This window comes from Mesorhizobium sp. M1142 (assembly GCF_040318565.1).
Classification (GTDB): Bacteria; Pseudomonadota; Alphaproteobacteria; order Rhizobiales; family Rhizobiaceae; genus Mesorhizobium.
On record NZ_JAMYMK010000012.1, the window covers coordinates 1 to 55,148 of the forward strand.

General features: G+C 62.6%; 55 protein-coding genes and 2 pseudogenes (1 of these 57 running past the window's edge). 31 read left to right on the plus strand and 26 right to left on the minus strand.

Features of this window, described 5'->3' with window-relative positions; all coding sequences use genetic code 11:
- Window positions 1-120: 120 nt before the first annotated feature.
- Genes NKH42_RS19805 through NKH42_RS19815 form a run of 3 tightly spaced genes read right to left on the minus strand, consistent with a single transcriptional unit; the run spans window position 121 to window position 3,904 of the window.
- Window positions 121-2,442 (minus strand): xanthine dehydrogenase family protein molybdopterin-binding subunit, encoded by a 2,322-nt coding sequence (locus NKH42_RS19805; RefSeq protein WP_352753592.1) that lies wholly within the window; start codon window positions 2,440-2,442, stop codon window positions 121-123.
- Window positions 2,439-3,422 (minus strand): FAD binding domain-containing protein, encoded by a 984-nt coding sequence (locus tag NKH42_RS19810; protein ID WP_352507172.1) that lies wholly within the window; start codon window positions 3,420-3,422, stop codon window positions 2,439-2,441. Before NKH42_RS19810 ends, NKH42_RS19805 begins: the two co-directional genes overlap by 4 nt.
- The gene (locus NKH42_RS19815; RefSeq protein WP_352507171.1) at window positions 3,419-3,904 is read right to left on the minus strand and encodes a (2Fe-2S)-binding protein; all 486 of its coding nucleotides are present in this window, start codon (window positions 3,902-3,904) and stop codon (window positions 3,419-3,421) included. Before NKH42_RS19815 ends, NKH42_RS19810 begins: the two co-directional genes overlap by 4 nt.
- Window positions 3,905-4,624: 720 nt before the next feature.
- On the opposite strand from NKH42_RS19815, the gene NKH42_RS19820 reads away from it, so the two are divergent.
- The gene (locus NKH42_RS19820) at window positions 4,625-5,257 is read left to right on the plus strand and encodes a TetR/AcrR family transcriptional regulator (protein WP_352705635.1); all 633 of its coding nucleotides are present in this window, start codon (window positions 4,625-4,627) and stop codon (window positions 5,255-5,257) included.
- Window positions 5,258-5,275: 18 nt separating this feature from the next.
- Here the strand turns inward: NKH42_RS19820 and NKH42_RS19825 are convergent, their stop codons facing one another.
- On the minus strand, window positions 5,276-5,716 hold the full coding sequence (locus NKH42_RS19825) for a lipid-binding SYLF domain-containing protein (RefSeq protein WP_352507169.1): 441 nt from the start codon (window positions 5,714-5,716) through the stop codon (window positions 5,276-5,278).
- A 264-nt stretch (window positions 5,717-5,980) separates the two neighbouring features.
- Between NKH42_RS19825 and NKH42_RS19830 the strand changes: the two genes are divergently transcribed.
- Window positions 5,981-6,916 carry a hypothetical protein gene (locus tag NKH42_RS19830; RefSeq protein ID WP_352753588.1) on the plus strand — a complete coding sequence of 312 codons (936 nt, stop codon included), beginning with the start codon at window positions 5,981-5,983 and terminating at the stop codon, window positions 6,914-6,916.
- 29 nt (window positions 6,917-6,945) lie between these two features.
- Here NKH42_RS19830 and NKH42_RS19835 read toward each other — a convergent pair whose 3' ends face one another.
- Both NKH42_RS19835 and NKH42_RS19840 read right to left on the minus strand, forming a co-directional pair.
- Window positions 6,946-8,469, minus strand: a complete 1,524-nt coding sequence (locus NKH42_RS19835; RefSeq protein WP_502896214.1) for a serine hydrolase — start codon at window positions 8,467-8,469, stop codon at window positions 6,946-6,948.
- A gap of 171 nt (window positions 8,470-8,640) precedes the next feature.
- Entirely contained in the window at window positions 8,641-10,074 is a 1,434-nt protein-coding gene (locus NKH42_RS19840; protein WP_352756019.1) for a coiled-coil domain-containing protein, read from the minus strand.
- A gap of 453 nt (window positions 10,075-10,527) precedes the next feature.
- On the opposite strand from NKH42_RS19840, the gene NKH42_RS19845 reads away from it, so the two are divergent.
- The 6 genes from NKH42_RS19845 to NKH42_RS19870 all read left to right on the plus strand — a co-directional run bounded on the left by NKH42_RS19845 (window position 10,528) and on the right by NKH42_RS19870 (window position 16,290).
- The gene (locus NKH42_RS19845; RefSeq protein WP_254819718.1) at window positions 10,528-11,268 is read left to right on the plus strand and encodes an ATP-binding cassette domain-containing protein; all 741 of its coding nucleotides are present in this window, start codon (window positions 10,528-10,530) and stop codon (window positions 11,266-11,268) included.
- Between the two features lie 55 nt (window positions 11,269-11,323).
- On the plus strand, window positions 11,324-12,385 hold the full coding sequence (locus NKH42_RS19850; RefSeq protein ID WP_352507165.1) for an ABC transporter permease: 1,062 nt from the start codon (window positions 11,324-11,326) through the stop codon (window positions 12,383-12,385).
- Between the two features lie 53 nt (window positions 12,386-12,438).
- A complete protein-coding gene (locus NKH42_RS19855) occupies window positions 12,439-13,443 on the plus strand; it encodes a sugar-binding protein (RefSeq protein ID WP_254819720.1) in 1,005 nt (334 codons plus the stop codon).
- A 48-nt stretch (window positions 13,444-13,491) separates the two neighbouring features.
- Window positions 13,492-14,241 (plus strand): glucose 1-dehydrogenase, encoded by a 750-nt coding sequence (locus NKH42_RS19860; protein WP_352507163.1) that lies wholly within the window; start codon window positions 13,492-13,494, stop codon window positions 14,239-14,241.
- A gap of 184 nt (window positions 14,242-14,425) precedes the next feature.
- Window positions 14,426-15,337: a DUF930 domain-containing protein gene (locus tag NKH42_RS19865; protein WP_352507162.1), complete on the plus strand. Its 912-nt coding sequence runs from the start codon at window positions 14,426-14,428 to the stop codon at window positions 15,335-15,337.
- A gap of 152 nt (window positions 15,338-15,489) precedes the next feature.
- On the plus strand, window positions 15,490-16,290 hold the full coding sequence (locus NKH42_RS19870; RefSeq protein WP_352507161.1) for a class I SAM-dependent methyltransferase: 801 nt from the start codon (window positions 15,490-15,492) through the stop codon (window positions 16,288-16,290).
- A 122-nt stretch (window positions 16,291-16,412) separates the two neighbouring features.
- On the opposite strand, the gene NKH42_RS19875 is transcribed toward NKH42_RS19870, so the two are convergent.
- From NKH42_RS19875 to NKH42_RS19890, 4 genes and pseudogenes are all read right to left on the minus strand, one after another.
- On the minus strand, window positions 16,413-16,988 hold the full coding sequence (locus NKH42_RS19875; RefSeq protein WP_352507160.1) for a dihydrofolate reductase family protein: 576 nt from the start codon (window positions 16,986-16,988) through the stop codon (window positions 16,413-16,415).
- 93 nt (window positions 16,989-17,081) lie between these two features.
- A complete protein-coding gene (locus NKH42_RS19880) occupies window positions 17,082-17,615 on the minus strand; it encodes an SRPBCC family protein (protein WP_352507159.1) in 534 nt (177 codons plus the stop codon).
- Entirely contained in the window at window positions 17,612-18,001 is a 390-nt protein-coding gene (locus NKH42_RS19885; RefSeq protein WP_254819404.1) for an ArsR/SmtB family transcription factor, read from the minus strand. Before NKH42_RS19885 ends, NKH42_RS19880 begins: the two co-directional genes overlap by 4 nt.
- Window positions 18,002-18,334: 333 nt before the next feature.
- Window positions 18,335-18,871, minus strand: a pseudogene (locus NKH42_RS19890) (ankyrin repeat domain-containing protein); the annotation flags it as partial.
- 137 nt (window positions 18,872-19,008) lie between these two features.
- Here NKH42_RS19890 and NKH42_RS19895 point away from each other — a divergent pair.
- Window positions 19,009-19,863 carry an aldo/keto reductase gene (locus NKH42_RS19895; protein WP_352507158.1) on the plus strand — a complete coding sequence of 285 codons (855 nt, stop codon included), beginning with the start codon at window positions 19,009-19,011 and terminating at the stop codon, window positions 19,861-19,863.
- 536 nt (window positions 19,864-20,399) lie between these two features.
- On the opposite strand, the gene NKH42_RS19900 is transcribed toward NKH42_RS19895, so the two are convergent.
- Window positions 20,400-20,705 (minus strand): hypothetical protein, encoded by a 306-nt coding sequence (locus NKH42_RS19900; protein WP_352507157.1) that lies wholly within the window; start codon window positions 20,703-20,705, stop codon window positions 20,400-20,402.
- 165 nt (window positions 20,706-20,870) lie between these two features.
- Between NKH42_RS19900 and NKH42_RS19905 the strand changes: the two genes are divergently transcribed.
- On the plus strand, window positions 20,871-22,262 hold the full coding sequence (locus NKH42_RS19905; RefSeq protein WP_352752705.1) for an Nramp family divalent metal transporter: 1,392 nt from the start codon (window positions 20,871-20,873) through the stop codon (window positions 22,260-22,262).
- 32 nt (window positions 22,263-22,294) lie between these two features.
- Here the strand turns inward: NKH42_RS19905 and NKH42_RS19910 are convergent, their stop codons facing one another.
- Window positions 22,295-22,504, minus strand: a complete 210-nt coding sequence (locus NKH42_RS19910; protein ID WP_254819408.1) for a hypothetical protein — start codon at window positions 22,502-22,504, stop codon at window positions 22,295-22,297.
- 306 nt (window positions 22,505-22,810) lie between these two features.
- Here NKH42_RS19910 and msuE point away from each other — a divergent pair, with 306 nt between their 5' ends.
- From msuE to NKH42_RS19960, 10 genes and pseudogenes are all read left to right on the plus strand, one after another.
- Complete coding sequence (gene msuE / locus NKH42_RS19915; protein WP_352507154.1) at window positions 22,811-23,368, plus strand: FMN reductase; 558 nt, start codon at window positions 22,811-22,813, stop codon at window positions 23,366-23,368.
- A gap of 51 nt (window positions 23,369-23,419) precedes the next feature.
- Window positions 23,420-24,802 carry an LLM class flavin-dependent oxidoreductase gene (locus NKH42_RS19920; protein ID WP_352507153.1) on the plus strand — a complete coding sequence of 461 codons (1,383 nt, stop codon included), beginning with the start codon at window positions 23,420-23,422 and terminating at the stop codon, window positions 24,800-24,802.
- A gap of 40 nt (window positions 24,803-24,842) precedes the next feature.
- Window positions 24,843-25,691 carry an ABC transporter permease gene (locus tag NKH42_RS19925; protein ID WP_352507152.1) on the plus strand — a complete coding sequence of 283 codons (849 nt, stop codon included), beginning with the start codon at window positions 24,843-24,845 and terminating at the stop codon, window positions 25,689-25,691.
- A 57-nt stretch (window positions 25,692-25,748) separates the two neighbouring features.
- Window positions 25,749-26,747, plus strand: coding sequence for an ABC transporter substrate-binding protein (locus tag NKH42_RS19930; protein WP_352507151.1), 999 nt, complete (start codon window positions 25,749-25,751; stop codon window positions 26,745-26,747).
- Window positions 26,748-26,779: 32 nt separating this feature from the next.
- Window positions 26,780-27,550 (plus strand): ABC transporter ATP-binding protein, encoded by a 771-nt coding sequence (locus tag NKH42_RS19935; RefSeq protein WP_502896216.1) that lies wholly within the window; start codon window positions 26,780-26,782, stop codon window positions 27,548-27,550.
- Between the two features lie 168 nt (window positions 27,551-27,718).
- On the plus strand, window positions 27,719-28,348 hold the full coding sequence (locus NKH42_RS19940; protein ID WP_352507149.1) for a BA14K family protein: 630 nt from the start codon (window positions 27,719-27,721) through the stop codon (window positions 28,346-28,348).
- 123 nt (window positions 28,349-28,471) lie between these two features.
- Complete coding sequence (locus NKH42_RS19945; protein WP_352507148.1) at window positions 28,472-28,801, plus strand: DUF2934 domain-containing protein; 330 nt, start codon at window positions 28,472-28,474, stop codon at window positions 28,799-28,801.
- 3 nt (window positions 28,802-28,804) lie between these two features.
- Window positions 28,805-28,954: a hypothetical protein gene (locus NKH42_RS19950; protein WP_023677295.1), complete on the plus strand. Its 150-nt coding sequence runs from the start codon at window positions 28,805-28,807 to the stop codon at window positions 28,952-28,954.
- Window positions 28,955-29,220: 266 nt separating this feature from the next.
- Window positions 29,221-29,319: pseudogene (locus tag NKH42_RS19955) on the plus strand (BA14K family protein); the annotation flags it as partial.
- 332 nt (window positions 29,320-29,651) lie between these two features.
- Window positions 29,652-31,439, plus strand: coding sequence for an ATP-dependent nuclease (locus NKH42_RS19960; RefSeq protein WP_352752711.1), 1,788 nt, complete (start codon window positions 29,652-29,654; stop codon window positions 31,437-31,439).
- 48 nt (window positions 31,440-31,487) lie between these two features.
- On the opposite strand, the gene NKH42_RS19965 is transcribed toward NKH42_RS19960, so the two are convergent.
- Window positions 31,488-31,667, minus strand: coding sequence for a hypothetical protein (locus tag NKH42_RS19965; protein ID WP_352507146.1), 180 nt, complete (start codon window positions 31,665-31,667; stop codon window positions 31,488-31,490).
- Between the two features lie 136 nt (window positions 31,668-31,803).
- Here NKH42_RS19965 and NKH42_RS19970 point away from each other — a divergent pair, with 136 nt between their 5' ends.
- Together NKH42_RS19970 and NKH42_RS19975 are read left to right on the plus strand one after the other, a co-directional pair.
- Entirely contained in the window at window positions 31,804-32,064 is a 261-nt protein-coding gene (locus tag NKH42_RS19970; protein ID WP_352507145.1) for a hypothetical protein, read from the plus strand.
- Between the two features lie 3 nt (window positions 32,065-32,067).
- Window positions 32,068-32,328: a hypothetical protein gene (locus NKH42_RS19975; RefSeq protein ID WP_023677293.1), complete on the plus strand. Its 261-nt coding sequence runs from the start codon at window positions 32,068-32,070 to the stop codon at window positions 32,326-32,328.
- Here the strand turns inward: NKH42_RS19975 and NKH42_RS19980 are convergent.
- Complete coding sequence (locus NKH42_RS19980) at window positions 32,325-33,029, minus strand: SOS response-associated peptidase (RefSeq protein ID WP_352507144.1); 705 nt, start codon at window positions 33,027-33,029, stop codon at window positions 32,325-32,327. The genes NKH42_RS19975 and NKH42_RS19980 overlap by 4 nt on opposite strands.
- 112 nt (window positions 33,030-33,141) lie before the next feature.
- Window positions 33,142-33,363 (minus strand): hypothetical protein, encoded by a 222-nt coding sequence (locus NKH42_RS19985; RefSeq protein WP_254819423.1) that lies wholly within the window; start codon window positions 33,361-33,363, stop codon window positions 33,142-33,144.
- Between the two features lie 477 nt (window positions 33,364-33,840).
- Between NKH42_RS19985 and NKH42_RS19990 the strand changes: the two genes are divergently transcribed.
- The gene (locus NKH42_RS19990; protein WP_352974366.1) at window positions 33,841-35,862 is read left to right on the plus strand and encodes a diguanylate cyclase; all 2,022 of its coding nucleotides are present in this window, start codon (window positions 33,841-33,843) and stop codon (window positions 35,860-35,862) included.
- Between the two features lie 851 nt (window positions 35,863-36,713).
- Here NKH42_RS19990 and NKH42_RS19995 read toward each other — a convergent pair.
- From NKH42_RS19995 to NKH42_RS20015, 5 genes are all read right to left on the minus strand, one after another.
- Window positions 36,714-38,501: an ABC transporter ATP-binding protein gene (locus tag NKH42_RS19995; RefSeq protein WP_502896217.1), complete on the minus strand. Its 1,788-nt coding sequence runs from the start codon at window positions 38,499-38,501 to the stop codon at window positions 36,714-36,716.
- Window positions 38,502-38,510: 9 nt separating this feature from the next.
- Window positions 38,511-39,482 carry a glycosyltransferase family 2 protein gene (locus NKH42_RS20000; protein WP_352649671.1) on the minus strand — a complete coding sequence of 324 codons (972 nt, stop codon included), beginning with the start codon at window positions 39,480-39,482 and terminating at the stop codon, window positions 38,511-38,513.
- A gap of 63 nt (window positions 39,483-39,545) precedes the next feature.
- Window positions 39,546-40,649, minus strand: a complete 1,104-nt coding sequence (locus NKH42_RS20005) for a glycosyltransferase family 2 protein (RefSeq protein WP_352974368.1) — start codon at window positions 40,647-40,649, stop codon at window positions 39,546-39,548.
- Window positions 40,650-40,651: 2 nt separating this feature from the next.
- Window positions 40,652-41,845: an acyltransferase family protein gene (locus NKH42_RS20010; RefSeq protein ID WP_352507140.1), complete on the minus strand. Its 1,194-nt coding sequence runs from the start codon at window positions 41,843-41,845 to the stop codon at window positions 40,652-40,654.
- A complete protein-coding gene (locus tag NKH42_RS20015; RefSeq protein WP_352507139.1) occupies window positions 41,845-42,123 on the minus strand; it encodes a hypothetical protein in 279 nt (92 codons plus the stop codon). Before NKH42_RS20015 ends, NKH42_RS20010 begins: the two co-directional genes overlap by 1 nt.
- Between NKH42_RS20015 and NKH42_RS20020 the strand changes: the two genes are divergently transcribed.
- On the plus strand, window positions 42,122-42,280 hold the full coding sequence (locus NKH42_RS20020; protein ID WP_352507138.1) for a hypothetical protein: 159 nt from the start codon (window positions 42,122-42,124) through the stop codon (window positions 42,278-42,280). The two genes, NKH42_RS20015 and NKH42_RS20020, sit on opposite strands and share 2 nt — an antisense overlap.
- Window positions 42,281-42,405: 125 nt before the next feature.
- On the opposite strand, the gene NKH42_RS20025 is transcribed toward NKH42_RS20020, so the two are convergent.
- Entirely contained in the window at window positions 42,406-43,812 is a 1,407-nt protein-coding gene (locus tag NKH42_RS20025; protein WP_352507137.1) for a DHA2 family efflux MFS transporter permease subunit, read from the minus strand.
- Window positions 43,813-44,016: 204 nt separating this feature from the next.
- Here NKH42_RS20025 and NKH42_RS20030 point away from each other — a divergent pair, with 204 nt between their 5' ends.
- On the plus strand, window positions 44,017-44,919 hold the full coding sequence (locus tag NKH42_RS20030) for a sigma-70 family RNA polymerase sigma factor (protein WP_352507136.1): 903 nt from the start codon (window positions 44,017-44,019) through the stop codon (window positions 44,917-44,919).
- Window positions 44,920-45,040: 121 nt separating this feature from the next.
- Here NKH42_RS20030 and NKH42_RS20035 read toward each other — a convergent pair whose 3' ends face one another.
- Window positions 45,041-46,243: an MFS transporter gene (locus NKH42_RS20035; protein WP_352507135.1), complete on the minus strand. Its 1,203-nt coding sequence runs from the start codon at window positions 46,241-46,243 to the stop codon at window positions 45,041-45,043.
- Between the two features lie 217 nt (window positions 46,244-46,460).
- On the opposite strand from NKH42_RS20035, the gene NKH42_RS20040 reads away from it, so the two are divergent.
- Window positions 46,461-46,880, plus strand: a complete 420-nt coding sequence (locus NKH42_RS20040; RefSeq protein ID WP_254819430.1) for a VOC family protein — start codon at window positions 46,461-46,463, stop codon at window positions 46,878-46,880.
- A gap of 80 nt (window positions 46,881-46,960) precedes the next feature.
- On the opposite strand, the gene NKH42_RS20045 is transcribed toward NKH42_RS20040, so the two are convergent.
- Window positions 46,961-47,854: a LysR family transcriptional regulator gene (locus NKH42_RS20045; protein WP_254819431.1), complete on the minus strand. Its 894-nt coding sequence runs from the start codon at window positions 47,852-47,854 to the stop codon at window positions 46,961-46,963.
- A 96-nt stretch (window positions 47,855-47,950) separates the two neighbouring features.
- On the opposite strand from NKH42_RS20045, the gene NKH42_RS20050 reads away from it, so the two are divergent.
- Together NKH42_RS20050 and NKH42_RS20055 are read left to right on the plus strand one after the other, a co-directional pair.
- Entirely contained in the window at window positions 47,951-48,700 is a 750-nt protein-coding gene (locus NKH42_RS20050; protein ID WP_352507134.1) for an SDR family NAD(P)-dependent oxidoreductase, read from the plus strand.
- A 161-nt stretch (window positions 48,701-48,861) separates the two neighbouring features.
- Entirely contained in the window at window positions 48,862-49,245 is a 384-nt protein-coding gene (locus NKH42_RS20055) for a YybH family protein (protein ID WP_352507133.1), read from the plus strand.
- A 119-nt stretch (window positions 49,246-49,364) separates the two neighbouring features.
- Here the strand turns inward: NKH42_RS20055 and NKH42_RS20060 are convergent, their stop codons facing one another.
- The gene (locus tag NKH42_RS20060; protein ID WP_352690359.1) at window positions 49,365-49,826 is read right to left on the minus strand and encodes an Lrp/AsnC family transcriptional regulator; all 462 of its coding nucleotides are present in this window, start codon (window positions 49,824-49,826) and stop codon (window positions 49,365-49,367) included.
- A 160-nt stretch (window positions 49,827-49,986) separates the two neighbouring features.
- On the opposite strand from NKH42_RS20060, the gene NKH42_RS20065 reads away from it, so the two are divergent.
- Complete coding sequence (locus NKH42_RS20065; protein ID WP_352507132.1) at window positions 49,987-50,994, plus strand: ornithine cyclodeaminase family protein; 1,008 nt, start codon at window positions 49,987-49,989, stop codon at window positions 50,992-50,994.
- A gap of 12 nt (window positions 50,995-51,006) precedes the next feature.
- Here NKH42_RS20065 and NKH42_RS20070 read toward each other — a convergent pair whose 3' ends face one another.
- Window positions 51,007-51,939 carry a dimethylarginine dimethylaminohydrolase family protein gene (locus NKH42_RS20070; protein ID WP_352507131.1) on the minus strand — a complete coding sequence of 311 codons (933 nt, stop codon included), beginning with the start codon at window positions 51,937-51,939 and terminating at the stop codon, window positions 51,007-51,009.
- 33 nt (window positions 51,940-51,972) lie between these two features.
- Window positions 51,973-53,565 (minus strand): zinc-binding metallopeptidase family protein, encoded by a 1,593-nt coding sequence (locus tag NKH42_RS20075; protein WP_352507178.1) that lies wholly within the window; start codon window positions 53,563-53,565, stop codon window positions 51,973-51,975.
- A gap of 75 nt (window positions 53,566-53,640) precedes the next feature.
- Between NKH42_RS20075 and NKH42_RS20080 the strand changes: the two genes are divergently transcribed.
- Window positions 53,641-54,528, plus strand: a complete 888-nt coding sequence (locus tag NKH42_RS20080; protein WP_254819437.1) for a LysR substrate-binding domain-containing protein — start codon at window positions 53,641-53,643, stop codon at window positions 54,526-54,528.
- 251 nt (window positions 54,529-54,779) lie between these two features.
- Window positions 54,780-55,148, plus strand: the 5' end (the start) of a protein-coding gene (locus NKH42_RS20085; protein WP_352507130.1) for an ABC transporter ATP-binding protein. It continues 726 nt past the right edge of the window; only the first 369 of its 1,095 coding nucleotides appear in the window; the start codon lies at window positions 54,780-54,782; the stop codon falls past the right edge of the window.

Here is a 55,148-nt window from a genome sequence, read left to right on the forward strand (position 1 = left end):
ACTGGCCCATCTGCTTCACTGCCATCGCGATTCCCTCCGAGCTTCGTCTCAGAGAATCACAATCAGCGAATTACGCAACAGGCCCACAAGGGGGGAGATTGGCAGCTTCGCTGTCTGCTCTTAAATCAGCTTCTCCAGCGTGATCGGCAGGTCCCGCACCCTTTTCCCGGTGGCGTGGAACACCGCGTTGGCGATCGCCGGCGCCACGCCAACAATGCCCAGTTCGCCGACCCCCTTGCCGCCAAGCACCGAGGAGTGCGGATCGGGAATACCGACCGAGATCACCTCGATATCGGGAATGTCGGCATTCGTGGCGATGAGATAGTCGGCGAGATTGTTGTTGACGATGCGCCCATGCCGGCGGTCGACGATGCCTTCCTCGAGCAGCGCCTGGCCGATGCCCATGATGATACCGCCCTTCCACTGGCTTTCGGCGAGCTTGGGGTTGTAGAGCCGGCCCGAATCCAGCGCCGACACCACACGCGACACACGAACCGTGCCAAAGTCCTCGTCGACGCGCACTTCGATGAAATGCGCGCACCAGCTGTAGCGGGAATAGTCGCCCTCGGTGTGTGGCAGCGCCATGGCTATGGTGGTGTAGTTCTTGTAGCGGTCCTCGACCGTCGAATTGGCCGGCATGGTGTCGCCCTTCGCCTCGATATGCTCGCGCCCGACGCTCCTGAGCAGTTCGGCGATGGAAACTTCAGGGCCGTTGCCGCGCGGTGAAGCGATGCGGCCATTGGCGACGACGAGCGTGTTGGCCTGCAGCGCATGGAACGGCGAAGCCGGATCGCTGATGGCGAGCCCGATCAGTTGGTCGAGCGCGGCACTCGTCGCCTTGTGGACGGCGCCGGTCATCACCCCGGCCAGCCGCGAACCGCCGGTGACGCCGGCTCGCGCATAGCGGGAATCGCCAAGCTTGACGACGACGTTTTCCGCCGGCACGCCCACCACCTCGGCGGCGGTCTGCGCCAGGATCGTGTAGGTGCCTTGCCCCATGTCGATCGATGAGCTTTCGACCTCGACCGAGCCGTCGGCCAGGATGCGCACCATGGCCTCGCCATAGGCGCGCCGCACCGGATAGGTGCCGGCGGCGACACCCCAGCCGATCAGCTGGTTGCCGTCGCGCATCGAACGCGGCCGGGGGTTCCGCTTCGACCAGCCAAAGGCTTCGGCGCCGGCGGCGAAGGCCTCACGCAGCTGCCGTGTCGACCACGGCTTCTTGGCATGCGGGTCCTGCTCGGCATAGTTCCTGAGCCGGATTTCCAGCGGATCGATGCCGGCCTCGTAAGCGAGCTCGTCAATGGCGCTTTCGATGCCGAAGGCGCTCGGGTTCTCGCCCGGCGCGCGCAATGCCCCCGGCACCACCGTGTTGACCCGCACGACGTTCTGCCGCGACGAGAAATTCGGCGTCGCGTACATGACCGAGGTGACCGAGCCGAGCGGCTCGACCCACATGCCGTCGACAGAGGTCTCGTTGACGCCGCGATGCACGATCGACTGGATTTTGCCGTCGCGATCGGCGCCGAGCGCTACCGTCTGGCGCGTCGCCGCCCGTCCGCCATAGGCGGTGAAGGTCTGCGGCCTGGTGACCGCCAGCTTCACCGGCCGTCCCAGCATTTTCGCGGCCGCTGCCGCCACCGCGCCGTAGCCATAGGCGAACGCCTTGGACCCGAAGCCGCCGCCAATATAGGGCGAGACAAGGCGCACATTCTCGAACGGCACGCCAAACCATTCGGCATAGGTCCGCGCCATGCCGTCGACCCATTGACTCGGCTCCCAGACCGTCAGCTGGTCGCCCTGCCACTTTGCGATCAGGCCATGCGGCTCCATCGGCGCCTGGTATTCGCGCGGCGTGTTGTAAGCGTTGCAGATCCTGACCGGAGCCGAGGCGAACGCTGTCTCCGCCTCGCCCCATTCCTTGGTCATGGCGTCGACCGGGATGCCGTCGCCGGCCTTCGGATCGCTGAGGTCGACGATCGCCGGCGTCTCGTCATAGGCGATCTTGACCAGCGCCGCGGCCGCGACCGCCTGTTCGAAGCTCTCAGCGATGACTGCCCCGACATGCTGGCCGCTGAAGGTGACGTCGCGCGCCAGCGGGCAATAGGCGACATCCGGCGGCGGCGTGCCCAGCCAATCCGTTGCGGTTCTCAGCGGCAGGATATTGTCAGGCGTCAGCACCAGCAGCACGCCGGGCGACGCTTCGGCAGCGGCCGTGTCGATCGAATGCACCCGGCCGGCGGCAATGGTGCTCTCGACCAGCACCGCATGGGTAAGCCCGTCGAGCCGCTGCTCGACGGCATATTTGGCGGCACCGGTGATCTTGGCCGGGCCGTCGACGCGAGACAGCCGGCCGCCGACCTGATCGGCGAGGACGGCACCGTCCGAAGCGTCGCCGTGTTTGGCATCGCCGGGTCTTGCTCTCAACTCGTGAACGGTCATGCCGTTTCTCCCATTTTTAGGATGGCGCGGGCGACGACGCGCGGCGCCAGTTGGATCTTGTAGTGGTTGGCGCCATGGTCGACGGCGCCCTCGACGGCGAGCAGGCTGGCTTGCCTGACGACCTCCGGCTCGAGCACTTTGCCTTTCAGCGCCTCTTCCACGGCACGCGCCCGCCACGGTTTTGTGGCGACGCCGCCAAGCGCCACGCGCAGGTCGCGGATCGTGCGGCCGTCCGCCTCGAATTCGACACCGACGGCGGCACTTGCGGCGGCAAATTCATAGGATTGCCGGTCGCGGACTTTCAGATAGGTCGAGCGGCGGGCGGCGGCCGAAGCGGGAATGCCGATCGCGGTGATCACCTCGCCCGGCTCGATCGCATGTTCGTTGTCGGGCGTGCTGCCCGGCAGCAGAAAAAAATTATCGACGGCGATTTGGCGGTCACCGAGATGGACGATTGCGTCGAAAGCGACGAGTGCAACCGCCAGGTCGCCGGGATAGGTGGCGATGCAGGCCTCGCTGGTGCCGAGCACGGCATGGCCGCGGGTGACGCCGCCGATCGCCGAGCAGCCGCTGCCGGGCGAGCGCTTGTTGCAGGCGGGGAAATTCGACGGATCGCGGAAATAGGGGCAGCGTGTACGCTGCATCAAATTGCCGCCGATCGTCGCCATGTTGCGCAGCTGCGCCGATGCCGCCTGCCACAGCGCCTCCGAAACGGCAGGAAACCGGCTCTTGATACCGGCATGGTCGGCCACGGTGCTCATCCCGGCCAGCGCCCCGACCGTGGCGCCCCGGTCATCGATCACGATCGTGTCCAGTCCGGTGAGATGGGTGATGTCGACCACGATCTCGGGTTCGGCAACGCCGCATTTGGCGAGATCGACAAGCGTCGTGCCGCCGGCGAGCAGCATGGCGCCGGGCAGTGCTGCTGCCTCACGCGCTGCGTCGACCGAGCCGGCACGGAGATACGAAAAGTCCCTCATGATGTGGCCTCCACGGCTGCCTGGCGCACGGCGGCGACGATATGCGGATATGCGCCGCAGCGGCAGAGATTGCCGGCCATGTATTCGCGGATCTCCTCATCGGAGCCGGCATGGCCTTCGCGAATGCAGGCGACCGCCGACATGATCTGGCCCGGCGTGCAATAGCCGCACTGGAAGGCATCCTGTTCGAGGAAGGCGGCCTGCACCGCATGTAGCGCGCCATCCTCCCCGGCAAGCCCTTCGATGGTGGTGATGGCACGTCCTTCGGCCTGCGCGGCAAGAGTCAGGCAGGCCAGCACGCGCTGGCCGTCGATATGGACGGTGCAGGCGCCGCACTGGCCTTGGTCGCAGCCCTTCTTGGTGCCGGTCAGGCCGAGATGATCGCGCAAGGCGTCGAGCAGGGTAACACGCGGCTCTGCCTCGAGCTCATGTCGATGTCCGTTGATTTGAAGTTGGATCGGAGTTCGGGTTTTGCTTGTCATGGGGCGTCTGGCTCCAGTTGCTTGACGCGAGAGGGGATGATCTGGCGCCCGGCCAGCGAGCGGCAAGATCAGGTTATGGCTAGGTGAGCTAATCTCCCCCCTTGCGGGGGAGATGCCCGGCAGGGCAGCGGGGGTCCGCTTGGCTTGATGCGACCTCCGGGAGGGCCGCGGTTTGCGAGGTTGAAAGACGTGACATACCCGATCCCGTGATTACATGATCCCGTGATTACATGATAAAGGCGCTCCACAAATCGGAGGCGCCTCCGTTTATTAACTAGGGGCCTGCTCCGCCCTGTTCAAGCCCCGGATCGAAATTGATCGAAATTGGAGAAAATTGGGGGCGGGCAGCCAGCCGTCATGCCGGGAGACAAAAAAGCACCACCGGCCCAAGCCGGTGGTGCTCTCTGGACTGTCTGTAGGGGCAGGACAGTCCAATGATCCTGAGGGGATCGCGCTCAACGTGGGCTCATTTTTGCCCCACGGCATCGGCCGAACAGATGAGGAGTGCCGGCCGCGAGGAAATATCCTCCGTCGTCACCCGCCGTGCACCGGAGGCGGGCAAGATGCCTCGCCTGCCGGAACGCCGGCCCAAACTCGATCCTGTGATTATAGTTACTTGCGATTATATTTGTCGGAGACGTAACGAAGGTGGAAGAGTCTGCGTTCTTGAAACGGGGCCTGCCTATCCGGGTATGCTTCGGATCAGCACTGGAGAAGAAATTGGCCGCGGAGCCGCCCGTCATACCTGGAGACAAAACCGAAACCGCCGTTGCAAAACCGCTGCGCGCCGACGCGCAGCGCAACCGCGACGCGCTGGTCGAGGTCGCGGCAAAGGCCTTTGCCGCGCATGGCGTCGACGCCTCGCTGGAGGAGATTGCGCGCCAGGCCGGCGTCGGCATCGGCACGCTCTACCGGCATTTCCCAACCCGCGAGCATCTGGTCGAGGTGGTTTATCGGCGCGAAGTGGAAGGGCTGTGCCAGGCGGCCGACGAACTCGCCCACGATCATTCGCCCGACGTGGCGCTTGAACAATGGATGCAGCGCTTCGTCGACTACATCGCCACCAAGCGCGGGCTGTCGACAAGCCTGCGCATCCTGCTCACGACCAACTCCACCCTGTTCTCCGACGTTTCGGGCAGGGTGACGCTCGCCTTGCGGCGGCTGATCGATGCCGCGGTCGCCGACGGCTCGATCCGCAGCGACGTCGATGCCTCCGACGTGCTGCATGCGCTGGGCGGCATCTATTCGGCCCCGGACACGAAGGACTGGCGCGACCGCTCGCGCCGATTGGTGTCGCTGCTGATGGATGGGCTGCGGTTTGGAGCGGCCAAATCCCGCCCATCCAAGGAATAACGAATGCAGTGACTGTCCTTATTTCAGCGAGATGCTCATACCGCTGAGATCGGCATTGACTTGCAGGCCTACCTGCCTGCCTGTGAGTTCGAGTTGGGCACCCTTGTCATTGGTCATGACGATCACCTGGGCTCCTTTGCCGAGCGCGCCGCCACCGCCCGCTGCGCCGTAAACCCCCGTCACATCCCGGGCGCGCCGTATGTGGCGCACGGTACCTTTGAAATAGGTCTTGGAGGCACCGAAGGCGAGGCCGCCCGAGATGCCGCCGACCGAGATGGGATACCGGCGACCATGGAAGGTCAGTGTGCCCTCGCCTCCGGCGCCGCCGATGAAGAAGGCCGCCTTGTAGATGGCGAAGCGGATCGTACCGCTGTCGGCATGTGCGACGCTGGCAAAGCTAACTGCCGCCGCAGTTATGACGGCAACCGCGACTGAACGAAATCTGGACGAAATCTTCATGATGAGAACTCCTCAAGATCGCCGCATGCCCAGCCGGCCGGGCACGTCGGCGCCGTATCAAAGTCATAGCTGAACAGTCTCGCCCGTCATTGGTTCCAAGCACGCGGCCTGAATCCGGCTGCGAGAAGACCGCTACGAAACGAGGCGGATGGCGAGCGTAGTCCTGGCTGTAAGAACATGACTGATGGTGGGGATGATCGTAGGTGTTGAGGCGGAATGGTATTAGTCTGCGCTGTCCTGGGGTTTCGGGAGCGCGGCAAAGGAATGGATTTCAACTCACGGCATGGCTACCTCCTGATCGGCGGCCTTATCCTGGTCGGTGCCGGGCTGCTGGTCCTTTCGCTGATCGTCAATCTTCGCGTGGCGCACAGCGTGCGCGACGACGTACGCCATCGTGAAAAGCTGCTGGAATATTATCGCAACATCTTTTCGCAGCTGGGCGTGATCATGATCGGGATTGGCGTGTCCCTGTTCATCTTCTTTTTCCAGCAGAATTATCAGGACCAGCGCAAACGCGAAGCGGAGCTCCAGCAGGTTCTCGCCAAACTGGCGGCACGTGTTGCCCGCGGCAGCGCTGTCGTGGAGGCCCTCGGCGAATTCGACGCGCTGCTGGATGATGGTGGTGCTTATGTCAGTCCGGAACACGGCGGTGACAACGCCGCTGTCAGCGCCCACGGAACGGCGCTCGCCAAGCAGGTTTCCCAGATCCTTCTGGTCGAGCGCGACGTCGATGTTCAGGGGTTCGATATCCTGAATCTGTCGCGCGATTTCGAAGCATCGTTCGTCGTCAACGAGCTCAACCCAACGCTATGGTTCAACGTCGTCCGGGACGAGAGCGACATCAAATATGCCACCACCCAGATGGCCCTTGATTACAGGGACCTGCAGGATGCGATCGGCGGCGAGCCTATCGAGGTTGCGATCGCCAATCCCGAAAAGGAGCGGAAGATCAAGCAGGAGGTGCTCGACGTGTTTTATGATGCCGACCTCCTGCGCCAGCGCAGCAGGCGGTTTCTCGGCCGCGCGTGCTGGCTTTTCAGCAAGGGGCGCGACTTCGTCAAGCTTGCACCGGCCAATGAGATCGAAGCCGATGCCAGGTCGCACCAGGAATGGATCGATCGGTCAAAAAGCTTCCTGACGCAGTTGAAGTCGGGAAGCGGCGATTGCTTCAAATTGCTCCAGTTCGGCCCGGCATCCTGAACCGGCAAGCATCGCCCGCCCGGCGGCGGCTAATCCCCCACGCGTTGCAGCGTGCCGAGACGATTGTCGTCGAGAAATTCGACGGTCATGGCCGACGCCTTGCCGTCGGGGCCGAGGGCAAAGCTGACGGCCGAAGGCCTGTCCGGCATCTCGGCATCGGGGAAGGTCACGAAGAGGTCGCGGTTGAAATGCTTCAGTGGATAGGACCGCGCACCGGCAGGCCCGACCTTGAGGACAAGAGCGTCTCCTTCGCCTGACACAATAGCATCGCCGATGAAGTCGTTGAAGTAACGGCCCGCATAGGCGCTGGCCGGCGCCGCCGGACTTGCTGGAGAGGGCGGCGCGGCATAGGTAGCCTTGGCCGCCGCAATCACCGGGCCGAACATGCCTGCATAGATATCATTCCAAGCCTTTACCTTGTCCTTTCCCAGCGTTCCGTCGAAGACGAGATCGGCGAAGCTGTCGGACAGTCCCTCCGGCACGCCTGTCGGAAAGGCGTTGGCGATGACGACGATGCCAAGCTTCTCCTCGGGAAAGAGCATCACCAGACTGCGGGCGCCGGCGCTGAAGGCGCCCGCATGACCCCAGATCGGTCCGTGCCGGCCGAATTCGACATTCCAGCCGAGGCCGTAGAAGGCCTCGCCTCCGGAGACGGGGTTCTTGCCGCGAACCATCAAGGGAATATGTGTCTGGTCCAGCGCATCGGCGGCAATGAGTCTCTTGCCGGCGTAGTCCCCGTTGCCGAGCACAAGGCGCATCCATTGCGAGAGGTCGCGTGCGGTGGAACTGACGCCGCCTGCTGGCGCCTGCGCATCCGGATAGCGCTGGACCTTGGCGGTCCACGCGCCATCGATTTTGGCGTGGAGCTCGGCGCGGTTGGCGTGCTTGATGAAGTCCGAATGACGGGAACTGGTCGAGGCCATTCCAAGCGGACGGTAGAGCTTCTCTTCGGCGACCTCTTCCCATGATTTGCCTGTCGGCTTCGCGGCCGCGACGGCACCCTCGGTCAGTCCGAAATTGCTGTAGGAATAGCCCGCGCGAAAGCTGGATGACGGCGACACGAACCGCAGGCGGCGCAGGATCTCCGCGCGGTCATAGCCGATGTCCTCGAGGTCGTCGCCGGCGGTGCCGGGAAGCCCGCTGCGGTGTGCAAACAGATCGCGGACCGTGAGTTCGCTGGTCGGATAGGGCTGAGCGAGCCGGAAAGCCGGATCGAGGTCGGCGATCTTGGAATCCCACGAAGCGATCCCGTCGCTGACCAGCGCCGCCACGACGGTGGCGGAGACCGGCTTGGAGAGCGAGGCAATCTGGAAGACCGTGTCGGCATCGACGATCTCCGGTTTTCCGGCTTCGCGATGCCCGAACCCCTTGAGGAAGATCACCTCGTCGCCGTGCACGACGCCGATGGCCAGACCGGGCACGCTACCATCCGCGACGACGCCTTCGGCAAGCAATTCGAGCTTCGACAGAGCGGCGGCGATCCTGTCGGGTGGGATGGTATCGGCCGACGCCGCCTTCGGCAAAAGCGTCATGATTGCGATGAAGGCCAACATCCTCCACCGGAGGTGATTCCGGTTTATGAACAGCCGCATGCTCAGCCCCTCCGCTTCACCGGCGTGCACTATTGCAGGCCGACGCAGGGAAGGCCAGCCTCACCCTCGACCCGCCATCCATTGACGGATGTCCGCATCACACCAGTCGAAATTCAGACAGCCGCGCCTGAGCTAGGATGCAGCGCGCAGGCGGAGGCGCCGCCTGCCGGCGCGGGCCTTCTCCGCCACCGCGGCGGTGATCTCGACCACGCCGTCTTCACGCGGTCTGGCGTTGGTGACCTTGTGGAGCCGCTCATAGGGCAACAGTTCCTTGACCCGGGCTTGAAGCGACGCGACTTCGGCTCGCAGATCCTCGCATTCCTGCCTCTGGACGTCGAACTGTATCTGTTCGGATGCCTGTTGCAGAGAAAGCTGCGAAAAATTTGCGCTGATTGCGGAAAGGTTCATCTTGTCGTTTTCGCTCTCTTTCATGAGAGCAGACAATTTTTGCTCGACAATTTGCCTTTCGGCCACCGCGTCGCTCGCTTGGGCCTTGAGCCTGGCGATCTCGCTGGCGGCTTCGCTGTTCTGGTTGGAGGCGGCCTCCAGCCGCGATCGAAGGTCCTCGATTTCAGAACGCAAGCCGGTCATCTCCGCGACACTGCGTGCAAGCTCGGCTTCCCTGTCACCGTCCCTGAGGCGGGCTGCTTCCGTTATTTCCGATAGCTTCGCCTGCGCCATATCGAGCGATTTCTGCAGCCGCATCTCCTCTTTCTCGCTCTTGCCAAGCGCGGCCAGCAGTTCCGAAAGCTGCGCGGCATCATTGGCATGGACAGTCGAGAGTTCGTCCAGCCTGTGCCGGGCCTCGGCTTCCCGTTTCAGCGCCTTGTCGAGGTCGATCGACAAGCTGACATGTTTCTCCCGCAGCATTTCGTTCTCGCGCGAGCGTCTGTTGGCCTCGACGGCTCTGGCTGAGAGTGTTTTGACAAGCTCGCCGAACTCGGCCTCGCGTTTTGCGCTCGCATTGCCTGCCACGACAAGTTCCAGCCTTGCCGCAGCCAGCGCGCCGCGAAGTGCTTCCTTGTCCTCGACCAGGCTTGCCTCGTGCTGCTGCAGGGCCTCGATAGCGCTGTCGCGCTCGCGCTGCTTTCTGGTTGCATCGTGGAGCTGTTCGGACAGCACCCTTTGCTGCGCGGTCAGGCCAGTATTTGCCAGCTCCAATTCGTTGGCGCGAAGAATGTCGCCGTGGAGCAGTTTTAGAAATTCGCCCGTCAGATGATGCGAGGTCGCGATCTCCGACAGTTTCGCATTGATCTCCCCCAGATACTCCTGCGCGTCGTGAAAGAGCCCATCGACCGCGCTTAAGGCAGCCAGCCGGGTTTGCGTATGGGGGGACAGCCGTCGTGCGGTCTCGAAGGCGTCCGCATTGGCCTCGATCTGCGAGCTGTCATCCGTTGCCCCGAGATTCTCATCCGATACCGTCTCATCCGGCACAGTGACGTCGTTCAGCGGCGGCTGATCGTCCACGTTGAGACATTCGCTAAACGCATCCGCCAAATCGGTTTCGAGCTCCTTGAACGCTCTTTCCACAGTCTCGGCACGCTTGATCAAACCTTTGAAATTCATGACCGAATATCCCTCTCGTGCAGCGCCGTTAAGGAGCGGACTTTCAACTCTTGACCTCGCCTCCCCGAATACGGGGTTCATCTCCTGACGTGCGCTCTGGCCGACGCAGGCTAGGGACAGGCTTGGCCACTGTCCTCGTGTGTTTGAATGACGTAAAGCCGTGTTCTGCCGCGCTCCATACCCGAGGCGTTGGCACCGCTCGCAAAATGCCACTCATTTCACCCGAGACGGATATGAAGCGGCGCAAGCCTGAGAATCGCCTGGTAATTGTCTTAAGGACCGGCCGAGCGCCTCGGTGTTCTGCAGCAGCTACAAGGTCACGGCCTAGGACGACGCGTGTCACTGCCGAGAGGCCTGACCTAATAAATGATTGTGTTGAATACGTTTCGCTGATTAGCTGCTGTGAATAGACTAGGGACAAGACCGACAAAATGTTGTCCCGGGAGGACCGCGATGCCGGTGCTTGAGGTTCGCCACGTCTCCAAGAATTTCGGGGCTATCCAGGCCCTGACCGACGTCAGCTTCCAGGTGGAGCGAGGCGAAGTCGTTGGTCTCATGGGGGATAACGGCGCCGGCAAGTCGACGATAGTCAAGACGGTGGCCGGGAATTTTCCTCCGAGCGACGGCGAAATTGTAGTCGAGGGCGAGGTGTGCCACTTCCACCAGCCTGTGCAGGCCCGCGCCAAAGGGATCGAAGTTGTTTATCAGGACCTGGCGCTCGCCGATAACTTGACAGCCGCGCAGAACGTCTTTCTGGGGCGCGAGATCAAGAAAGGCTTCTGGCCGATCAGGATTCTTGACAAGCAGGCGATGATCGATCGCTCGGCTGCGCTGTTCAAGGAACTCAAATCGGAAACCCGGCCGCGCGACCTCGTCAGAAAGATGTCGGGTGGGCAGCGCCAGGCGGTCGCCATCGCGCGGACCCGACTTTCAAATGCCAAGCTGGTGCTGATGGACGAACCAACGGCCGCCATCTCAGTGCGCCAGGTGGCGGAAGTACTCGAACTGATCCGGCGCCTCAAAGCACAAGGAGTCGGCGTCATGCTGATCAGTCACCGAATGCCTGATGTGTTCGCCGTGGCAGATCGTATTATCGTCCTCAGGCGGGGCTCGAAAGTTGCCGACAAGCCAGCCGACAAAACGTCGCCCGAGGAAATCACTGGACTGATAACGGGGGCCATCCGTGGCGAATAGTGTTCAGGAGTCAGTTGGCGTTCAGGGCTCAGTCGAAGAACATGGCCGGCCGGTCATGTCGGATTTCGTTCCGACCAAGGAAAAAACAGTTCTCCAACGTGTGATTTCAAGTCAGCCCTTCTGGGTGACGATCGCGCTCATCGCGCTCGTCATGTTGATGACTGCGATGGAGCCGAGCTTCGGCACCTCTGAAAACGTCGCCAATGTGACGCGCAATTTCGCACCTTTCGGCATCATGGCACTTGGCATGACGATCGTCATCATCACCGGCGGTATAGATCTGTCGGTCGGCTCCGTCATGGGTCTCGTGGTCATCGTCGCCGGCCTGTTCCTCACCTGGCACTATCCCTGGTACGTCGCCTTCGCCATGGGCCTTTTCTCCGGTCTGGCCTGTGGCGCGGTCAATGGATTCTTTGTCGCCTATGTCGGGATGCCGTCCTTTGTGGTCACCCTCGGCATGCTGTCCGTCGCGCGCTCGCTGGCGGTCGTATTCTCGGCCAACCAGATGCTCTACCAGTTCGGGCCCGATGCCCCGATCGTAAAGGCAATCGGTCAGTGGAAATGGCCGCGGCATGGTCTGGAGGACTGGGCACCGCATTGGATACCAGAACTGTCGTCACAATTCTGGACCATGGTGATCCTGGCCCTGATTGTCGGCTTCGTGTTCAACTTCACTGCCTGGGCCCGGCATCTCTTCGCCATCGGCGGCAATGAGGAGGCGGCACGGCTCACCGGCGTTCCGGTCAACTGGATCAAATTCCAGGCCTATGTCTTCTCGGCTTTCACCGCCGCGCTCGCCTCGCTCCTGCTCCTCGGCTATAACGGCTCGGCCATCAATGCCATGGGCCAAGGCTATGAGCTGCGCGTTATCGCCGCGACAGTCATTGGCGGCGCCAGCCTCATGGGCGGCGCCGGCACGGCCTTCGGTGCGATCATCGGTTCCGCCTTCCTCGAGGTGATCAGGAACGCGCTGCTGATGGCCGGCATCGATTCAAACTGGCAGGGTGCCTTCGTCGGCGCCTTCATCGTTCTTGCGGTTCTCTTGGGCATGCAAACCGGCGGCAAATCGATTCTCGCCGCGTCGCTGGCAGTCTTGATGCCCAAAAAACGCCGCTAGAAACCCGCCGGCGGGAGGCTTGCGGGACATCACACCAAGGAGGAGAACGTCACATGAAAAAACATCTGCTCACGGCCGCCGTCGCGCTTGGCGCAATGGTGCTCGCCGTTTCCGGCGCCCAGGCGAAATACACCTTCGCCCTGGTGCCGAAGAACATGAACAATCCTTTCTTCGACCAGGCACGCGACGGCTGCAAGAAGGCCGAGGCCGAATCCAATGGCGCTGTGGAGTGCATGTATATCGGTCCCGGCGAACATGGCGGCGGCGACGAGCAGGTGCAGATCGTGCAGGATCTCGTGGCCAAGAAGGTGGACGGCATCGCCGTGTCGCCATCGAACGCCGCGGCGATGGCGGTTGCGCTGCAGGCCGCCAAGGAGGCCGGTATCCCGGTTCTCACCTGGGACTCCGATCTCCTGCCCGAAAACAAGGATCTGCGCGTTGCCTACATAGGCACCCACAATTACGAGATCGGCGTGAACCTCGCCAAGCTTGTCATGCAGATCAAGCCCAAAGGCGGCACGATCTGCATCCAGTCCGGCGGCGCCGCGGCGGCCAACCACAACGAGCGCATGCAGGGCATTCGCGATACGCTTTCGGGCACCAAATCGGCGGCCTCGCCCGGAGATCGGCTGACAGGCCAGAACGGCTGGACCGAAATCGAAGGCTGTCCGCTCTACACCAACGATGATTTCCCGCTTTCGGTGCAACAGTTCGAGGATATCATGGCGAAAAACCCGAACCTCGACGCGTTTGTCCCAACCGGTGGCTTCCCGCAGTTCATCCCTGATGCCAACCGCGCCGCCGTCGCACCGTACAAGGACAAGATCGCCTCGAAGGCCCTGGCCCTTGTCGTCGCCGACACGCTTCCGGTACAGATCGACCAGATGAAGGAAGGTTTCTCGCTTGGCCAGGTCGGCCAGCGGCCGTTCGAGATGGGCTACAAGACGATGATGGCGCTGAAGGACATGAAGGACGGCAAGGCTCCGCCGGCCGACCCGACCTACACGGGCCTCGATGTCTGCACTCCGGAGACAGCCGACACCTGCGTCGCCAAATAGTGCTTTTGGGCGGGAGGAAACTCCCGCCCTTTTCCATAGGGGATCTCAATGCCGGAATTGTTCTCGCTCAAGGGCCGTGTCGCATTGGTCACGGGTGCCTCGCGTGGTCTTGGTTTCGCCATGGCCAAGGCACTTGCGGAAAACGGCGCGACGGTGGTCGTCAATGCCCGCGACGTGGCCGCCCTTTCCGCCGCGGCGGACAGGATAGGTGCAGAAGCCCTGCCGTTCGATGTCACCGATGCGGCGATCTCAAGGGTGTCGCTCGAAGGAATCGTCGAACGCCACGGCCGCCTCGACATTCTGGTCAACAACGCCGGCATCCAGCATCGTAAACCGCTGGTCGAATGGCAGGACGAGGATTTCAACCACGTGGTTGCCGTCAATCTTTCGGCTTGCTTCCGCATGATGCGCGACGCGGTGCGCCTGATGCTGCCAAACAAGTTCGGGCGCATAATAAACACCGGATCGGTCGCAGCGATCCTTGGCCGTCCCACCATTCACGCCTATGTGGCGGCAAAGGCGGGGCTACATGGGCTGACACGCTCAACTGCCGCTGAGCTGGGCCGCCACGGCATCACCGTCAACGCGATCGCCCCAGGCTATTTCGCCACCGAGCTCAACACCGCACTTATGCACGACGAGGCCTTCACCAAATGGGTCGAGGCACGAACCCCCGCGGGCCGCTGGGCCCAGCCTGAGGAACTCGGCGGAGCCGTAGTGTTTCTCGCCTCCGACGCTGCCGCTTACGTCAACGGGCACGTGCTGGCCGTTGACGGCGGGCTATCGGTTTCCCTGTGATTTCAACCGGCGACACCGTGCCGACAGGGCGTGCCTGCTAGCCGCCTGAAATGACGACTTGCTGCATACGCTGCTAGCCCGGTCCCCCTGCGCGGACGCAGACGCCACACGATTGGATGACGCGCCGTATTGCAGCCGCCGACTTTCGATTCGCAGCGGGTTATTTCGACGTCTGGCGGCATCGATGCTTGATGCCGCCAATATTTCATTCCACACACCGGCCACGATGAGAAACGACATACGGGATCAGCGCCGGGTATTCGGGTGGGCCTTGCCCACTTCGATTGCCCTGCATCTGCTGATCGTCGCGTTTTTGTTGTTCGGACTGCCGGCAACGCTCTCGCAGCCAGGGAAGGAGCAGGCCATTGCGGTGGATATCGTGCCGCCGCCCAAACCGCCGGAAAAAACCAAACCTCCGTCCCCCGCTGAACCGCCCAAGACGGAAAAGCCGCCGGAAGCAAAGGTCGAGCCGACGGCGAGCCGTGAGGTCGCCGCGCAGAGACCTGTCTTCCAATTCGGTGAGAAGGACGCCGGTCCGCGCAAGTCTCTGGACGGCAACAGTGCGGAGGATGGTTCGGAACAACCGCCAGCGCCGCAAGATCCCAATAACCAGGATCTTGCACAGCCACCTGCCGTGACTGCGGTCGACGGGAACGACCAGGCTCCGCCGCCTGGCGCATCACAGCCGCCGAAGCCCAAGCCAGCGGATGTCGCTAACGTGCAAAAGCCGTTGAAGCTTGAAGAAGCGAAAAGATTGTTCTCGCAAGCAGCAACCGATGATCCGATCGCGACAACCGCCATGAAAAACGTGCCGCGCGCCGTACGAATCGGTCAGCTCTGCAACACGGAGCTCGCACAGCAATTGGTGCACGCGTCGCCCCCCTATTTCCCAGACAGCTTGCTTGAGTATCGGCTGAAGGCCGGCACGGTCATGAACGTCGCCAGTGCGCCGTTCCCCGCAAACGGGCAGTGGTACGATCTGAGCTTTCGTTGTGAGGTCGATCCGGACGCAACGAAAGTCGTGTCGTTCGCCTTCCGTGTTGGAAATCCGGTGCCGCGCAGTGAATGGAAGCGCCGCGGGTTGCCCGCCAATTAGGTGGTCAAGGCCACGGAGGCTGGCTGTCCGGCGCCATCAAATCCGGCTGGCGATGTCTTCGCGCGGCCCGGGTGACCGAACCAACACGCGCCAAAAATGGCTTTCGTCAGTGGCCGCCGAAGTCTAGCATACGGCTTTGGGAGGAGGCTTCGATGACTTCAAGTTTCAATGTTCACCATGCTGCCGGCTATGAGCAGCTCATGGGCCGCTGGAGCCAAAGGCTCGCGCCGCTGTTCATCGACTTTGCGGGCCTTAAAGACGGCGAAAAGATCCTCGACGTCGGTTGCGGCACCGGCAGCCTGACCTTCGCGCTCGTCAAGGCCGCTGACCTCCGTGAGGTCGCCGCGATCGACTTTTCAGGCGTTTTTGTCGAGGAGGCAATCCGGCGCAACTCCGATCCGCGGATAAAAATCCGTCAGGCGGATGCCTGCGCCCTGCCCTTTGAGGACGGCGCGTTCGACCGTGCCCTGGCCCTGCTCGTGCTCCATTTCGTGCCCGAAGCCGGCAAGGCAGTCGCCGAGATGCGCCGCGTCGTGCGGCCGGGCGGCGTGGTCGCGGCGACGGTATGGGACCATCTCGGCGGCATGCCGGGGATGCGCATGATGATCGACACGGTGGCGGTGCTCAGCGAAGGCGGACGCCAGCTGCGCGCCCGCTATTGCACGCAGCCGATGATGCAGCCGGGTGAAATGAAACGGACCTTTGTCGAGCAGGGTCTCCGCGACGTTACGGAGACCGAGCTGATGATCCGCATGGACTATCAAAACTTCGACGATTACTGGGCGCCGATAGCCGCCGGCGAAGGGCCGCTCGGCAAGTATGTGGCCACGCTCGATCCAGAAGAGCGGGCGCGCGTCGACGCCGCCATGCGCGACGCCTATGAGGCCGGCCGGCCCGACGGCCCGAGATCCTTTGCGAATGTCGCCTGGGCCTGCCGCGGTATCGTTGCCTGACCGGCCGGCAGCCGGGATGCATTCTTCGCATAGGAAGCATCGCTCTCCTCGCGCCGGCTTGTCCCGCTGTTGACGGGACGGCCTCCGCTTCGGCCCCGCTAGATCCGCCAAGGGTGGCTGCATTAGCCGATCCCGTAGACCAGCCTGACGCGGCCGTCCGAAAGCTGCTCCACTTTGCGCAGTTCGAGCCCACGACGATTTTTCGCCGTCCCAAACAGCGCCTTTCCTTCACCGGCGAGCAGCGGATAGACGATCAGCCTGAGCTCATCGACCAGCCCGGCATCGATAAGGCTCGCGGTAATTCGGGCGCCGCCCATAAGGTAGATGTCTTTGCCGGGCTTCTGTTTAAGCGCAGCGATATCCTCGAAATTCCGCACGAAGCGCGTCTTTGGCCAGGCGGCCGAAGTCATTGTGTTCGACAGCACATAATGCGGGGTCTGCGCGGCGAATCGGGCCCATTCGAGCTCGGCCGGCTTCGGCAATTTGCCGGTCATCGGCAGCGGCTTGTCGGGCTCGTTCTGGATGGCGCTCCAGTAGCGCTCGTAGCCGGCATACATGACGCTGCCAAGCAGGCAGGCGTCGATTTGCGGCGTCAGGCCATATTCGTCCGACCACGCGTCGACCCAATCGGCGTAACCCTCGGGCCCCTCCATCTTGCCGTCGACGGAGATTTTCATCCCAGCGATCAATTTGCGCATGACTTCCTCCATCAGGCTTGCGGGATGCAAGCACGTTTCATCGTTGCTTCGTGTTGCTGGCGGCGACCTCAGGGATGGACGCCGCGAGTTACATCAGGCCGGCAGGCGGCGATCGTATTCTTCCCGCAGGCGGCTCCAGCCGTCCCAGAACGAGGTCGGCGGCTTGCCAGCCAGGCGGGCGGCCAGCAGGTCGAGGTGCATGTGCCAGCCGGCCGTGATGTTGAGCTGGATTGCACGTTCCGGCAGGCGGCGATGGACGACGGTGAGCAGCACATCGCTACCCTTCGCCTCCAGCAAGAAGGAGACGCCGCCGGTATTTCCCCAGGTGATGGAAAGCTGGCGCGGCGGATCGAGTTCGGTGATCCGGCCCTCCATCCGATGCTCTTCGGGAAAGCCCGCGGGGCGCTGGCCAGGCGGGTCCGTCAGCTCGTCGTTACGCCAGACCAATTCGAACGAGCTGCCCGCCTTCATTTCCATCTGGCCCGCTGCCATCCACTGTCGGCGCAGGTCACTCTCAGTGAGATAGGCCCAGACGCGCTCGATGGGTCCGGGCAAAAGGCGCTGGATAGTGAACGTGGCGGGCTCGCTTAGCGCGCCATAGGCGTCGATGCTTCTCATCTGGTTCATTGCTCGTCTCCTTCTTTCGGATTGGGCGATTTCCTGGGCTCATCCTGGGCTTTGCGTGCGTCCTCTTCGCGAAGAAGGCGTTCGAGGACATCGAGACGACCTGTCCAGAAGCGCTCGTAGAAGCTGAGCCACTGATGGGCGCTGGCCAGCGGTCCGGGGGCTAGTCGGCACAGATGCGTGCGGCCCCTCACCTCTCGACGAATAAGCCCTGCGTTCTCCAGCGTCTTGATGTGCTTGGAGGCCGCCGCGAGCGACATCGCGAAGGGTTCCGCCAGCTGGCTTACCGTTTTCTCGCCATCGGCGAGATCGCGAAGCATGTGCCGGCGCGTGGCGTCGCCAAGGGCGTGAAAGACCGCATCCATCTGAGGTGTTTGTAATTCAACCATGTAGTTGAATATAGATGCACGCTTTGAGATAGTCAACCGTTTGGTTGAATAAATTATGTGAAGCGCCGCAGGGCGGTTTGCGCCATCGAGCGCATCGACGTGACGGGAGATACGGACGGCCCGCGACAGTAAGGGCGAGGCCCTTATTTGCCGTTGAAGAAACTGTGGATCGCGGCTTCCAGCTTTTCGATGCTGAGGGTTGTGGCAGCTGCCAGCCCAGATCAGGGCGTTTAGCCTTATTTCTTTGTTGATAAAGCTCACTTTCCCAGAATCCAGCAGGTATTCCGCGATCTCGTAGTGCCGCCCTTTGATAGCCTCGATGAGCGCGTTGTTTCTCCCCGTCTTGTCGGTCAGATTTACTTCCGCGCCATTCTCCACGAGCAACTTGACGACTTCGAGATGCCCGTTCTTCGCCGCCTCGATAAGAGCCGTTCTGCCGTAGTAGTCAGCTCGCGCGTTGATCTCTATTTGGGGGTGTCTCACGAGGCCTGAGATACACGAGTAATGTCCCTTGGCCGACGCAAGGCTCAAGGGCGTGCTCTTCCACTTGTTTCTGGCATTCACATCGATTTCCGGGTCTTCGATCAGCACCTCGACCACCGCTGTGCGGTCATTGAGGGCTGAAAGGTGAAGTGCAGACCAGCCGCCGTCGTCCGACTGATTGATGTCGGCGCCAGCCGCCAATTCCGATCGAACCGCATCCGCATCGCCTTGTTCTGCCGCGACCAGCAGGGGCGACCAGTCTCTTGCTCCTTCGGCTTCCAAGCTGTTGGTCAACGCAGTCGCCTCCTCGAATAATCCACAGAATACCACAGAAATCCGCGACAGCGGGATCGTCCTGAATGGAGTTCCCTGGAGTCCGTGGGTCACAGAGAGCTGTCGGCCCGAAGCGGAAGATCAGCGCTTCACGTCCGTCTCCTCACATTCTCCTGATATCGACTGGCTTTGGCGGCCATTCAGACTAGATAGAGCCTGCGCCGGGCGGAACGATGCAGAAGGACCTGAACATGCCTGAACAGATTACCCTGAAAAGACCTGAACAAATCAGATTGAACGACGGCTCCGCCATTCCGCAAATCGGCCTCGGCGTGTGGCAGGTCGATCCAGCCATCACCGCCAAGGTAGTGCGCTGGGGAATCGAGGCCGGCTACAGGCTGATCGACACCGCCGAAGGCTATCAGAACGAAGAAGGTGTCGGGCAGGCGATCCGCTCGGCCGGCGTGCCGAGAAGCGAGTTGTTCATCACCTCGAAACTGCGCAACGGCGCCCATCAGCGCGACGCCGCCTTGCGCGCCTTCGACGGGACGATGAGCAAGCTCGGCATCGAACAGATCGACCTGTTCCTGATCCATTGGCCGGTACCCAGCCAGGACAGATATGTCGAGGCCTGGAAGACGCTGATCGAACTCAGGCAATCAGGCCGCATCAAGTCGATCGGCGTTTCGAACTTCAACCAGGACCATCTCGAACGGATCATCGGCGAGACCGGCGTCACGCCGACCGTCAACCAGATCGAGCTCCACCCCCGCTTCCAGCAGCGTGACAAACGTGAATTCCACGACAGGCACAACATCCGCATCGAGAGCTGGAGCCCGCTGGGCAGCGGCCGGCTGTTGAGCGATCCGACGCTCGAAAGCATCGCCAGGAAACACGGCAAGTCGGTGGCGCAGGTGATTATCAGGTGGCACCTTCAGGAAGGGCTGATCGTCATCCCGAAATCGATCCACCAGGACCGGATCGCCGCCAATTTCGATGTCTTCGATTTCGAGCTGGAAGCGAAGGACCTCGAGCTCATCCGGGGCATGGATTCGCCCGACGGCCGCACCGGCCCGAACCCCGCCACCGCCGCGTTCCTGTTCTGACGAAGGCGGGCATCACCGCGGCGTTGGCATTCCTTTGCGACCCCTGTGTCCTGCCCTCTTTGGCACCACTTGGCATCTCCCCCCGGGGGAGATTGGCAGCTTTAACGGGAGCGCCGTTCTTGCAACGTTGGAGACTAGCGAAAAGCCGAGATGAGAGCCAATCTCCCCCCTCGTGGGGGAGATGTCCGGCAGGACAGAGAAGTGGTCGTTTCCAAGTTACAAGGGGGGCGCTGTCCCGCCGGTCTTGCCAGGGTTCTGCTGCCCATCCGTCGCTCACGGAACTCGCGCTTTGGCCACCCATTCAGGATGCAGCGGCGAGCCCAGTCACAATGCCAATGTGCTGGCCTTGGGCATCGATTTGGCATTTGCGCGGTGTCGTGGAGGCAATGGCGTGTGAGGCATTGTCAACGCTCTTTGGCGATCGAGGTCGGCGTTCTACGGCGCCCCCCTCTGTCCTGCCGGACATCTCCCCCACGAGGGGGGAGATCGGCAGCTTCGGCCCCAACGCGGTCCTGTAGCGACCGCGACAGCTCACCTCAGATCCCCGAGCCATCCAGCAGCGGGACATCATCCTCCTCCCAGGGGCTCGGCATCGAACCCTTGCTCAGATTGGCCGACGGCAGCGGCATCCAGCACTTCAGCTCCGGTTCGGCATATTCGACGATGCGTCCCGGAGAAGAGTCGGAAGCCCTCCAGCCTTCGCTGCCGAACTGATCGGCCCGGGCCCAGAAAGCCATGTCGACTTCGGCCGGCCCCTGTTCGGATGGCCGAACCGTGACAAGGATTCTGCTGCCGTCCCTTGGCGCACTCGACATGTGGCGCCACCGATCGGGCTCGTCCATCGTATTTCCTCCTGCGGAATTCACCTCGCACGGATAGTCGCTTCGCCTTCAGAAGCGGTCAACCCGAACTTTCAGGCTTACCCCCCGGAGGGAAGGATCTGGGGCAAGCCTCTGCTCCGCCAGGCCACGGAACAAGTCATGGCGCGCCGGGTTTGGGCAAAGTTGTTGAGGAAGCAAAATGAGATCAGCGGCGCGACCGATCCTTACGATCGTGGCATGGAAGGCCGTGCCCACGCCCTTCCATCCCAACCCGGTCCGATCGCAATGAGGCAGGCCGGTTCTGACCGTTCCAACTCACCGGAGGAGAGGAATGGCGGCATAGGCCGAGCGCTCGGCCTCGGCCTGATAACCGGGGCAGCCGACGACGATTGTTCTGCGATAGGCACCTATGCCAGCGCCGGCGCCCGCTTCGGACCCGACCTGCTTTGGACGGCTCCGGTGACGTTGCCGATGATGTATGCGGTCGTCTACCTGTCGTCGAAGCTTGGTCAGGTATCCGGGCGCGGATTGTTCCACGTCATCAAGGACTTCTATCCGCGGTGGCTGCTCTGGTCGGTGCTGTTGGGTGTGCTCGTCGGCAACACCATCGAGGCAGCGGCGGATCTTGGTGGAATGGCGGCCGCGATCAACATGTTCGTGCCACTTCCCATCCCGCTGATCGTGCTGTTCGTCGCCGCCATCATCTTCGCCCTCCAGGTCTTCGGCTCCTATACTTTGATCCGCAACATCTTTCGGTGGCTGGCGTTGGCGCTGCTCGCCTATGTCGGTGCCGCCATTCTGGCCAAGCCGGACGCCGCGGCCGTACTGCGCGGAACGCTGCTTCCGCGGATCGAATTCAACCGTGAGTTCCTGTCGATCCTGGTCGCCATTATCGGCACGACGCTGTCCGCCTATCTCTACACGTGGCAGTCCAATGAGGAGGTCGAGGAGGAGATTGCACAGGGGCGAACGACGCTCGGGCAAAGGAAGGGCGCTACCGACAGCGAACTCCGTCGCTCTCGCCGGGACATTCTCATCGGCATGATGTTTTCAAATCTCATCATGTATTTCATCATTCTGTCGACGGGTGCTACGCTCTACAAGACGGGCCACCACGATATCGACACGGCTGCGCAAGCGGCGGAGGCGCTGCGCCCGCTAGCCGGCCAGGCCGCAAGCGTCCTGTTCGCCGCAGGCGTGATCGGCGTCGGTTTCCTAGCGGTTCCTGTCATGACTACCGGCGCTGCCTATGACGTGGCACAAGCCATCGGCTGGAAAAACAGCCTGCACGCCCGGGCTCGAGAGGCGCCCAAATTTTATCTCGCCATCGGATTTTTTACGGTGATCGCCGCCGGCCTCAACTTCCTCGGCTTCAATCCGATGAAGGCGCTGGTCTGGTCCGGCATAGTTCAGGGCTTCTCGACGCCGCCCTTGCTGCTGCTCATCATGCTGATGACGAACAGCCGCAGGATCATGGGCAACCAGGTGAACAGCCGCAGCACCAACATACTCGGTTGGGCAACGACCGCCGCCATCTTCTCGGCGACGATCGGCCTGGTGGCAACCTGGTTCATGTGATCAGGCAGGACAAAAGGACGCCGCCGGTTGAGTTAACCCGTCCCGCTTGCGGATTGTCCCAGCTTTGCCGGTCCTGGAAATTCCACTACGTCGCCCATCGGCCGTTTGTATTGCACTGCGACAATCGCATCGATCAGATGATCCACAGCCGCACGAGCCGTGCGGCTCGTCTCGTCCTCGCCGCTCAAATAATGGCTGGCTCGTTCAAGATGGAGGTGTGCGGCGGCAAAGTCGCTTGTCATCGGCTTCTCCCTGTTGCCCGCCGGCCGGCAGGATGGCCGCCTCGATTTACCCAAAAGCAAATATCCACAGCCGGATTTGAATCAAATTGGCTTGATTCACCGCAGCCCGAGGACAAGGCGCTGGCAGGCCTTTGCGTCGCTGCTCGATGCGCTGCGCCGGCGCAGTACGCCGCATTGAATGAACCAACTACGGCTGGTGTTCCGCAAACTCCGTTCGCTCAATGCGCTACCTTTGAAATTTTCTCGCTCTTTTAATTCTACAAATTCTCTAGACTTAACATAGATCATTTGGACAGGGAGCCAGGAATGTCGAAAAAGCTCGTGGTGGGGCTGTCGGGCAATTTGACCCGGCCATCGAAGACCAAGGCGTTCATCAGCCACATTGTCGGGCAGGCGGCCGAAAGCATCGGCGCGGCCGCAGCCGTCTTCGACATCGAGGATCTCGGCGCGTCCCTGCCGCAGGCAAGGCGCCTCGGCGACCTCGACCCAGCGGCGCGCAACATAGTCGAACGGCTGCTGGGCGCCGACATCCTGGTGGCCGGCTCGCCGACCTTCAAAGGCAGCTATACCGGGCTTTTCAAGCACTTCTTCGACCTGCTCGACCCGTCATCGCTGAGGGGCAAGCCGGTCATCCTTGCCGCGACCGGCGGCGGCGAGCGCCATTCGCTGATCGTCGAGCACCAGTTGCGGCCATTGTTCGGCTTCTTCGAGGCGCTGACCGTGCCGACCGCGATCTACGCCTCCGAGAAGGATTTTGCCAATGGCGTGCTGGTGTCGGAAGCCATCCACGCCCGCACCCGGCAAGCGGTCGCCGAGGCATGCCGGGTTACCGGGGTGCCCTACGGCGTCGGCCTTGCCGCCTGAACGCACCACTGACCCGAGATTCACCCCCGATCCACCCAGGAGCACGCCGCGATGACCAGATCCACCAAATCCAGGCAAATCAAACAATCCAGGCAAATCAAACTTGGCGCTTTCCTGCCCGGCGGCGGACAGCATATCGCCGCCTGGCGTCACCCCGAGGCGCCGGCCGATGGCGCCACCAGTTTCGAGTTCCACAAGCAGCTCGCCCTGACCGCCGAGCGCGGCCTGTTCGATGCCTATTTCCTCGCCGACAATCTGACGGTCGGCCTCGGCGCCCGCGAAGGCGGCAACGCCAAGATCGCCGGCTTCGAGCCGGTGACGCTGTTTGCAGCGCTGGCGCCGCTTACCACGCATCTCGGCTTCATCGCCACCGCCTCGACCACCTACGAGGAGCCCTACACGCTCGCCCGCAAATTCGCCTCGCTCGATCATCTGTCGAATGGCCGCGCCGGCTGGAATGTCGTGACCTCGGCCGGCGACGAAACCGCGCGCAACTTCAATCGCGATACGCAGCCTGCCCACGCCGAGCGCTATGCCCGCGCGCACGAGCACGTCGAGACGGTCAAGGCGCTGTGGGACAGCTGGGAGGACGATGCCTTCATCCGCGACAAAAAATCGGGGCGCTTCTACGACAAGGACAAGCTCCACGACATCGACCACAAGGGCGCGCATTTCAGCGTCAAGGGTCCGCTCAATGTGCCGCGCCCGGTGCAGGGGCACCCGGTCGTGGTGCAGGCGGGACAATCCGAAGACGGTCGCAAGCTCGCCGCCGCCTCGGCGGAAGTTATCTTCACCGCTCATCAGAACCTGGCGTCGGCGCAGGAATTCTATCGCGATATCAAGGCGCGCGTGACGGCCGTCGGCCGCGATCCCGAGCAGGTGCTGATCATGCCGGGCGTGGCACCCTTCGTCGGGCGCACAGAAGAAGAAGCGCGCGCCAAATACCAGCAGCTGAACGATCTCATCCTGCCCGAAGACGGCGTCGCCCTGCTCAACGGGCTGGCCGGCCAGACGCTCGACATCAGGGGCTATCCGCTCGACGGCCCGCTGCCGCCAAGCAAGGAGACCGAAGGCATGAAGAGCCGCCAGGCGCTGATCCGCCAGATTGCCGACGAGCACAACTTCACCATCCGCCAGCTCTATCAATGGGTGGCGACGGCCCGCGGCCATTACACCGTCATCGGCAGCGCCACGCAGGTCGCCGACCAGCTGGAGGAATGGTTCGGCAACGAAGCCGCCGACGGCTTCAACATCCTGCCGCCCTGGCTGCCCGGCGGGCTCGACGACTTCGTCGAGCTGGTGATCCCCGAACTGCAGCGCCGCGGCCTGTTCCGCACCGCCTATGAAGGCAGGACGCTGCGCGAGAACCTCGGCCTGAGGCGGCCGGAAAACCCGTGGACCGCCGCCCGCTCGGCCGTGCTGGCCGCCGAATAATTCCACGAAGCCCACTACCCTCGAAGCGAGAGGCACGACGATGACCTTGCAGCACATCGAACAGGCCGCCAGCCTCGGCACGCGTGACAGCACGACAAGCCTCGGCTCGGATTTCCTGCGCCTAGGCGGCCGGGCGGGAATTCGCTTCCTGTCGCGCTACGGCGTCCTCATCGCTTTCCTCGCAATGTGGCAAGCGTCGAGCAGCGCCGGCTGGGTCAACGCGGCCGTGCTGCCGCCGATCGACATGATTGTCGCGGCACTTTGGAAGGGACTGGCCGGCGGCACTCTGCTCGGCGACATCGCCATCAGCCTGCAGCGCGCCGGTCTCGCCTTCGCGGCCGCCGTGCTGGTCGCCATCCCGCTTGGCCTGTTCATGGGCCAGGTGCGCGCGGTCGAGACCGCGCTCGATCCCATCCTGCAGGTCTTCCGCCAGACCTCGGCGCTGGCGCTCTATCCGGTGTTCATCCTGCTGCTCGGGCTCGGCGAAGCCTCCAAGGTGTTCGTCATCTTCTGGGCGACGCTGTTTCCGCTGCTGCTCAACACCATCGGCGGCGTCAAGCAGGTCGATCCGAAACTGCTGGAGATGGCGCGCGTCTATGGCGCCAGGCAGCTCACCGTCTTCCGTCGCGTCGTGCTGCCCGGCGCCGTGCCCTCGATCTTCGTTGGGCTGAGGCTCAGCGCCACCACGGCGCTGCTGTTGTTGATCGCGTCCGAAATGATCGGCGCCAACAAGGGCATCGGCTTCCAGGTGATGAACGCGCAGTACAACTTCCAGATACCGCTGATGTTTGCGGCAATCGTCATCCTCGCCGGCCTCGGCCTGATCGCCAACCAGGCACTGGTGAGCCTGCAGCGGCGGCTCTGCCGCTGGAGCAATGCCGTCGACTGACCACCGCCTTTATCAATCTCAACCAGGCCAGAACTCAAATCAGGAAAGACCCGGACCATGAAAATCTCCCGCCGTTCCCTGCTTGCTGGCGCGCCCTTCGCCGCCGGCCTTCTCGCCGCCGGCCTGCCGCGCCTCGCCCTTGCCGAAGCCGCACCAGTGAAGTTCCGCTCCCTCGCCAGCCGCGGCAGCATCTCTCCGCATGAGCTGGCCGGCGAGCTCGGCTATTTCAAAGGCCTCGGTATCGAGATCGAGAATGTCGGCTATTCCGGCGGCGGCCCGGAATCGTTGTTTGCGCTCGCCTCTGGCAGCGTCGATATTGGCTCGGCCGCAACCGCCGCCGTGATCAATTCGATCTCCGGCGGCAACGACTTCGTCGCCGTCTATCCGAGCAACGGCATCAACAGCAAGGTGCGCAGCGTCTTCTACGTGCTGGACGACAGCCCGATCAAATCGATCGCCGACATTGCCGGCAAGACCATCGCCGTCAACACGCTCGGCGCCCATCTCGACTACACCGTGCGCGAGGCGCTGCACAGCGTCGGCCTGTCTCCGGACGCCGCCAATCTCGTTGTCGTACCCGGACCGCAGCTCGAGCAGACCTTGCGCTCCCGCCAGGTCGACATCGCGGCGCTCGGCTACTGGCAGGCGACGTTTGCCGGGGCGCTGGTCGACAATGGCGGCGTGCGCGGCGTGTTCAACGACACCGACGTGCTGGGCGAGCTGGCCGGCGGCTTCGTCGTGCTCAGGCGCGACTTCATCGCCGCGCATCCCGACGCCGCCCGCAATTTCGTCGAGCAATCGGCGCGCGCCTCCGACTGGTCGCTGCAGAACCCCGACGAGGCGCGCAAGGTGCTGGCAAACATCCTCGATAAGCGCGGCGAGAACGGCGAGCTGGCGCGCTACTGGACCGGCTTCGGGCTGCGCCAGGGGGCCAAGGCGACGGACCGCGACATCGACTTCTGGGTCAGCGTGCTCGAGCGCGACGGCCGCCTGCCAAAGGGTAAGCTGAAGGCAGCAGATATCCTCTACCGGCCCGGCGAAACCAAGACCAACTGAGAAGGCCAACCGGCAAGACAATCAGCTGGGAGATGAGCGCGATGAGCGGCACAAGCGGCGGTGAGGTCAGCATACGCGACCTGTCCAAATCGTTCAGCATCGGCAGGCGTTCGCTTGCCGTGCTGAGGACCCTCAATCTCGACATCCGCTCGGGTGAATGCCTGGTCATCGTCGGCGCCAGCGGATCGGGCAAGACCACGCTGCTCCGCATCCTGGCCGGACTGGAGGCGGCCGACAGCGGCGGCGTCGCCATCGATGGCAAGCCGGTGCACGGCGTCGGCGCCGAGCGCGCGGTGATTTTCCAGGAGCCGCGCCTGCTGCCCTGGCTGACGGTGCTCGGCAACGTCGCCTTCGGCCTCGAAGTGCGCGGCGTGCCGAAGGCTGAGGCCGAGGAACGGGCGCGCTTCTACATCGCGCTCGTCGGCCTCGCCGAATTCGGCGATGCGTTTCCAAGGCAGCTGTCGGGCGGCATGGCGCAGCGCGTCGGTATCGCCCGCGCGCTGACCGTGCAGCCCGAAATCCTGCTGCTTGACGAGCCGCTGGGCGCGCTCGACGCGATGACCAAGATCGGCATGCAGGAGGAACTGGCGCGCATCTGGAGCGAGGAGAACGTCACCATGGTAATGGTGACGCACGACCTCGAGGAAGCGATCTACCTCGCCGACAGGGTGCTGATCCTGCCCAAGGAGAAAGGCGGCGCGGCGCGGCTGATCGACATCGACCTGCCCCGCCCGCGCGAGCGCAGCGAAAGCCGCTTCGTACGCTACCGCGAAGAACTACTGCGCGAATTCGGGCTGCACTGAAAGCCGCCTAAGAGGGCTTGGATCCCGCGTCCCGCGAAGCGGGGAGAGGTGTCTCGGCGAAGCCGAGACGGAGATGGGCCTTCCTTCGAGTGCCCTGCACTACGCTCTTTCCTGGAACCGGATTCCCCGCCTCGGCATTTCCTTAACCGGGAGGCAAAGGAGCGCGGCATGAAAGCTTTGTTCGCAATCTTTGGCGGCTTCGTCCTGACGCTCGCCGTATTCGCCAGCGGTCTCGCCTTCGCCACCTGGCTATTGATAGCCAAGCCGGTGCGGCCGCCCGCCCCGGTCTCCAGCGTCGCCGAACTGTGGGCCAAGGATCCGCGCCCGGTAAACCCGGCCTCGCAGCGCCTCGAGCGCCTCCCGGCCAGCCCGGTTCCCGTTCGCACCTCGGAAGTTGATCGCACCGCGAGACCCGCCGATACCGCCGCAGCTTCGACACCCGACACCACCGGCTCCATCAAGCCGGCGGTGGAAGAGCAGCAGACGCTACCCGCCGCCCATGTCGAATGGTGCACCAGCCGCTACCGCTCCTACCGGCCAGGCGACAACCGCTACACATCCTACAGCGGACAACGGCGCCCCTGCATCTCGCCCTATCTCGACATCACCGATGACGGCAGCTACGTCGAGGCGAGCGATACGTCGTCGGTGGAGGGCTACGCCCCATCGGATGAACCCGGCGCCGCCGAGCTCTCATCCGATCACGTGCAATACTGCTTCGGCCGCTACCGCTCGTACCGACCGGAAGACAATAGCTATCAGCCGTATTCTGGGGGGCCGCGGAGGCAGTGCGAGTAGCGCGGGCCGGGAGGTGGCCGGCGGCCGCAGTGCATGGCGCCTTGTGCGACCAACGATCACGCAGATTTCTTGGATCGTTCGGGTTGGCTCGGCGTTCATCCGATACCCAAAGGAGAAATCAACATGGGCGACGACCGGGACGACAAGATTCGTGAGCGCGCATACCAGATCTGGGAACGCGAAGGCGGGATCCATGGCGATCCCGAGCGGCACTGGCACCGGGCCGAGGCCGAGATCGACAGGGAGGCAGCCCTGCCGCTGACGGCAGGCGATGCCCTGCCGGAAACCCGCGAGGTCGCAAGCTCCGACGTCTTGACGGTGGAGGCCCTGGCGGTGCGCACCGGCATATCGGGCGAACAGGCGCAGGAACTGATTGACAGGCTGGGCAACGACAGGGCGGCGATCGAACAAGCCGCGCGCAACCTCAAGGGGAAGCAGCGGCTCAGGGAGTGACAGATGATCAGAAAACTCAAAGACGGAAAATACCGCCTCTATTCGCGCAAGAAGGACGAAAAGACCGGCAAGCGCCGCAATCTCGGCACCTTCGATACCCGCGAGGCCGCCGAGAAGCACGAACGGGAGGTGCAGTATTTCAAGAGGCATTGAGGGGCGTTGGTGGCCGGTGCCCGCCAGCCAGTCGCGCGGCATGCCCGGCGGAACCTGAATTCCAGCCCTCACGAGCCGTCGCGAACCCATTACCGCTGCTACAGGCCAAGGGACGACACTACACGTCCTACAGCGGAGAGCAGCGCCCCTGCATCTCGCCCTAACTCGACATCACCGATGACGGCAGCTAGGTCGAGGCGAGCGATACGTCGTCGGTGGAGAGTTACCCGCCATCAGATGAACCCGGCGCCGCCGAGTTCTGATCCGACCATGTGCAATACTGCTTCAGCCGCTACCGCTCCTATCGGCCGGAAGACAACAGCTATCAGCCCTATTCAGGGGGGCCGCGCCGGCAGTGCGAGTAGCACGCGCTGGGCAGCATCCAGTGCGCGCCTGTCGGGGATTTGAGGTCCTGTCTATGTGCCGGACCTTCCGCAAAGCGGAGGAAAGTGCCGCTCAGTTCGTTTTGTAGGACGCGGGAGGCCAGACCTGCGCCTCACGGTCATGATGGGGAGGTGAGGGCGGACACGGAGGCCGTTCGAGTAGAGAGCCCTGTCTTACCACCGCGTTCGTAAGAGGATACTAGGAGAGACGCAAATTGACAGAATCGTCGATTCTGCCATGCCGCAGTGGCAGAAAAGGATTCTGGCTTATTAAGCTCGTCATATAAGCTACCGGCGCAAATCAGGGGGCATTCTTGCAGAAACGCGCGCGTATAAGGCGGATTGAGTTCTCCAATTTCAAGGCCCTGTCCCGGTTCACGCTGACGATAAACGAGATCAATATTCTTGTTGGGCCTAACAACTCGGGCAAGTCCACCTTGATCGGAGCTCTTCGGACACTCGATGCAGCAATACGTTTCGCCTGGTCTCGACCGCCCAGTCGCGTGTATGTCGGCGACAATTCCTATATCGGCTACCGCCTCCCCGAAGAGAGCGTTCCGATTTCTCTGGAGAACGTACAGACTGACTACAACGGGGCTGAAGCGCGCGTAACCTTTTCACTGAGCAATGGGAACTCGCTTGCATTGGTCTTTCCTGAAGATGGCGGCTGTGTCTTTCTCCCTTTTGTCGATGGTGGCGTGGTCAAAAGCGCATCAGAGTTCAAGCGAGAGTTCCCAATTTCTTTGATAATTGTGCCCGTCCTTGGGCCGGTTGAACATAGAGAAAAGAAACGGGAGCGCAGCACTGTCGTCTCCGGCTTGTCTACCCACCGGGCATCGAGACATTTTCGAAGCTACTGGCATTTTTTTCCAGACGGATTTGATGCGTTCTCGGAGCTTGTCGCAAGAACGTGGCCAGGAATGCAAATCAGTGCCCCGGAGTATGACTATGCTTCCGGAGAACTGAGCATGTTCTGCTTGGAGGACCGGATAACCAGAGAGATATATTGGGTCGGTTTTGGCTTCCAGATATGGTGCCAACTCCTAACACACCTATCTCGCGCGACCGAAAATTCTCTCATCGTGGTGGATGAGCCCGAAGTGTACCTACATCCCGATGTCCAACGCCAACTGCTAGGCATTATGCGGGACGCCGGGGCAGACGTAATGATCGCCACTCACTCGAGTGAAATAATTGCCGAGGCCGATCCGAGTGAGATCGTAATGATCGACAAGCACCGCCAATCTGGAGAGCGCATACGAAACATATCCGGTATTCAGCGTGCGCTTGATGCTGTTGGCTCCTCTCACAACATAACTCTCACCGCGCTTGCGAAGAGCCGTAGAATCCTCTTTGTCGAGGGCCTCAATGATTTCCGGCTACTTCGGCGTCTCGCACGTAAGATCGGGATGCAGGAGTTGAGTTCAGGCACTGGAATTATCCCTTTGGCGTCGGGAGGCTTTGGCTCTTGGCAAAAGATCACAATCCTTGCATCGGGCATCGCCGAAGCACTTGGTGCTCCGCTTATGATAGGGGCGATCTACGATCGTGATTACTTCTGCGAGGAACAAATCGCTGATGTGGTAGAAACTCTCGATGCCGGCCTTCTACTGGCGAGAGTGCTTGAACGAAAGGAGATAGAAAATTATCTTCTTGTCCCATCGGCTCTTGATCGAGCTGTGTACCGGACTCTCGGCGTGCGTCGAGATACGTCGGAATTACGCAGTTCGGAAGAGGTGACCTCAGAAGCCATTTTAGACGCGATAACTCGGCCGATGAGGGACGACGTGTTTTCTCAGTTGATGGCGCGGCGTCTTGAGTTCTTTCGCAAAAGAGGCGACGACGCGTCGAGCATCTATAAGCCCGTAATCTCTTCGTTCGAGGCTCGCTGGGCTAGTATTGGTTCAAGGATGACTCTGGTTTCGGGCAAGGAGGTCCTTCGTCAATATCGACAGCGGGTGAAAGATCAATATGGTATTACCCTGACAGACTCTCGTATCATTGATGCGATGAATAAGGATGATATCCCAACCGACATGGTTACGTTATTAAATGAGCTTGATTTGTTCAGAATCAGCACAAAGTCTGTAGCAGCGGCCTGAGAATGCAGATGGATCGGTGCTCTGCTGAGATGCGCATTTCGGCAACTCTTAGCCTCTCGCCCGACGCCGGCTCTCCACCGCATCCAGCCGTTCCTGCAAATGCCCATTCAGCACAATCATCTCCTTCAGCGCCTTCACCGCATCGCCCTGGTGCTGGGCAATGAACCTGTCGGCGATGGCCTGCAGCGCAGCCTCCTGGCGGCTGTCCAGCGTCACGATGTGATCCATGGCGATGCCTCCGATAGTTTCTGTTCAAATTGAACAAAACGGGAACAAAAATGTCAAGAGCGAATTGACTTGGCGAGGAATGCCTTCCTATTTGTCAGTAGGCGGGGCGGTTGCTCACAAATCGAGGAGAGCCGCGATGGGCAGACGAAAAAGCCGGTTCGACAGGCTGTCGGCGAGGGATGCGGAGGCGATCATCAGGGACGCTTTGAGCCTGCGCCGGACGGTGCTGTCGTCCCAGCTGCATCTGAAGGCGCATGGCGAGCTGTTCTGGCAGCTTTACGGGCTTGTCGAGAAATTGCACGAGGTGCTGGCCAGCGTAGCGGAGAAGGAGCCCGATTATCGGATGGCGGAGCTTGGCCTGCTTCCCCTCCCCGAGGATTACTCGACCCGGAAATGAGCCATGGCCGGGCCGATGGACAGCGTTGGGCGTGCCGCCAAGGCCAACATGCTGCTTATCGTGGAGTGCGGCCACTGCTACCACGTCGGGCGCTTCAGGGCGAATGACGTGGCCCAGGTGGTGGGCTGGAACAAACCGCTGGAAGCGATCAGGTTCAGGTGCAAGCGATGCAGCCGCAAGGACACGACGGTGAAGACGCAGTTCATCGACCAGGATCATCCGCCCAAGGGCTACATCTGGGTGCTGCAGAAATTCAAGCGCTAAAACAATGAGCCTTGCGCCGGCGCCTGCTGCGGAAACTTGATCTGCGTCGCCGGTTTGTCGACGATCACTAGCGCGTCATCGGGCGCCGTGCGCTGCAGGTGTCTTGCCTCCGACCATGGCGCGCTGAGCCAAGCCTCGGTTTCTTCCGGCGTGGTCAGGATCACCGGCATTGCCTTGTCGTGGATCGGCGCGATCAGCGCGTTGGGCCTGGTCGTCATGAAGCCATAGACCTGGTGCTCGGCGGGGCCGTCCTTGACCTTGCGAATGCCCTGCCAGCGCGTCCACAGGCCGGCAAAGAAGAACAGCGGGCGGTCCTCGCCGAGTGCAAACCAGAAGTTGCGCTGAATGCCGGTCTCGGGGTCCTTGTCGCCGGGCGTCGGGCTGGGCTCGGCGAAGCTGGTGACGGGCACCACGCAGCGGTTCTCGATGCCGAGATATTGCTGCCAGTGGCCGTATTGCGGATTGCGGATGTTGGTGGTGCCGTAGTCGGCCTTGCCCTTGACCCGCTCCAGTGGCGTCGGCATGCCCCACAGCAGATTGGCTAATTCGCGTTCGCCGTCCGGCGCATTGCGCACCACCGGGCCTGGCTGGTTGGGATAGATGTCGATGGAGGGTTCGAGATTGCCGAGGATATCGCGCAAGGCGCGGGTCCACTGGCGAATGGCCTCCTGGCTGGTCGTGATATTGTAAAGATTGCACATTTCAGGCCGTTCCCGGATGCTCAGGCATCTTGTTGGAAACGGCCCGGAATTTCCAGCGCTGTCCGTCGGGTTGCTGACACGGCAGGCCGTGTCAGCAATGGTTTTGTGAGACCTACCGCGCCGATTGTCTCATAGCTTGTGCGGCGACTGCCGCGAGAAAAGCCCTGGCCGCGGCATCGCAGGCCGCTCGGGACGGACCCTTGGCGAAAAGGAGAAGCTCGGCGGCTCGCATGTTGAGCCCGTGCTTTCTCGCGAATGTGACCAGATCGTAGGGTTTGTTGTCGTAAGGCTCGTCGTCGTCGTAGTCGATCGTCAGATCGTAGTTTTCTTTCATTTTCTTCCTCCCTTTAGCGATCTCCCCCCTCCTGTCGCTAACGCAAAATTAACGTCGATGGCGTCGGGCGAGTCCACCAATCAGAGATTGTGTAAGAAACGTACCGGGGCTGTGCGAGGTCAGATGTGCAGCCTCGCACCGGTCCGGTGGGCAAGCGCCGCGTACCGACCCGATCGAAACCCGGCCTTCGGGCAGGCTAATTGTTAGGACGTTGATAAGCATTTGGTAATAAAAGGCGGGAAATGAAATGCTGGCTTGATCGGGCATCTATGATGCTGTCGTTCTCAGTGGGCCTGTGACGTGCGCATCAAAAGCCAGATCCTTCTCAGTATGATGGCCGCCGCGGCTTTGATCGGGGTGGTCGGCGGCGTTGCGATTTTCACGCAGATGGCGGCGATCAGGGCGTTGGGGTTGACCGAAGCGACCAATGTCGCGCGCGAACTGGCCAACACGATCGTGTTCAGGTCATCCGATGGGGTGCCGTCGCTGTTCGACCGACCCGACGCGCTCCGGGAGTTTTTGGAGCATCAGCACCATGGTTCGCGCAGGGATTTCCTGATCGTCGATCGCAACAAGGTCCTTCTGGCTCACGCTTCCGACGAGGACCACAAGGTCGGCGACAAGTTCGATCACGACGCCGGCGATGAAGTCGGCCAGACTCTGAAAGATGGCATCTCCCGCAGGTTTGAGGATGCTCATGAGGCCAACGACATGCTGGTCGTTCCGATCGAACATCCCGAGGACACGATCATCGGTGCCGTGCTCCTGGAATACGACCCGTTGCTAGGCGATGCCGAACGGCGCACCAGCAACATGCTTTGGTTGGTTGGCCTCAGCGCGACAGCCGCCATGCTGGTTGCGGCGGGATTCGCCGCTGTACTGCTGCGTCGTTTCGGTACCGGCCTTTCTGGCATGATGGGAGGCATGGAATCGCTGGCCAAAGGCAATGCCATGACGCGTGTAAGCTACACCGGCAAAGATGAGTTCGGGCAGCTGGCGCACGGCTTCAACATGATGGCCGCCGAACTGGAATCGGCGCGGGCCCACATCGAGGATATCGTCGAGACGGCGGCTGAAGGCATTGCCGTCCTCGACGGTGATGGCCGGATTGCCAGCGTCAATCCCGCGGCGGTCTCGATGATCGGGCGGCGCGCCAACAAGATCGTCGGCCAGGAGTGGCGCTCGGTCATGACGATACGTGATCCGAAAGGCGACGAATTCGCCGCCGGGACGTCTCCCATCGAGCTGGCCTTGACCTCGGGCCGCCAACACCAGGGCGAAGTGCGCTTGACCAAATTGGACGGCTCGCATTTGCCGGTGATCGCGAGTTGCAGTCCGCTCAGCAAGTCGGACGGAAGCCTCGTCCTCACGCTCAACGACATCAGCGAACTGCGCCGCGCGGAGAGCGTTGTGAACGAGCGTGCCAATCAGCTGGCGGGGCTGAACCGCGAATTGCACGAGAAGTCGGAAACAACGTCCCGTCTGGTGAAGCTGGGGGAGCTGCTGCAGGCCTGCGTTACGTTTCCTGAAGCGTTTTCAGTGGTCGGCACCGCCATGGCCGAGTTCCTCGGCGGCTTAAGCGGAACCGTCCACCTGACCAGCGCCTCGCGTAACCTGGTGGAAGAGGTAGCGCATTGGGGCGCCGTCCGGTCGAGCGCTGGCCAATTTGCGCCGGAAGACTGCTGGGCGTTGCGGCGCGGCCAGGAGCATGTCGCCGGCCCGGGCATGTTGTCGCCGCGTTGCGCCCATATCACCGAGAATGGCGGCAAGGGTTACGTCTGCATGCCGCTGGCGGCGCAAGGCGAAACACTGGGCATCTTGCATTTGTGTGAACCGAATGCGGCGGACAAACCGCAATGGCTCGCTGAAAGGCAGCAGATCCTGCGCGGCGTCGTCGACACGCTGGCATTGGCGCTGGCCAATCTGCGCCTGCGCGAGACGCTGCGGCAGCAATCGATCCGCGATCCGAATACCGGTCTGTTCAACAGGCGTTATCTCGAGGAGACCAGCAGCCGTGAACTGCGCCGAATGGAGCGCTCGGGTCAGCCATTGGTCGTCATGATGCTTGACGTCGATCATTTCAAACAGTTCAACGATACGTTCGGCCACGAGGCCGGTGACCTGGTGTTGAAGCAAGTTGCCGCCACCTTGATCGAGCATGCCAGGGATAGCGATGTCGTATCGCGCTATGGCGGCGAGGAATTCGCCCTTGTGATGCCGGGGTGCTCGCTTGAAGAGGGTGCTGAGCGGGCGGAGGCGCTGCGCCAGGCAATCAGACAGCTTCACCTGGCGCATCGAGGCAGGACGCTGGGCACTGTTACCGTTTCGTTCGGGGTGGCCGCTTACCCCGACCACGGAGCGGGCTGGGCCGAACTCACAAATGCCGCGGATCATGCGCTCTACGAGGCCAAGGGTGAGGGTCGCGATCGGGTCGTGGTTGCGCGCAACAGCGCCCCCGGCGAGCGACAAATCCAGTTGGTAACGGCTCCCAAAAAATAGCCGGACGCCATCTTGCCGCTGATTGCCAAGCGACGTTCGCAGGAAGGCCAAGCCCGCCTCGTTGGGTTCGGCTAAAGAATAAATCCGGCTAATAGCACCGTAAGGAGCAGTGACAGCGGAACGGCTGCAAGACACCAGATCTCCAACGTGTTGTTTTGCCGCGGGTCCATCGTCAGCCTCACTTTTTTATTTTGTCATTGTGGCACCAACGGTTGGCCGGAGGTAGCGGTTCCAAGCGACGCTGTTCATAGAGCGCTGCCTGTGCTGCATATTAGCAACAGCTTGACGACCGCTGGGGCCCTGTACCGCCTGGACAACTTCAGTTGGCGCCGGATTGGATGCGCATTCCGCAGGAATGCAGGCGCCCTCCGCATCAGCCGTGCGGGGATCGATCGACGCCCATGATCAGCGCCGAGCCGCATGCCCCGGAACCCGATGGCTGCATCTATCTCCGGACGAAGTTTCGCTACCGCCGAGCCGATCCGATCTTCACTCACAGCCAGCGATGCCCGTTCGCAGGGACCTAAGTCTGACCTGCCTGCGCAATGGTCCCGTGCACAGGCAACTTCGGGAACAACTGCGCCCGTCTTCAGTTGATGGCGTCACCTCCTCGAGGAGACATCGGCGCAGAATCAGTCCCTTCATGCGCTGATTGGGGTCCGCTCGCCATTGCTGGATTTGGCAGGCGGACCCTTGGTTCTGTATGGTCCAGATCGAAAGCGGGGTAAGCTCGGGATCACTCATCATCCCAGAAATCCTGCAGAGAGGCATGGCGGAGGGCTCCTCGCCCCTGAGATGCTTGGCTTTGCACCCGGCACGACGGCCAGAATGCGCGCAGCAGGATCGAGGCCTCAGCCCTCCAGCGCCTCGTGCTGGTAAAGCTCGTCCATACTGAGCGTCGCCAGCGCGGCGAACGGCGCCTGCTTTTTCACGCGGCCGTGGCTCAGGATCACCACGTCGTCGCAGAACGAGATGGTGCTGCGATGATGGCTGATGACGATGGTGGTGCGGCGGCCGGCGCGCGACTTCAGCGTCTCGACGATCGCCGCCTCCGACAGTCCGTCTACCGCATTGGTGGCTTCGTCGAGGATCAGGATATCGGGATCGCGCACCAGGGCCCTGGCCAGTGCGATCCGCTGCCGCTGTCCCGCCGAGAGATTGACGCCGCGGTAGCCGACGACGGTCCTGTAGCCTTGCGGCAGTTGCTCGATGAAGCCATGCGCCTCGGCCAGTTTTGCCGCGCGCTCGGCATCGTCGGATGAGGCCGCGTCCTGGCCGTAGACAATGTTTTCGAAAATCGTGCCGTCGACCAGTTCCAGTTCCTGGCTGGCAAGCGCAATGTGCTTTCGCCACTGGCTGGGGTCGATGCGGTCCAGCGGCGATCCATCGACGAGGATCCTACCGCTATCCGGTTCGACGAAGCGGCACAAAAGGTTGACGATCGTCGTCTTGCCGGCGCCCGACCGGCCGATCAGCGCGGTCGAGCGGCCGCTGCGGATATCGAAACTCGCCGCATGCAGCACCACCGCGCGCTGCTCCGAGCCGGAATAGGTAAAGGTGACGTCCTCGAACTTGATGCCTTGGCTGAGCCCGGGGAACGCTGCGCTGCCTTGCGGCGGCGCGGGCTTGTCGGATGGGTCCAGCATCCACGTCACCTCTTCCAGCGATCCGCTCAGGCCCTGCAGCTGTGTCCAGGCCATTTGCAAAGACCGCATATAGGGCTGCAGCCTGTAGAGTAGGATGACGAAGGCGACGATCAGCGGGAAGGAAACATTGGCGAACCAGGCGCCGATCACCACCGCCAGGAACAGCATGGCGTGCAGAACCTCGGTCAGCGGCGGCAACGCTCCCTGACGCGTCAAAAGCACGAACGCCGCCCGGCGCACCGCATCCGATGCCTGGTCGAATGCCGCCTTCTCGCGTTGCTCCTGGCCGAAGATGCGGATCAGCCGCCCGGCATGCACCAGATGCAGCATCTGTGAGGCGAGCTGACTGTTGCGGGAGGCGACGCTGCGGCTCGGCGCCTTCAGATTGGCGGACAGCATGGCGTGCGCGACCTGCACCAGCGCCAGGCCCAGCGTGACCAGCAACGTCATCTGCCACGACAGGAGCAGCAGGAAGGTGAGGAGGATGATCGCGGCCGATGCGTTGACGATTGCACCCAGCGTGATCTGGATGGCATCCGAGGCCCGCCAGGATTCGTTGGAGATGATGTTGAGCAGCCGTCCAGGGCTTTGCTGCAGGAAGAACGGGTAGCCTACCCTAAGCAGCTGCTCCGACAGCGCGCTGCGGATCGAATGGCTGGCCTTGCCGTAGATGAAGGTGGTCAGCAGCGTGTTGGCGTAGGCGAACAGATTTTTCAGAACGATCGAGCCGAGGATGGCGACCGATATGGCGATCAGCCGGTCGCGCTCGCTCAGGCTCGCTCCGACATGCTGGAAGACGGCGGAAAAACCAGCCATGCCGGTCTGCCCCTGTTGCCCCATGATTATGTTCAGCAACGGGATGATCAGGCCGATGCCGAAGCCTTCGAGCGCGGCGCTGAGCAGCCCGAGCACCACGACGGCCGGAAGCAGGCGCAACTGCTTTTGCCCGAGCGCGCGGCGCAGCATCGGCAGGCAGGGCGGCATCAGTCGCATGATGACGGATCACCTCGCTTCGGCATTTGCCTGCTGCTCCTGTCGCATTTCCGTTGTCTTTGGCGATCTCGCCAGCAAAAGCACCGCGAACTTGGCCGCGCCGAGCAGATTCATGCCGATGATCGGCCAGTGCGACAGCTTGAGTTCACGATCGAACAGCGGGCCTTTCCTTAGTTCGCGCAAGGCTGCCCTCATCGACCAGTAGAAATGCCGAAGCAGCCACGGCGCGTGGCGGATATGCTTCAGGCAAAGCCCGCCATTGCCCATGCTGTAATCGCGATGCAGCTTTTCGATGGCCTTGCGGTCGCGCCGGCCGTGATGGTGATAGATGGTCATGTCGGGCACGTATTCGACCGGAATGCCGAGCAGCACGGCCCGGACGAGATAGTCCGTATCTTCCGCGGAGCGCAGCGGGCCGCCGGCGCCGAAGCGTTCGTCGAAACGCCCGATTCGGGCGGCAACATCGCGGTGCATCGTCATATTGCAGCCGAGCACGAAGCCACCAGGATGGACATCCGGCGTGAGCCGCGCGCGCACCGGTGACCGCTTGATGGTGAACGGCAGGTCGCGGGGATCGCCAAGCTCGACGCGGCCACCGCGGATGACCCGTTCGCCGGCCGCATAGTGCCGCTGCAGATCGCGCAGATAATCCTTGTGGACCGCGCAATCATCATCGACGAAGACCAGGACGCGGCCCCGCGCCCGCTCCAGCCCGGCGTTGCGCGCGGCCGCCAATCCGGGTCGCGGCTCGCAAATGGCAGTGAACGGGATGTCCGACAGTTCGGCGATGCTGGCCAGGCGTTTGGCCGTGCTGTCGGTCGAGCCGTTGTCGACAACCACCAGCTCGGCGGCAAAGTCGGCATGGGCACGACACGCGGCCTGGATCGAGCTGATGCAGGGCTCGAGTACGGCGACACGGTCGCGGGTGCAGACAATGAAGCTGACCGCCGGGACCGGTCCTTGCTGCGGCCGCGGCGACATGGCCGCCGGCATCATCGAGCGGCCGCGTTGCTGGAGCTGGTGCGATTTGACGAACATGGGTTGCTAGCTCAACTGGTTCGAAGGCAACACCGCCGCGGCCGGCACGGACTGCAGATACCGCGACAGGGCATCCACCTGCCTGGTGACCGACATCGAGGCGAGACTGAAGCGCGGCGCGAAAGCACCGGTGCGAAACACGTACTGCTCGCGGCGCCGGATGAGCTTCCATTTCGCCGTCCGTGTCAGGAATTCATGCATCAGCAGCGGCTGCCTTTCTCCCGCTATCAGCTGATAGAGGAAATAGAACAGGTTCAGCGTGCCGGCCTGGTAGCTCGGCCTCGTCTCGGCCGGAAGCGCGGCTATCCTTTCTTCCAGCGCGAGGATCCATTCGGCGGCACGGCGAATCGTCTCCATCGACAGGACCTCACCGATGGCGCGGAGGTCTTGCGTCTCTTGTGCGAGTCCTTCGCGCTCGAGGTTCTCGGCGACGATCTTCAAATGCGTCCTGCGCATTTCGCGCTTGTGCCGGTTGGTCACGCTGTCGTTATGGATTCGATAAGCGATCAGGCTTTCGGGGATCATGGCCGCCGGGTAGCGGTCGGTCAGTCGCCTGAACAGGTCGAAATCCTCGGCGTGCTTATAGCTCTCGTCATAATGTAGAACGCCGTCTTCGATGACCTTCCGGTTATAAACGACCGTTGAATGCATGAAGATCGTGAAGAACATCGACAATATGCGCAGGCTATTGTCGTGGAATATCGGATCGGGCGACCCCCTAACGATGCGGTTGCCGAGCAAGGTATCGGAGCTTGCGCCGCACAGAGCGAGGTCAGGCTGCTGGTCGAACAGTGCTACCTGCCGCGACAGGCGTTGGGGATAGGCGATGTCGTCGGCATCCATCCTGGCGACCAGATCGCCGCGGGCCATGGCCAAGCCTTCGTTCAGCGTTGCGATCAGGCCGCGGTTTTCGCGTGAGACGATCGAGATGCGGCTGTCGGCCTGGCGGTATTTCCGCAGGATCTGCAGCGAGTTGTCGGTCGAGCCGTCATCGATGGCGATGACCTCAAGATGCTTGTAATCCTGGCGCAGCATGCTGCCCAGCGCAGCTGCCAGATAAGGTCCCGCATTGTAGATCGGCAGCAGAACGGAGACTAAGGGAGCAGCCATGATCAGCCCCGATCGGTTCGTTGCAGCTTGCGTGGCAAGCGTGAGGGGCCATCAGGCGGTCCACCCAGATATGCTCCGGCCGTAAGCCATCCGGCATTGCCCACGTCGATGCCTGCCGGGGCGGCGCCTGGGACTCTTCGAGCAACATAGGGGAAGTGGCGCTTGAGGCTGTTGAGCGGCTTTTCGAAAAGCAGCCACGAAGCCGAGGCCAGCATGAGCGTTGCCGTTCCCGCCACCAGGAACCGCCCAGGCCCTTGCTCCGAGACGTTGAGCGGAATCCACGGCTGCGATTTGACGACCAGCGCCAGCACTATCGGATGGTAGAGATAGACGCCGTAGCTGATGCGGCCAAAACCGAGCAGCGGCGGCAGTTCGAGAAGTTTTCCGACGCGACCGCCAATGCCCGTTGAACAGTTTGCAACGATGACCACCAGCGGCGCGACAGGCAGGATCTGCAACAGCAGCCAGAGGCCCCATTCCTGCACCGGATTTGCCGGCGCCGGCGCAAACCACTGCAGAACGAAAAACGCCGCAGCGAGCCCCGGCCAGCCAACTCGAAGCCATTGCGGCAAGCCAGCAGCTCTTGACCTGTAGGCGGCGAGCAGCGCGCCTGACGCCAGTGCATCCATCGACGCCGGCGGCAGCAGGTCGCGCGCCAGGCTGGGCGTTCCCGCGATCGGCCAATAAAAGCGATAGGCCAGCGACAGCGCGATAACGCCGATGCAGATCGTTTCCAGGCGCCAGCGCGGCGCCAGCAGGACTATCAGCGGCCAGGCGATGTAGAACTGCTCCTCGATGCTCAGGCTCCAGAAATGGCAGAGCAGCCAGGGCGTCCATTCATTCTGCGATGCGTACCAGAAGTTCGACAGATAGAGCGCATGCCAGGCCAGCGACCCCCTGGACTGCTCCAGGTCCACCAGCCAGACGAAACCCAACACCGCAAAATAGGGCGGGAATATCCGCAGCGCCCGCCTGATATAGAAGGATTTCAGCGCCGGTCCGGTTTCGAATTCGGCGGCCACTCTGGCTTCCAGCAGCAGTCGCGTGATCAGAAAGCCGCTCAGCACGAAGAACAGACGCACGCCAATATGACCCCAGAACGAGGCCCCGCCGGCCGCGAAGAAGTGGGCGTACAGCACCATCGTCACGGCGATGGCCCTCAGCGCGTCCAATTGGGTGTCGCGCGCATTTCCCATTAGCGGCGTACGCCGGCGGGACGGCGAAACTGCCAATCGGTCAACATGGCGGCGTCGTTCACGGCGCATTTCCAATCGGTAGCGCCCCCCTCACCGAGAATAGGGCCACCATTGTGCAACGCAACACAAAAAGTTGACATATTTGAAACAGGAACGTGAGACGCGACTAATAAAGCACAAAAAACAGCGGGAACCAGCCCGAATTGTCCATTTTTGACGATTTTCACACGCTGCCTTGGCCGACCAATTTCGGCGGCAGGGGTGCTGCGATGCAACATGCTCGCCGCCGCCGCGAAGCTCGTCCGCTCGATCGCCGCCAGCAGCACCGGCGTCATCCTCGTCACGCATGATCTCTCCACGGTGCGGGCGCTGGCCGACAGGATCGTGGTCCTCAGCCTCGGACGCGTGGCCTATGATGGATCCGCAGGCACCTGAGCGCCGACCATCTGTGGGGTCTCATGGCGAGCGGCACCCTCGCATCCGCCGGGCAATAGGAGGGCGTGTTGAAGGAGGGGGCTGCTTCGCGGCACCCACTCACGCGCAAGCTTCCCGCCTCCGAGTTACGCCTCCTTGCTGGCATTCGCGACCACCACTGCGCGACGCTCCGGCAGCCCCATTCCGACGAGCGCACCTGCGAGTGAGAGCAGAGCGGAAACGTCGATTGCCGAGGTGAAGCCATCACTGAACGCGTCGGTGGACGCGAAGCTTCCGGTCCCGGCGAACACTGCACCGGCGATCGCGATCCCAGATACGCCACCGAGGAAGCGGAATGTATTGAACGTGCCGGCAGCCTTGCCGACCTCCGGCCGGGCGACCGCATTGAGGACCGCATTCTGCGCGGCAGGCATGGCCATCGATACGCCTGCGCCGGTAATGATCAGCGGCGCGACGAGCTGGATGTAGGGCAGATCAGGTGCTGCGATCTGCGCCAGCCAGGCCATTCCAGCCGCTTGCAGGATCAATCCGGCCACCACAAGCCACCGCTCGCCGACGCGGTTGATCAGGCTGCCGGCGATCGGTGCGACCACAAAAAGCGTGGCGGTCCAGGGCAGCAATCCCATGCCGGCGCCGAGCGGCCCGCGGCTCTGGGAAAACTGCAGAAACTGCGGCAACAGGAATACGAGGCCGTACATGGCGGCGCAGAGCAGGAAGTTCGCCCCTACGCCCGAGGAGAATGCGCGCGCCCGAAAAAACCGCAAAGGCAGCATGGGCTCACGGGTACGCAACTGCCAAAGGACGAATGCGATGGCGAGAACCAGCCCGGCCGTCAGCGCCGACAGCACTTCAGAGCTGCTCCAGCCCACGATGTTGCCGCGCATCAGACCCCAGACCACTCCAAATGCCGCCGCAGTTACCAGGACGACGCCGAGGACATCGATTGCCGTGCCCGGCCCGTGACTCTCCGGAATCCGACGCAGCACCAGCGGGATGAGAACGATGCCGACCGGAACATTGAGCCAGAAGATCCAGTGCCAGGAGAGGCCTTCGGAGATCGCACCGCCCGCCATCGGGCCGATGATCAGGGCCAGGCCGGTGATGCTGCTGAAGATACCCAGCGCCTTGCCTCGTTCCTCCGGAGGAAAAGCGACGCTCAGCAGCGCCATGGCCAGCGGCATGACCATTGCGGCACCCGCGCCCTGAACCGCGCGGGCCGCAATCAGCAATCCGGCATTTCCAGCGAGCGCGCAGGCAACGGACGCTGCGACGAACAGCGCCAATCCGGCGATGAAGATGCGGCGGCGGCCGAACCTGTCACCGAGCGCCGCCCCGGTCATGAGCAGGACGGCAAAACTCAAATTGTACGCGTTCATCGTCCATTGCAGCGTCTCCAGCGAGGCATCGAGTTCGACCCGCATCGTACTTAATGCGGTCGCCACGACCATCGCATCGAGAACGACCATCAAGGAGCCTATCGACGTGAGGGCGAGAACCCAGATCTTCGTTGATCCCGCACTTTGCTTGCTCATGATTATGACGCCTCCGGCTTGAACAGATGGCCCGCCAGTCTCGCGGGCCCGTGATCCAGTGACGCGGAGGCACCACCAAAGGATTCCAGCTAAAGAAAGTTTTTTCGACCGAATCCTTTTGCCATCGTCGAGCGTCTATAGGACGCTGCCCGCAATGGCGGGCGCCTCTGCCTGGGAGATACGCATGAAATCGACGCTTGTGCGATGACCGGATCCGCAATCGGCACGCCAGAAGGACGGGAGCCATTTGACCGGCTGCTCGGCGAATTGCGGCCGAAACTGCACCGTTATTGCGCCCGCATGACCGGTTCGGTGATCGATGCCGAGGATGTCGTCCAGGAAGCTACGGTCAAGGCGCTCGAGGCGTTCCCCGGGAGCGGGCCGATAGCCAATGTCGAGGGCTGGCTGTTCCGCATCGCGCACAATGCAGCGCTCGACCACCTGCGCCGTCGCGCCAGGGCGGATGCCGCGCATGCCGTCGAGGATATCGATATGATACCTGACCCCGGCATGTCGGCCGAGGGCCGACACACTGCAGCCGCAAGCCTGCAGACCTTCATGCGGCTGCCCGCGGCGCAGCGTAGCAGCGTCATCCTGATGGATGTGCTCGGCTATACGATCGAAGAGATCGGCAACATTATCGACAGCAGCGTTCCAGCGGTAAAAGCCGCACTGCATCGCGGCCGTCTGCGCCTGCGCGAGGTCGCCGGCGAGCCTGACGACCGGCCTGTGCCGGTGTTGGCCGAGCCCGAACGAGTGCGTCTGGCAGCCTATGTAGAGCGGTTCAACGCCCGCGACTTCGATACGATCCGCGACATGCTGGCCGAGGACGTGCGGCTTGACCTCGTCAACCGGCTCCGGGCGAGCGGCCGCGCGAAAGTGGGCCGATACTTCCACAATTACGCGGGTATCCACGATTGGCAACTGCTTCCAGGCCTGGTCGATCGGCACCCAGCCATTCTTGTGATCGATCCGGATGACCCGGCCGGAGGGGCAAAATACTTTATCCTGCTGGAATGGGCGGGCGACAGATTGGCGAGAATTCGCGATTTCCGCTATGCGCGCTACACGCTTGATGGCGCCGAGGTGGTGGCCCTGCAAGCATAGCAATTCTCTTTCAGAATATCGAACCGAGCACGAGCCAGCCCGCTTCCTTGGAAACGCACCAGCTATTTTGGATCGCGGCCGCTTGCCATCCAAGCGGCCGCCCTTTTCCGCCGATCCTGCTTTAAGCCGGTTGCAACTCCCTGCGCGGCAGCGGCGGGAAGGCGATCGCAATCGCCATCGCGCCAAGCCCGACAAGGGCCGAGCCGATGAACAGCCAGGAATAGCTGGCATAGGCATCGAACACCATGCCGCCGGCGAGCGGGCCGAAAGCCATGCCGAGGCTGGACAGCATGGTTACGGCACCGAACACCGTGCCGAGGATGCGCTGGCCAAAATATTCGCGCGCCAGCACCGCATAGAGCGGCATGACGCCGCCATAGGTGGCGCCGAAGATGATGGCCAGCGTGTAGAATTGACCAAGCTCGCTGACCGCCAGATAGGCGGCGATAACCACGGCCTGTATGGCCAGCCCGGTGATCAGCACCGGCTTAACGCCAAGCCGGTCGGCGAGCACGCCGTAAAGCAGCCGGCCACCCAGCCCTGCCAGGCCCTCGATGCTGTAGATGCTGACCGCTGCCATCGGCGCAATGCCGCACAGCATCGCATAGCTCACCATATGGAAGATCGGCCCGGAATGGGCCGCGCAGCAGGCAAAGAAGGTCAGTCCCAACACGATGAATTGCGGCGAGCGCAGCGCCTGCGGAACGGCCATGCCGGCACCCTCGGCGGCAACGCTTGGGGCAGCGTCGTCGGCCGCGGGTTTGGGCGGCTGGCGCACCAGAAGCGCGGCCGGCAGTAGCAGCACCCACGCGGTTATGCCGATGTCGAACATCGCGGTGCGCCAGTCGTAGGCCGAAATCAGCCAGCGCGCGAAGGGCGAGATGGTCATTGGCGCCACGCCCATGCCGGCCGAGACCAGCGAGACGGCGAGGCTGCGGTTCGTTTCGAACCAGGCGGAGGTCAGCGCGATCATCGGCGCGAAGAAGGCGCTTGCCGCGAGGCCGACGAGCACGCCGTAGGCCAACTGGAAAACGAGCAGCGAACCGGTGCGGCTGGCCAGCACCAGCGCCAGGCCGAGCAGCACGGCGCCGGTCATGACGACGATGCGGGCGCCGAAGCGGTCGTAAATGGCGCCCCAGGCGAAGCCGCCGAGGCCCATTACCAGGAAGTTCAGCGTCATCGCGCTCGATATGCCGGCGCGCGACCATTGTGTGTCGAGCGCCATCGGTTCGAGGAAGATCGCCAGTGAGAACATCGCCCCGAGAGCGACACAGGTCATCAGCGCGCCAGCCGCGACGATAACCCAACGATAGGGAAGGCTCATTTCAATTTTCTCCCATGCCGGAAGCGTTGATACGGCACGACTTTTTCGAGCTTCGCCGAGCCGCTTGCGTCCGAAGGACGTTGGAGATGTTTTGAATCCGACAATCCGGTTGCATTTTTTATCCAGTCAGAAAATTGCGCCGCTCAACTGCTCCAATGCATTGACCGTGCATCGTCCCGAGCTAGATTTCCAGCCTGGCCATCAGGAGCTATCGGGTATGGAACTTCATCGCGGCCGTCTCATCGACCACCTCCACCTGGTGGTCAGGGATCTCAAGGCCAGCCGCCGCTTCTACGAGGCTGTTCTCAACGTGCTCGACATACCGATCGGTGGCGCCGGCGATGATTATTTTTGGGCCGACGAACTGTTCATTTCCAGCCCCGACAGCCCGGCGGCCCTGGGAAAGCTGACCGGGCGCCATCACCTTGCCTTCCAGGCAAAGGACCGTGCGATGGTCGAAGCCTTCTACAAGGCCGGGCTTGAGGCCGGCGGCACCGACAATGGTGCGCCGGGCGAGCGATCCTACCATCCCGGCTATTACGCCGCCTTCCTGCTCGATCCCGACGGCAACAATATCGAGGCCGTCCACCACGGCCCGGCCAAACGCAGCGCCGATTCAGTGAAGATCACCTTCTAGCTTCCGGTAAAGGTGGTTCGCACCGGCCGGCACGGTTGGTCTCTGCCAAACCTGGGTGCTTGCGTCAGACCGCGTCTGCCCTATCGCGTCAGCGCCGCCATCTGGCTCGCCAGGAAGTCGACGAAGAGCCGTGCCCGGACCGGTAGCTGCCGCCCGTAGGCATGGACGATATGCACCGGCATGGTCGGCATTGCCACCTCGGGCAGGATACGGACCAAGCGGCCCGCGTCGAGATCGCCCTGCACCGCAAACCGCATCAGATGCGCTATTCCAGCACCGGCAAGTGCTGCATTGCGGATGGCGCCGCCATCATCGGTATCGAGCCGCCCATCCGGCACGATCATCGTACCGTCGGCAAAGGTGACCGGATAAGGCCGGCCGGCCATCTGGTAGCGGATGAAGTCATGGTTCGCCAGATCCTCGACTGATGCCGGACGGCCGCGCCGCTCGACATACGCCGGCGAGGCCACCAGCACGATCGGCAGATTGGCGATCTTGCGGGCAACCAGCCCCGTGTCCGACAGCGCCCCCATGCGCACGGCAACGTCATAGCCTTCGCGGATCAGATCGGCGTGCCGATCGGTGACGCTGAGCTCGACTTTCACTTCGCCATGCTGCGCAAGGAACGCCTGCGCCCATGTCGCGATCAGGCCGCGCCCGAGCTCGACCGGCGCTGTGACGCGCAGCAGGCCGCGCGCCGTATCGGCCACCTGGACGATGTCTTCGGCATCGTCCAGCGCCCTGAGCAGCGGCGCCACCCGCTCGTAGTAGGCGAGGCCTTCGCTGGTGAGCCCGAGCCGACGCGTCGAGCGCTGGATCAGCCTGACCCCGAGCCGCCGCTCGAGCCGTGCCACGCTTTTCGACACCGCCGATGGGCTCGAGCCAACCAACCGGCTGGCGGCATGGAATGAGCCGGCATCGACGGTTCGGACGAAGGCGACGAGACCGGCGGTCTTTTCGAGAATGGTGGTCATTCCAGAATTCTAGGCACGAAAGAATGGATCATTATGATCCTAATACGCTTTTTGATCATCATTAAATACCGCTCATCGTCGACAAAGGAGAGATTGATGAGCAAGCTGAACGGCAAGGTCGCCATCGTCACCGGCGCGTCCAAGGGTATCGGCGCCGCCATTGCCAAGGGTCTTGCCACGGCCGGTGCCGCGGTGGTCGTCAACTACGCCTCGTCACGGGAAGGCGCCGACCGTGTCGTCGCGGAGGTCGAGGACCGTGGCGGCCGCGCCGTCGCCGTCCAGGGCGACGTATCGCAATCGGCCGACGTGCGCCGCCTGTTTGAGGCGGCGAAGTCGGAGTTCGGCGGGCTCGACATATTGGTCAACAATGCCGGCGTCTTCGCATTCGAGCCGCTGGAAGCGGTGACGGAGGCCGAGTTCCACCGTGAGTTCGACACCAATGTGCTGGGCATCATTCTGACCACGCAAGCAGCAGTGAGCCATTTTGGCCCGAGCGGCGGCAGCATCATCAACATAAGCTCGGTCGCCAGCCGCAATCCGCAGCCGAACTCGCTCGTCTATGCCGCCACCAAGGGCGCGGTGGACACGATCACGCTGTCGATGTCGCGGGAACTCGGCGCCCGCAATATCCGCGTCAACGCCATTGCGCCCGGCGGCGTCGACACCGAAGGCCTCGAGCGTATCGGCATCGTCGGCAGCGACTTCGAAAAACAGATCGTCACCATGACCCCGCTCGGCCGTTTCGGTCGGCCCGACGACGTCGCTCGCGTCGCGGTGTTCCTCGCCTCCGACGAAGCGTCATGGCTGACCGGCGAGCGCATCACCGCCTCGGGCGGCTGGCGATAGATATGCAGGGCGCGGACCTGCCGTTTTACGGACCATGCCCCCGCAGCGTGACATCGAGGAACACCGCAATCGATGACGACGGGGATCCAAGCCCTATGTTTCTCAGCAAGGGAGGAGCGCCGTGCGCTATCGATGACCGCTAGATGCCAAGGAGGTAACGGATGACGGGCGACGAAAAAGCAATCCGAAGGCTGGTCGAGACGTGGATGGATGCGAGCAAGCGTGGTGACATTGCGACCGTGCTCAGCTTGATGACGGACGACGCGATCTTCATGGTTCCCGGCCGGGAACCCTTCGACAAGGAGATCTTCGCGGCAGCCGCGCGGGAGACGGCCGGCGTTCGTATCGACGGCACCAGCGATATCGTGGAATTACAGCTTCTCGGCAATTGGGCCTTCATCCGCAGCCGCATCGACATGACGGCGACTCCGCCGAATGGCGAGCCGGTCCATCGATCGGGATATGCACTGACGCTGCTGCGCAAGGAGGCAGACGGTGAGTGGCGGCTCGCGCGCGACGCGAACCTGCTGACTGCGCAAGGCTAGCGCCGGTCTCCGACATCCTGCACCGGAAGGCGGGCAAAGGGAGAGCGGCCAAGGGGGACCGATAAGATGGCGAGGATGCGATGCAAGCCGCCCTGAACAAGTGTTCCTCCTCTACCTGATCACACGGGCAAGAGGGCGTTCTGCTTGACATCGGCGATGGAGGCGAAAGTGTGCGTTTCGCGCACACCCGGCAGCGGCAGGATGACCCGCTGCAGGAAGTCCTGGAACACCGCCATATCGGCGATCCGCGCCTTGACCAGATAGTCGAAGCCGCCAACCACCATATGGCACTCCAGAACCTCCGGGGCTTTCGCCACGGCTTCGGCAAAACGGTCAAAGACATGCGGCGCCGTGTGGTCAAGCCGGACCTCTATGAACACCAGCGTTCCCCGGCCGACCTTGCGCGGATCGAGCACGGCTCTGACCGCGGTGATGAACCCGTCGCGGAACAGGCGCTTCACCCGCTGGCTGGTTCCGGTCGGCGACAGCCCGATACGCCCGGCCAGATCAAGCGTCGTTCGGCGCCCGTCCTCCTGCAGCAGCCGGAGCAAGCTGCGGTCTATCTGGTCGAGGTCGTCCATTTCACAATCCACTCTATCTCAGGGATTTATGTGTTGATTTCACGCAGAGATGCCAAAATCAACGTATTTCATCACATGAAACCTCGCAATAGCTTGCACTTCCCTCACCCACGCGAAGCAAACGGGGTGAGCCGATTTCGACGAACAAAGGGAGTGCAGGATGACCAAGGAAGCGTTCAGTCCAGCCGGCAAGAGTGCGGCGGAAATCAGCAAGGGAGCGACCGAGATCCTGGTGCTGAGCGAAGCCGACGTGATGGCGTGCATCGACCTCAGCCAGCTTCTCGATGTTCTGGAAGACGGCTTCAAGGCGCTGTCACAAGGTAAGGTTGTCAATCCACCCCGGCCACAGCTCGACATCCCCGGAGCCGGCTACAGCCTCGCCATGCCGGCCTGGATGGAAGGCATGAACCTGACCGTCAAGATCGTCAATGTCTTCGAAGGCAACTTGGCCAAGAACCTGCCCAGCCACCTCGCCACCATCAGCCTGTTCGATCCGCTGTCCGGCCTGCCGGTCTGCATCATGGACGGCACTTTCATAACGGCGGTGCGAACCTCCGGCTCCGCTGTGCTGTCGGTGCGCGCGCTTGCCCGCCGGGATGCCAGGATAGCGACAGTGGTCGGCGCCGGCGTGCAGGCCAACCAGCATCTCCATTTGTTGCCGCTGGTGCGGGACTTTACCGAAATCCGCGTCGCTTCGAAGAGCTTCGACGATGCGGCAGCGCTTGCCCGGCTGCACCCGTCGGTGGTGGCGGTCGCCGACCTCGAGGCGGCAGTGCGCAGTTCCGACGTGGTGTGCCTGGCGACCCACTCCTATCAGCCGGTGATCGACGCAGGCTGGGTCCAGCCGGGCACGCATGTCTCGTCGGTCGGGGTGGCGCCGCCCCGCGGTGAAATGCCGATCGAGCTCATCGCCAAATCCAGTCTTTTTGTCGAAACCAAGGATGCATTCAAACCGACCCCGGTCGGTTCCTGCGAGCTTGCCGGCTTCGACCCGGATTTCGGCACCGAGCTTGGCGCCATGCTACTCGACCGCGCGCCGGGCCGCGTTTCGGATCAGCAGATCACCACCTACAAGGCGATGGGCATTGCGATGGAAGACATGGTCGCCGCCGACCTGGCCTATTGCTGCGCCCGGCGTCTGCGCAAGGGAAAGCTCGTCGTGCTGTAGGCGCGTGCCGCCTCACGCAGGCTCGCGCTTCAATGCCTGTGCCATGCAGTGGATGCCGCCGCCGGTCTTCGAGATTTCGCTCATGTCGATGGCGGCCACCTCGAAGCCGCGCGCTTTGAGCTGGCCGATCAGCGTCTGGCTCGAAGTCGGCGCGATCACCCTGTCCTTGCCCAGCGACATGAAGTTGCAGCCGAGCGCCATCGTGTCCTGGAACGGCACGTCGATAATCTCGTGGCCCTTGCCCTTCAGCCAGTCGACGATGCCGGGCTCCGTACAGGCAAGGCAGACGGCCGTCAGCTTTTCCGCAATCGGCACCACCATCAGGTCGATATGGACGTAATATTCGTCGATGAAGGCGATGCGGGTCTCCCAGCCCTCCTTGTCGAACCAGGCCTGCACCTGGCGCGCGCCCTCCTCCTGCGTGCGGGCGCCGCCGCAGCCGATCAGCACCACGCCATCCTCGATGACATTGAAGTCGCCGCCTTCGAAGGTGCCGGCGGTGACCATGTCGTAGATCGGGATGCCGAGCTTCTCATAGGTGCGGATCGCCGCGTAGTTCTCGCCGCGCCGCCACCACTGGGCCATCGCGGTGATGATGGCGCCGTAGGGCGTCATGACGCTGGAATCGCGCGAATAGACCTGCATCGGCAGCTCCGGCGTCGGCTCGTGCCAGTGGATGTTGACGCCGAAATGCTCATAGGCGGCGGCCAGGTCCTTGTGCTGTGCCTGCGCGATCTGGAGGTTGCAAGGCGCCTCGCGCAGATGTTTTCGCGACAGCGAGCTGGTCGAGAGATGACGCAGGAAATTCGGCGAGCCGAGCAGCACGTCGGTCAGCACGTCGGTCTCGTTGGCGAAGCCCCAGGCGGTCAACGGCTTGGTGCCGCCCACCGGGTTGCGGCGCTGCAGCGAAAACGGCTCGGCGACGATGCGGTCATGGACGGTCATGAGTTTCTCCTCGTGATGGGGGCGGCTGGTTGATCATGCGGCTTGGTTGCTTGGTATCCACCAATCCCGTCCGCGCGGGGTGGTGATGTATTCCGGCCAGCGAAATCCGATCGGCGGATCGTAGTCGCAGAGCGGGGCGATCCAGTTCGAGCCGCCGATGCCACCGCCGGTTCGGGCGACGAATTCGTCCATCGCCGCGTCGCGCGCAGCCTCGTCTTCCAACAAGCGAAGTGCCGCGAGCGCAATGGTCTTTGCTGCGCAGATGACCATCGGGTCGATGGTGGCAGAAATGCCGCCCAGCGCATTCATCGCCCAGCCCGGATAGGCGTGACCATTCTCCGAGCGCAGTGCCGGGCGGGCGACATAGAACCGCGCCGTTGGCGTATGCCACGACATGTCCGTGTAGTCGTCGGAGGTCGAATTGAGCTGCGATGGCGGCAGGTCGCGACGCAGCAGCGCCTCTGCATCCTGCGGCGCAATCAGCCGCTCCAGCTCGGCGATGAACGGTTCGTCGCTCGCCTCGCCGCCGGCATTGACCTGGATTTCGCGGGCGATCGCCTTGGCCGTCTCGTCCCAGCGCGGCGGCCCGACCGCCGCCAGCGCGTCGAAGGCAATGCCGGCCATGACGTGATTGGCCAGCCCCGGCCGCGACTTCGACACCCAGTGCCGCTCATGGCGGCAGCCGCTTATCCTGGCTGCGGCTTCCGCATTGCGGTCGAGCATGGCGGTGACCTGCTCGGCCATAGCAAGCGTCGGCACGCGGATCATGTACTGGATCTCGGCCAGCCCGGCCGGCAGATTGTCGGCGGTCGCCTGGCCCGCCGTCAGGATCGCCTCGCTGATCGACCAGCCGCCCTGATGCGGCAGCATGGAATCGCGCAGCGCCTTGGACGCCATGTACATCATCATGAGCGCGTCGTTGGCGCCGGGCGCCCTGACCGCCGAATGCGCCTGCGGGATGGGTGCTGCGGTGCCCGCCGCCCTCGCCCAATGTTCCGGCTCGTCACAGATGAAGCGGTGGATCATCGCATAGGCCGCACCGCAATGCGTGTCCCAGCGCGCCGTGTTGCAGAGCGGCAGCATGTAGAAAGGATGGAAGGAGATCATACCCGCCAGCCCATCGTAATAGCCCTTCGCGGCATGGATCGGCTTTGACCCGCGCACCTTCTCCGCCGGCTCGCCGGTGAAGCGCAGCGTGCCTGATATGCCGTGGCGCTGCATTGCTGCCTTGGTCGCCAAAAGGCCGCCGAGGCTGGCAATGCCGAGGCCGGAATGCGGATCGGTGTGGCCGCCCGCCTGTTCGCCGAGGCCGGGACGCGGTCGCTTCACCGTTGCCGCGTCCTGGCAATTGCCCGGCACCGCGTCGTATTCGGCGTACATGCCGATCGTCGGGCCGGTCCCGTTGATCCAATGGGCGCAGAAGGCCGTTGGCATACCGCCGGAGCCTTCCTCGACCGAAAAGCCTTCGTGCTTCAACTGCTCCACATACCAGGCGGCCGACTGGTATTCGCGCCAGGCGGTCTCGCCGAAGTCGAAGATGGTCCGCGTCCACGCCGACAGGGACGGCTGGATGTCGTCCAGACAGGCAAGCGCGGTCGCTTGTGCCGAGGTCACCGGTTTCTCCATGGCGGAAAGAAAGCAGTGAAGCGCCCCACCAAAAAGTGATATGTTTTCCCGGCTCATGCAAATTCGGTTCACCTCTTGAGAATTCCCTCGACGCAGGCGCTGCGCGCCCTCGACAGTTTTGCCCGCCACGGCAGCGTCTGGCGCGCCGCCGACGAACTGCATCTGACCCGCAGTGCGGTGAGCCATCAATTGCGCCTGCTCGAACGCGATCTCGGCTTCGATCTGCTCGAACGCATCGGCAAGGGCGTGGCGCTCACGCCGCGTGGCCAGCGCTATGCCAGCGACGTGCGCAAGGCGCTGACGGTGTTGGGTGACGCGGTGACGCGCCATGCCGGCACCGGCGTCGGCGGTTCGTTCAGCGTCAGTTGCACCCCTGGCTTCGCCTCGCTTTTCCTGTGCACTCACATTGGCGAATTCCGGCAGATGTATCCAGATGTCGCGCTCCGCATCCTGACGCCGCGCCGCCTCGATGACGTCAGCAATGCCGAGGCCGACGCCTTCATCGCCTTTGGCGTCGGCAACTGGCCGAACCGCGCGGTCGAGCTGTTGTGCGAAATCTCGTTCACGCCGCTGTGCAGCCCGACGCTGCTCAACAAGATCGGCGGCTTCTCCAAGCCGGCAGACGTGCTGCGCGCCAATCTCCTGCATCTCGGTGACACCGAGGACTGGGCGCGTTGGCTGGCGCTGTCCAAGGTCGAGAACCCCGACCCGGAAGGCGGCATCTTCTTTTCCGACATGAACCTGGTCTTTTCGGCGGCGATCGCCGGCCAGGGCATCGCCATGGGCGACGAACTGACCAGCGGCCGGGCACTGAGCGAAGGCCGGCTGGTGCGCCCCTTCGACATAGCGATCAATTCCCCGCGCTCGTATTTTCTGGTCTCGGAACATGCCAAGGCGGCGCATCCGGTGCTGGAGGCGTTTGGGCGGTGGCTGAGGTCGAAGCTGTCGGAGAACCAGCGTTAATCTCCCCCCTTGAGGGGGAGATGGCCGCGAAGCGGCCAGAGGGGGTCGCTTGGCTGGGCTCGGCCCGGTCTGATTTTCGAAGAAAGAGGAAGTTGGCGCTTCACGCGAGACGCCCCCCTCCGTCGCCTTCGGCGAAATCTCCCCAAGATTGGCGCATAGATGAATCAAATTTGCCGATCAGGCGAAAACTATTCGGTTGCGGTAAGCCGCCGCCCTGCCTACGATTTCGCCTACGCTAAGGAAAGGGCAGGATGCAGCAACCCGGCCGGGCCGCAGAGATCAAGGCAATCGGGATCGGCAAGAGCTTCGGCTCGTTCCGTGCGCTGGACGATCTGACGCTCGATATCGGCCGTGGTGAGTTCCTTACCCTGCTCGGCCCCTCCGGTTCCGGCAAGACCACCTTCCTGATGATCCTTGCCGGCTTCATTCAGCCGACCGACGGTCGCCTTTACAGCGACGGCGTCGATATCACCGAGCGGCCGGCCGAGCAGCGCGCCGCCGGCATGGTTTTCCAAGGCTACGCACTGTTCCCGCATATGTCGGTCGAGGCCAATATCGCCTTCCCACTCAAGGTACGCAAGAAATCGGCGGCCGAGATCAAGCGCCGCGTCGGCGAAATG

What these genes read in the sequence shown, in the direction of transcription:
- NKH42_RS19805 (WP_352753592.1), bottom strand. Translation starts at nt 2,442, where the DNA reads ATGACCGTTCACGAGTTGAGAGCAAGACCCGGCGATGCCAAACACGGC.
- NKH42_RS19810 (WP_352507172.1), bottom strand. Translation starts at nt 3,422, where the DNA reads ATGAGGGACTTTTCGTATCTCCGTGCCGGCTCGGTCGACGCAGCGCGT.
- NKH42_RS19815 (WP_352507171.1), bottom strand. Translation starts at nt 3,904, where the DNA reads ATGACAAGCAAAACCCGAACTCCGATCCAACTTCAAATCAACGGACAT.
- NKH42_RS19825 (WP_352507169.1), bottom strand. Translation starts at nt 5,716, where the DNA reads ATGAAGATTTCGTCCAGATTTCGTTCAGTCGCGGTTGCCGTCATAACT.
- NKH42_RS19830 (WP_352753588.1), top strand. Translation starts at nt 5,981, where the DNA reads ATGGATTTCAACTCACGGCATGGCTACCTCCTGATCGGCGGCCTTATC.
- NKH42_RS19835 (WP_502896214.1), bottom strand. Translation starts at nt 8,469, where the DNA reads ATGTTGGCCTTCATCGCAATCATGACGCTTTTGCCGAAGGCGGCGTCG.
- NKH42_RS19840 (WP_352756019.1), bottom strand. Translation starts at nt 10,074, where the DNA reads ATGAATTTCAAAGGTTTGATCAAGCGTGCCGAGACTGTGGAAAGAGCG.
- NKH42_RS19845 (WP_254819718.1), top strand. Translation starts at nt 10,528, where the DNA reads ATGCCGGTGCTTGAGGTTCGCCACGTCTCCAAGAATTTCGGGGCTATC.
- NKH42_RS19850 (WP_352507165.1), top strand. Translation starts at nt 11,324, where the DNA reads ATGTCGGATTTCGTTCCGACCAAGGAAAAAACAGTTCTCCAACGTGTG.
- NKH42_RS19855 (WP_254819720.1), top strand. Translation starts at nt 12,439, where the DNA reads ATGAAAAAACATCTGCTCACGGCCGCCGTCGCGCTTGGCGCAATGGTG.
- NKH42_RS19860 (WP_352507163.1), top strand. Translation starts at nt 13,492, where the DNA reads ATGCCGGAATTGTTCTCGCTCAAGGGCCGTGTCGCATTGGTCACGGGT.
- NKH42_RS19865 (WP_352507162.1), top strand. Translation starts at nt 14,426, where the DNA reads ATGCTTGATGCCGCCAATATTTCATTCCACACACCGGCCACGATGAGA.
- NKH42_RS19870 (WP_352507161.1), top strand. Translation starts at nt 15,490, where the DNA reads ATGACTTCAAGTTTCAATGTTCACCATGCTGCCGGCTATGAGCAGCTC.
- NKH42_RS19875 (WP_352507160.1), bottom strand. Translation starts at nt 16,988, where the DNA reads ATGCGCAAATTGATCGCTGGGATGAAAATCTCCGTCGACGGCAAGATG.
- NKH42_RS19880 (WP_352507159.1), bottom strand. Translation starts at nt 17,615, where the DNA reads ATGAACCAGATGAGAAGCATCGACGCCTATGGCGCGCTAAGCGAGCCC.
- NKH42_RS19885 (WP_254819404.1), bottom strand. Translation starts at nt 18,001, where the DNA reads ATGGTTGAATTACAAACACCTCAGATGGATGCGGTCTTTCACGCCCTT.
- NKH42_RS19895 (WP_352507158.1), top strand. Translation starts at nt 19,009, where the DNA reads ATGCCTGAACAGATTACCCTGAAAAGACCTGAACAAATCAGATTGAAC.
- NKH42_RS19900 (WP_352507157.1), bottom strand. Translation starts at nt 20,705, where the DNA reads ATGGACGAGCCCGATCGGTGGCGCCACATGTCGAGTGCGCCAAGGGAC.
- NKH42_RS19910 (WP_254819408.1), bottom strand. Translation starts at nt 22,504, where the DNA reads ATGACAAGCGACTTTGCCGCCGCACACCTCCATCTTGAACGAGCCAGC.
- msuE (WP_352507154.1), top strand. Translation starts at nt 22,811, where the DNA reads ATGTCGAAAAAGCTCGTGGTGGGGCTGTCGGGCAATTTGACCCGGCCA.
- NKH42_RS19920 (WP_352507153.1), top strand. Translation starts at nt 23,420, where the DNA reads ATGACCAGATCCACCAAATCCAGGCAAATCAAACAATCCAGGCAAATC.
- NKH42_RS19925 (WP_352507152.1), top strand. Translation starts at nt 24,843, where the DNA reads ATGACCTTGCAGCACATCGAACAGGCCGCCAGCCTCGGCACGCGTGAC.
- NKH42_RS19930 (WP_352507151.1), top strand. Translation starts at nt 25,749, where the DNA reads ATGAAAATCTCCCGCCGTTCCCTGCTTGCTGGCGCGCCCTTCGCCGCC.
- NKH42_RS19935 (WP_502896216.1), top strand. Translation starts at nt 26,780, where the DNA reads ATGAGCGCGATGAGCGGCACAAGCGGCGGTGAGGTCAGCATACGCGAC.
- NKH42_RS19940 (WP_352507149.1), top strand. Translation starts at nt 27,719, where the DNA reads ATGAAAGCTTTGTTCGCAATCTTTGGCGGCTTCGTCCTGACGCTCGCC.
- NKH42_RS19945 (WP_352507148.1), top strand. Translation starts at nt 28,472, where the DNA reads ATGGGCGACGACCGGGACGACAAGATTCGTGAGCGCGCATACCAGATC.
- NKH42_RS19950 (WP_023677295.1), top strand. Translation starts at nt 28,805, where the DNA reads ATGATCAGAAAACTCAAAGACGGAAAATACCGCCTCTATTCGCGCAAG.
- NKH42_RS19965 (WP_352507146.1), bottom strand. Translation starts at nt 31,667, where the DNA reads ATGGATCACATCGTGACGCTGGACAGCCGCCAGGAGGCTGCGCTGCAG.
- NKH42_RS19970 (WP_352507145.1), top strand. Translation starts at nt 31,804, where the DNA reads ATGGGCAGACGAAAAAGCCGGTTCGACAGGCTGTCGGCGAGGGATGCG.
- NKH42_RS19975 (WP_023677293.1), top strand. Translation starts at nt 32,068, where the DNA reads ATGGCCGGGCCGATGGACAGCGTTGGGCGTGCCGCCAAGGCCAACATG.
- NKH42_RS19980 (WP_352507144.1), bottom strand. Translation starts at nt 33,029, where the DNA reads ATGTGCAATCTTTACAATATCACGACCAGCCAGGAGGCCATTCGCCAG.
- NKH42_RS19985 (WP_254819423.1), bottom strand. Translation starts at nt 33,363, where the DNA reads ATGAAAGAAAACTACGATCTGACGATCGACTACGACGACGACGAGCCT.
- NKH42_RS19995 (WP_502896217.1), bottom strand. Translation starts at nt 38,501, where the DNA reads ATGCGACTGATGCCGCCCTGCCTGCCGATGCTGCGCCGCGCGCTCGGG.
- NKH42_RS20000 (WP_352649671.1), bottom strand. Translation starts at nt 39,482, where the DNA reads ATGTCGCCGCGGCCGCAGCAAGGACCGGTCCCGGCGGTCAGCTTCATT.
- NKH42_RS20005 (WP_352974368.1), bottom strand. Translation starts at nt 40,649, where the DNA reads ATGGCTGCTCCCTTAGTCTCCGTTCTGCTGCCGATCTACAATGCGGGA.
- NKH42_RS20010 (WP_352507140.1), bottom strand. Translation starts at nt 41,845, where the DNA reads ATGGGAAATGCGCGCGACACCCAATTGGACGCGCTGAGGGCCATCGCC.
- NKH42_RS20020 (WP_352507138.1), top strand. Translation starts at nt 42,122, where the DNA reads ATGCTCGCCGCCGCCGCGAAGCTCGTCCGCTCGATCGCCGCCAGCAGC.
- NKH42_RS20015 (WP_352507139.1), bottom strand. Translation starts at nt 42,123, where the DNA reads ATGTTGCATCGCAGCACCCCTGCCGCCGAAATTGGTCGGCCAAGGCAG.
- NKH42_RS20025 (WP_352507137.1), bottom strand. Translation starts at nt 43,812, where the DNA reads ATGAGCAAGCAAAGTGCGGGATCAACGAAGATCTGGGTTCTCGCCCTC.
- NKH42_RS20030 (WP_352507136.1), top strand. Translation starts at nt 44,017, where the DNA reads ATGACCGGATCCGCAATCGGCACGCCAGAAGGACGGGAGCCATTTGAC.
- NKH42_RS20035 (WP_352507135.1), bottom strand. Translation starts at nt 46,243, where the DNA reads ATGAGCCTTCCCTATCGTTGGGTTATCGTCGCGGCTGGCGCGCTGATG.
- NKH42_RS20040 (WP_254819430.1), top strand. Translation starts at nt 46,461, where the DNA reads ATGGAACTTCATCGCGGCCGTCTCATCGACCACCTCCACCTGGTGGTC.
- NKH42_RS20045 (WP_254819431.1), bottom strand. Translation starts at nt 47,854, where the DNA reads ATGACCACCATTCTCGAAAAGACCGCCGGTCTCGTCGCCTTCGTCCGA.
- NKH42_RS20050 (WP_352507134.1), top strand. Translation starts at nt 47,951, where the DNA reads ATGAGCAAGCTGAACGGCAAGGTCGCCATCGTCACCGGCGCGTCCAAG.
- NKH42_RS20055 (WP_352507133.1), top strand. Translation starts at nt 48,862, where the DNA reads ATGACGGGCGACGAAAAAGCAATCCGAAGGCTGGTCGAGACGTGGATG.
- NKH42_RS20060 (WP_352690359.1), bottom strand. Translation starts at nt 49,826, where the DNA reads ATGGACGACCTCGACCAGATAGACCGCAGCTTGCTCCGGCTGCTGCAG.
- NKH42_RS20065 (WP_352507132.1), top strand. Translation starts at nt 49,987, where the DNA reads ATGACCAAGGAAGCGTTCAGTCCAGCCGGCAAGAGTGCGGCGGAAATC.
- NKH42_RS20070 (WP_352507131.1), bottom strand. Translation starts at nt 51,939, where the DNA reads ATGACCGTCCATGACCGCATCGTCGCCGAGCCGTTTTCGCTGCAGCGC.
- NKH42_RS20075 (WP_352507178.1), bottom strand. Translation starts at nt 53,565, where the DNA reads ATGGAGAAACCGGTGACCTCGGCACAAGCGACCGCGCTTGCCTGTCTG.